This window comes from Methylobacterium sp. CM6241 (assembly GCF_054817845.1).
The window spans coordinates 1,615,468-1,671,583 of record NZ_CM139246.1 but is presented as its reverse complement, the minus strand read 5'-3'; the positions used below and the strand labels follow the sequence as shown (position 1 = coordinate 1,671,583).

Annotated in this window: 54 protein-coding genes (2 of these 54 running past the window's edge); 23 read left to right on the top strand and 31 right to left on the bottom strand. The window is 66.2% G+C overall.

Features of this window, described 5'->3' with window-relative positions; genetic code table 11:
• The 4 genes from ACYQR9_RS07745 to ACYQR9_RS07730 all read left to right on the top strand — a co-directional run.
• Positions 1-514: the 3' portion of an iron ABC transporter substrate-binding protein gene (locus tag ACYQR9_RS07745; protein ID WP_461229233.1), read on the top strand. 584 nt of this gene lie to the left of the window's left edge; 514 of the gene's 1,098 nt are visible here — the last part of the coding sequence; the start codon falls outside the window, past its left edge; it ends in the stop codon at positions 512-514.
• Positions 511-1,551 (top strand): FecCD family ABC transporter permease, encoded by a 1,041-nt coding sequence (locus tag ACYQR9_RS07740; RefSeq protein WP_461229232.1) that lies wholly within the window; start codon positions 511-513, stop codon positions 1,549-1,551. Before ACYQR9_RS07745 ends, ACYQR9_RS07740 begins: the two co-directional genes overlap by 4 nt.
• Positions 1,548-2,321: an ABC transporter ATP-binding protein gene (locus tag ACYQR9_RS07735; RefSeq protein ID WP_461229231.1), complete on the top strand. Its 774-nt coding sequence runs from the start codon at positions 1,548-1,550 to the stop codon at positions 2,319-2,321. Before ACYQR9_RS07740 ends, ACYQR9_RS07735 begins: the two co-directional genes overlap by 4 nt.
• A gap of 68 nt (positions 2,322-2,389) precedes the next feature.
• On the top strand, positions 2,390-2,710 hold the full coding sequence (locus ACYQR9_RS07730; RefSeq protein WP_461229230.1) for a hypothetical protein: 321 nt from the start codon (positions 2,390-2,392) through the stop codon (positions 2,708-2,710).
• A 100-nt stretch (positions 2,711-2,810) separates the two neighbouring features.
• Here ACYQR9_RS07730 and ACYQR9_RS07725 read toward each other — a convergent pair whose 3' ends face one another.
• From ACYQR9_RS07725 to ACYQR9_RS07710, 4 genes are all read right to left on the bottom strand, one after another.
• Positions 2,811-3,986 carry an MFS transporter gene (locus ACYQR9_RS07725; protein ID WP_461229229.1) on the bottom strand — a complete coding sequence of 392 codons (1,176 nt, stop codon included), beginning with the start codon at positions 3,984-3,986 and terminating at the stop codon, positions 2,811-2,813.
• Positions 3,987-4,089: 103 nt separating this feature from the next.
• Positions 4,090-4,323 (bottom strand): ADP-ribosylglycohydrolase family protein, encoded by a 234-nt coding sequence (locus ACYQR9_RS07720; RefSeq protein WP_246747701.1) that lies wholly within the window; start codon positions 4,321-4,323, stop codon positions 4,090-4,092.
• Between the two features lie 48 nt (positions 4,324-4,371).
• On the bottom strand, positions 4,372-6,339 hold the full coding sequence (locus tag ACYQR9_RS07715; RefSeq protein WP_461229228.1) for an ABCB family ABC transporter ATP-binding protein/permease: 1,968 nt from the start codon (positions 6,337-6,339) through the stop codon (positions 4,372-4,374).
• A gap of 129 nt (positions 6,340-6,468) precedes the next feature.
• Complete coding sequence (locus tag ACYQR9_RS07710; protein ID WP_207410048.1) at positions 6,469-8,148, bottom strand: LysM peptidoglycan-binding domain-containing protein; 1,680 nt, start codon at positions 8,146-8,148, stop codon at positions 6,469-6,471.
• A gap of 214 nt (positions 8,149-8,362) precedes the next feature.
• On the opposite strand from ACYQR9_RS07710, the gene ACYQR9_RS07705 reads away from it, so the two are divergent.
• On the top strand, positions 8,363-8,959 hold the full coding sequence (locus ACYQR9_RS07705; RefSeq protein ID WP_461221106.1) for an LOG family protein: 597 nt from the start codon (positions 8,363-8,365) through the stop codon (positions 8,957-8,959).
• Between the two features lie 57 nt (positions 8,960-9,016).
• On the opposite strand, the gene ACYQR9_RS07700 is transcribed toward ACYQR9_RS07705, so the two are convergent.
• The 5 genes from ACYQR9_RS07700 to dctP all read right to left on the bottom strand — a co-directional run bounded on the left by ACYQR9_RS07700 (position 9,017) and on the right by dctP (position 12,752).
• The gene (locus ACYQR9_RS07700; protein WP_311274265.1) at positions 9,017-9,334 is read right to left on the bottom strand and encodes a BrnA antitoxin family protein; all 318 of its coding nucleotides are present in this window, start codon (positions 9,332-9,334) and stop codon (positions 9,017-9,019) included.
• The gene (locus ACYQR9_RS07695) at positions 9,306-9,608 is read right to left on the bottom strand and encodes a BrnT family toxin (protein ID WP_461229227.1); all 303 of its coding nucleotides are present in this window, start codon (positions 9,606-9,608) and stop codon (positions 9,306-9,308) included. The genes ACYQR9_RS07700 and ACYQR9_RS07695 overlap by 29 nt, the downstream gene beginning before the upstream one ends.
• Positions 9,609-9,742: 134 nt before the next feature.
• The gene (locus ACYQR9_RS07690) at positions 9,743-11,095 is read right to left on the bottom strand and encodes a TRAP transporter large permease (RefSeq protein WP_056423642.1); all 1,353 of its coding nucleotides are present in this window, start codon (positions 11,093-11,095) and stop codon (positions 9,743-9,745) included.
• Positions 11,092-11,736, bottom strand: a complete 645-nt coding sequence (locus ACYQR9_RS07685; protein ID WP_461229226.1) for a TRAP transporter small permease — start codon at positions 11,734-11,736, stop codon at positions 11,092-11,094. Before ACYQR9_RS07685 ends, ACYQR9_RS07690 begins: the two co-directional genes overlap by 4 nt.
• Complete coding sequence (gene dctP / locus ACYQR9_RS07680) at positions 11,733-12,752, bottom strand: TRAP transporter substrate-binding protein DctP (protein ID WP_056423638.1); 1,020 nt, start codon at positions 12,750-12,752, stop codon at positions 11,733-11,735. Before dctP ends, ACYQR9_RS07685 begins: the two co-directional genes overlap by 4 nt.
• Positions 12,753-12,918: 166 nt before the next feature.
• On the opposite strand from dctP, the gene ACYQR9_RS07675 reads away from it, so the two are divergent.
• Both ACYQR9_RS07675 and ACYQR9_RS07670 read left to right on the top strand, forming a co-directional pair.
• Positions 12,919-13,575 (top strand): GntR family transcriptional regulator, encoded by a 657-nt coding sequence (locus tag ACYQR9_RS07675; RefSeq protein WP_461229225.1) that lies wholly within the window; start codon positions 12,919-12,921, stop codon positions 13,573-13,575.
• A gap of 128 nt (positions 13,576-13,703) precedes the next feature.
• Positions 13,704-15,380, top strand: coding sequence for a methyl-accepting chemotaxis protein (locus ACYQR9_RS07670; protein ID WP_461229224.1), 1,677 nt, complete (start codon positions 13,704-13,706; stop codon positions 15,378-15,380).
• A 105-nt stretch (positions 15,381-15,485) separates the two neighbouring features.
• Here the strand turns inward: ACYQR9_RS07670 and ACYQR9_RS07665 are convergent, their stop codons facing one another.
• The 3 genes from ACYQR9_RS07665 to ACYQR9_RS07655 form a co-directional block, all read right to left on the bottom strand.
• Positions 15,486-16,160 (bottom strand): GntR family transcriptional regulator, encoded by a 675-nt coding sequence (locus ACYQR9_RS07665; RefSeq protein WP_207410388.1) that lies wholly within the window; start codon positions 16,158-16,160, stop codon positions 15,486-15,488.
• A gap of 143 nt (positions 16,161-16,303) precedes the next feature.
• Complete coding sequence (gene zwf / locus ACYQR9_RS07660) at positions 16,304-17,782, bottom strand: glucose-6-phosphate dehydrogenase (RefSeq protein WP_056423632.1); 1,479 nt, start codon at positions 17,780-17,782, stop codon at positions 16,304-16,306.
• A 168-nt stretch (positions 17,783-17,950) separates the two neighbouring features.
• Positions 17,951-18,781: an SDR family NAD(P)-dependent oxidoreductase gene (locus ACYQR9_RS07655; RefSeq protein ID WP_461229223.1), complete on the bottom strand. Its 831-nt coding sequence runs from the start codon at positions 18,779-18,781 to the stop codon at positions 17,951-17,953.
• A gap of 144 nt (positions 18,782-18,925) precedes the next feature.
• On the opposite strand from ACYQR9_RS07655, the gene ACYQR9_RS07650 reads away from it, so the two are divergent.
• Complete coding sequence (locus tag ACYQR9_RS07650) at positions 18,926-20,452, top strand: L,D-transpeptidase family protein (protein ID WP_461229222.1); 1,527 nt, start codon at positions 18,926-18,928, stop codon at positions 20,450-20,452.
• Positions 20,453-20,457: 5 nt separating this feature from the next.
• Here the strand turns inward: ACYQR9_RS07650 and ACYQR9_RS07645 are convergent, their stop codons facing one another.
• From ACYQR9_RS07645 to ACYQR9_RS07635, 3 genes are all read right to left on the bottom strand, one after another.
• A complete protein-coding gene (locus tag ACYQR9_RS07645) occupies positions 20,458-20,832 on the bottom strand; it encodes a VOC family protein (RefSeq protein WP_056423625.1) in 375 nt (124 codons plus the stop codon).
• 206 nt (positions 20,833-21,038) lie between these two features.
• A complete protein-coding gene (locus ACYQR9_RS07640) occupies positions 21,039-21,401 on the bottom strand; it encodes a hypothetical protein (RefSeq protein ID WP_018045358.1) in 363 nt (120 codons plus the stop codon).
• Positions 21,402-21,560: 159 nt separating this feature from the next.
• Positions 21,561-22,613, bottom strand: coding sequence for an alpha/beta hydrolase (locus ACYQR9_RS07635; protein ID WP_056423623.1), 1,053 nt, complete (start codon positions 22,611-22,613; stop codon positions 21,561-21,563).
• Between the two features lie 218 nt (positions 22,614-22,831).
• Between ACYQR9_RS07635 and meaB the strand changes: the two genes are divergently transcribed.
• The 3 genes from meaB to ACYQR9_RS07620 all read left to right on the top strand — a co-directional run bounded on the left by meaB (position 22,832) and on the right by ACYQR9_RS07620 (position 24,925).
• The gene (gene meaB / locus ACYQR9_RS07630; protein ID WP_056423616.1) at positions 22,832-23,824 is read left to right on the top strand and encodes a methylmalonyl Co-A mutase-associated GTPase MeaB; all 993 of its coding nucleotides are present in this window, start codon (positions 22,832-22,834) and stop codon (positions 23,822-23,824) included.
• On the top strand, positions 23,821-24,453 hold the full coding sequence (locus ACYQR9_RS07625) for a pyroglutamyl-peptidase I (protein ID WP_461229221.1): 633 nt from the start codon (positions 23,821-23,823) through the stop codon (positions 24,451-24,453). Before meaB ends, ACYQR9_RS07625 begins: the two co-directional genes overlap by 4 nt.
• Before the next feature lie 127 nt (positions 24,454-24,580).
• Complete coding sequence (locus ACYQR9_RS07620; protein WP_056423612.1) at positions 24,581-24,925, top strand: CsbD family protein; 345 nt, start codon at positions 24,581-24,583, stop codon at positions 24,923-24,925.
• Between the two features lie 64 nt (positions 24,926-24,989).
• On the opposite strand, the gene ACYQR9_RS07615 is transcribed toward ACYQR9_RS07620, so the two are convergent.
• The 3 genes from ACYQR9_RS07615 to ACYQR9_RS07605 are packed head-to-tail and all read right to left on the bottom strand — an operon-like array spanning position 24,990 to position 27,734.
• Positions 24,990-25,775, bottom strand: a complete 786-nt coding sequence (locus ACYQR9_RS07615) for a 3-hydroxybutyrate dehydrogenase (protein WP_461229220.1) — start codon at positions 25,773-25,775, stop codon at positions 24,990-24,992.
• A 26-nt stretch (positions 25,776-25,801) separates the two neighbouring features.
• The gene (locus ACYQR9_RS07610) at positions 25,802-26,545 is read right to left on the bottom strand and encodes an acetoacetate decarboxylase (protein ID WP_056423609.1); all 744 of its coding nucleotides are present in this window, start codon (positions 26,543-26,545) and stop codon (positions 25,802-25,804) included.
• 52 nt (positions 26,546-26,597) lie between these two features.
• The gene (locus ACYQR9_RS07605) at positions 26,598-27,734 is read right to left on the bottom strand and encodes a patatin-like phospholipase family protein (protein ID WP_056423605.1); all 1,137 of its coding nucleotides are present in this window, start codon (positions 27,732-27,734) and stop codon (positions 26,598-26,600) included.
• 261 nt (positions 27,735-27,995) lie between these two features.
• Here ACYQR9_RS07605 and ACYQR9_RS07600 point away from each other — a divergent pair, with 261 nt between their 5' ends.
• A complete protein-coding gene (locus tag ACYQR9_RS07600; protein ID WP_207410007.1) occupies positions 27,996-28,958 on the top strand; it encodes an acetyl-CoA carboxylase carboxyltransferase subunit alpha in 963 nt (320 codons plus the stop codon).
• Between the two features lie 357 nt (positions 28,959-29,315).
• Positions 29,316-30,896, top strand: a complete 1,581-nt coding sequence (locus ACYQR9_RS07595; RefSeq protein ID WP_461229219.1) for a L,D-transpeptidase family protein — start codon at positions 29,316-29,318, stop codon at positions 30,894-30,896.
• Between the two features lie 78 nt (positions 30,897-30,974).
• On the opposite strand, the gene ACYQR9_RS07590 is transcribed toward ACYQR9_RS07595, so the two are convergent.
• The 3 genes from ACYQR9_RS07590 to ACYQR9_RS07580 all read right to left on the bottom strand — a co-directional run bounded on the left by ACYQR9_RS07590 (position 30,975) and on the right by ACYQR9_RS07580 (position 34,919).
• Complete coding sequence (locus ACYQR9_RS07590; RefSeq protein ID WP_056423601.1) at positions 30,975-31,220, bottom strand: hypothetical protein; 246 nt, start codon at positions 31,218-31,220, stop codon at positions 30,975-30,977.
• A 131-nt stretch (positions 31,221-31,351) separates the two neighbouring features.
• Positions 31,352-32,068 carry a PhoH family protein gene (locus ACYQR9_RS07585; protein ID WP_056423599.1) on the bottom strand — a complete coding sequence of 239 codons (717 nt, stop codon included), beginning with the start codon at positions 32,066-32,068 and terminating at the stop codon, positions 31,352-31,354.
• A 445-nt stretch (positions 32,069-32,513) separates the two neighbouring features.
• On the bottom strand, positions 32,514-34,919 hold the full coding sequence (locus tag ACYQR9_RS07580; RefSeq protein ID WP_207410004.1) for an ATP-dependent helicase: 2,406 nt from the start codon (positions 34,917-34,919) through the stop codon (positions 32,514-32,516).
• A gap of 116 nt (positions 34,920-35,035) precedes the next feature.
• On the opposite strand from ACYQR9_RS07580, the gene ACYQR9_RS07575 reads away from it, so the two are divergent.
• Together ACYQR9_RS07575 and ACYQR9_RS07570 are read left to right on the top strand one after the other, a co-directional pair.
• The gene (locus tag ACYQR9_RS07575) at positions 35,036-35,311 is read left to right on the top strand and encodes a hypothetical protein (protein ID WP_461221123.1); all 276 of its coding nucleotides are present in this window, start codon (positions 35,036-35,038) and stop codon (positions 35,309-35,311) included.
• Between the two features lie 187 nt (positions 35,312-35,498).
• Positions 35,499-39,101, top strand: a complete 3,603-nt coding sequence (locus ACYQR9_RS07570) for an AsmA family protein (protein WP_461229218.1) — start codon at positions 35,499-35,501, stop codon at positions 39,099-39,101.
• 28 nt (positions 39,102-39,129) lie between these two features.
• On the opposite strand, the gene ACYQR9_RS07565 is transcribed toward ACYQR9_RS07570, so the two are convergent.
• Both ACYQR9_RS07565 and ACYQR9_RS07560 read right to left on the bottom strand, forming a co-directional pair.
• Complete coding sequence (locus ACYQR9_RS07565; protein WP_461229217.1) at positions 39,130-39,915, bottom strand: polysaccharide deacetylase family protein; 786 nt, start codon at positions 39,913-39,915, stop codon at positions 39,130-39,132.
• Entirely contained in the window at positions 39,912-42,080 is a 2,169-nt protein-coding gene (locus ACYQR9_RS07560) for a S9 family peptidase (RefSeq protein WP_311274282.1), read from the bottom strand. Before ACYQR9_RS07560 ends, ACYQR9_RS07565 begins: the two co-directional genes overlap by 4 nt.
• Before the next feature lie 503 nt (positions 42,081-42,583).
• On the opposite strand from ACYQR9_RS07560, the gene ACYQR9_RS07555 reads away from it, so the two are divergent.
• Both ACYQR9_RS07555 and ACYQR9_RS07550 read left to right on the top strand, forming a co-directional pair.
• A complete protein-coding gene (locus tag ACYQR9_RS07555; protein WP_056423588.1) occupies positions 42,584-43,018 on the top strand; it encodes a Ros/MucR family transcriptional regulator in 435 nt (144 codons plus the stop codon).
• A 177-nt stretch (positions 43,019-43,195) separates the two neighbouring features.
• Positions 43,196-44,050, top strand: a complete 855-nt coding sequence (locus tag ACYQR9_RS07550) for a DUF6456 domain-containing protein (RefSeq protein ID WP_311274283.1) — start codon at positions 43,196-43,198, stop codon at positions 44,048-44,050.
• Positions 44,051-44,055: 5 nt separating this feature from the next.
• On the opposite strand, the gene ACYQR9_RS07545 is transcribed toward ACYQR9_RS07550, so the two are convergent.
• The 3 genes from ACYQR9_RS07545 to ACYQR9_RS07535 form a co-directional block, all read right to left on the bottom strand.
• Complete coding sequence (locus ACYQR9_RS07545) at positions 44,056-44,478, bottom strand: SufE family protein (RefSeq protein ID WP_207409983.1); 423 nt, start codon at positions 44,476-44,478, stop codon at positions 44,056-44,058.
• Positions 44,479-44,593: 115 nt separating this feature from the next.
• Complete coding sequence (locus ACYQR9_RS07540; protein ID WP_461229216.1) at positions 44,594-45,634, bottom strand: sensor histidine kinase; 1,041 nt, start codon at positions 45,632-45,634, stop codon at positions 44,594-44,596.
• 167 nt (positions 45,635-45,801) lie between these two features.
• Positions 45,802-46,806, bottom strand: a complete 1,005-nt coding sequence (locus ACYQR9_RS07535; RefSeq protein ID WP_056423577.1) for a 2-hydroxyacid dehydrogenase — start codon at positions 46,804-46,806, stop codon at positions 45,802-45,804.
• A gap of 298 nt (positions 46,807-47,104) precedes the next feature.
• Between ACYQR9_RS07535 and ACYQR9_RS07530 the strand changes: the two genes are divergently transcribed.
• The gene (locus tag ACYQR9_RS07530; protein WP_461229754.1) at positions 47,105-47,671 is read left to right on the top strand and encodes an SH3 domain-containing protein; all 567 of its coding nucleotides are present in this window, start codon (positions 47,105-47,107) and stop codon (positions 47,669-47,671) included.
• An 85-nt stretch (positions 47,672-47,756) separates the two neighbouring features.
• Here the strand turns inward: ACYQR9_RS07530 and irr are convergent, their stop codons facing one another.
• Positions 47,757-48,263, bottom strand: coding sequence for a Fur family transcriptional regulator Irr (gene irr, locus ACYQR9_RS07525; protein ID WP_056423575.1), 507 nt, complete (start codon positions 48,261-48,263; stop codon positions 47,757-47,759).
• A 305-nt stretch (positions 48,264-48,568) separates the two neighbouring features.
• Here irr and fabA point away from each other — a divergent pair, with 305 nt between their 5' ends.
• The 4 genes from fabA to fabI all read left to right on the top strand — a co-directional run bounded on the left by fabA (position 48,569) and on the right by fabI (position 51,697).
• Positions 48,569-49,126, top strand: a complete 558-nt coding sequence (gene fabA / locus ACYQR9_RS07520) for a 3-hydroxyacyl-[acyl-carrier-protein] dehydratase FabA (protein ID WP_056423573.1) — start codon at positions 48,569-48,571, stop codon at positions 49,124-49,126.
• A gap of 119 nt (positions 49,127-49,245) precedes the next feature.
• Positions 49,246-50,472: a beta-ketoacyl-ACP synthase I gene (gene fabB / locus ACYQR9_RS07515; protein WP_461229215.1), complete on the top strand. Its 1,227-nt coding sequence runs from the start codon at positions 49,246-49,248 to the stop codon at positions 50,470-50,472.
• A 109-nt stretch (positions 50,473-50,581) separates the two neighbouring features.
• Positions 50,582-50,704, top strand: coding sequence for a hypothetical protein (locus ACYQR9_RS07510; protein WP_461229214.1), 123 nt, complete (start codon positions 50,582-50,584; stop codon positions 50,702-50,704).
• A gap of 165 nt (positions 50,705-50,869) precedes the next feature.
• The gene (fabI, locus tag ACYQR9_RS07505) at positions 50,870-51,697 is read left to right on the top strand and encodes an enoyl-ACP reductase FabI (protein ID WP_056423568.1); all 828 of its coding nucleotides are present in this window, start codon (positions 50,870-50,872) and stop codon (positions 51,695-51,697) included.
• Positions 51,698-51,710: 13 nt separating this feature from the next.
• Here fabI and ACYQR9_RS07500 read toward each other — a convergent pair whose 3' ends face one another.
• From ACYQR9_RS07500 to ACYQR9_RS07485, 4 genes are all read right to left on the bottom strand, one after another.
• On the bottom strand, positions 51,711-52,772 hold the full coding sequence (locus ACYQR9_RS07500; protein ID WP_461229213.1) for an HD-GYP domain-containing protein: 1,062 nt from the start codon (positions 52,770-52,772) through the stop codon (positions 51,711-51,713).
• A gap of 307 nt (positions 52,773-53,079) precedes the next feature.
• Positions 53,080-53,580 (bottom strand): dUTP diphosphatase, encoded by a 501-nt coding sequence (gene dut, locus ACYQR9_RS07495; RefSeq protein WP_461229212.1) that lies wholly within the window; start codon positions 53,578-53,580, stop codon positions 53,080-53,082.
• The gene (locus tag ACYQR9_RS07490) at positions 53,577-54,464 is read right to left on the bottom strand and encodes an HpcH/HpaI aldolase/citrate lyase family protein (RefSeq protein WP_461229211.1); all 888 of its coding nucleotides are present in this window, start codon (positions 54,462-54,464) and stop codon (positions 53,577-53,579) included. The genes dut and ACYQR9_RS07490 overlap by 4 nt, the downstream gene beginning before the upstream one ends.
• Positions 54,465-54,539: 75 nt before the next feature.
• On the bottom strand, positions 54,540-54,782 hold the full coding sequence (locus ACYQR9_RS07485; RefSeq protein WP_461229210.1) for a hypothetical protein: 243 nt from the start codon (positions 54,780-54,782) through the stop codon (positions 54,540-54,542).
• Between the two features lie 427 nt (positions 54,783-55,209).
• Between ACYQR9_RS07485 and ACYQR9_RS07480 the strand changes: the two genes are divergently transcribed.
• On the top strand, positions 55,210-56,116 hold the start of the coding sequence (locus ACYQR9_RS07480; protein WP_461229209.1) for a putative bifunctional diguanylate cyclase/phosphodiesterase. Its footprint extends 1,325 nt past the window's final position; only the first 907 of its 2,232 coding nucleotides appear in the window; its start codon is at positions 55,210-55,212; its stop codon lies beyond the right edge, outside the window.

The following is a 56,116-nucleotide window of genomic DNA, read 5'->3' as shown; positions in this document are numbered from 1 at the left end:
GAAGGACCGTATCGCTTCGATCCCTGCCGACAGGCGACCGCGCGTCTACTACGCTCGCGGGCCACGCGGATTGGAGACGGGGGTTTCGGGCTCGATCAATACAGAAATCCTCGATCTCGCCGGCGCTCGCAATGTCGCGGAGGGCGGGGGCGCCACGGGGCTCACCACGATCTCGCCGGAACAGGTCCTGGCCTGGGACCCCGACGCCATCGTCACCCTCGACCCGGCTTTCCACCGGACCATATCCACCGATCCGCTCTGGAGCACGCTACGGGCCGTTCGCGCCGGCCGGGTCTACCAGACGCCGCGCCTGCCCTTCGGCTGGTTCGACTCGCCGCCGGGAATCAACCGCCTGATCGGCCTGCGCTGGCTCGCGGGACGGCTGTATCCCGACCTCTTCCCCGAGCCGATGGAGAGCATCACGCGCGATTTCTACATGCGCTTCTACCACGTGGACCTCGACGCGGCGCAGCTGGAAACCCTGCTGAAGGATGCAGGGGCCACACGCCCGTGACAGCCTCCTCCCTGGCAGCCCGGCCCGCCTTGCGCCTCGCCGTGACGGGCGTACTCCCGCTCCTCGCGCTGGTGATGCTGGTCCTGGTGTCGCTGGCGACGGGCAAGTACTCCGTGCCCGTCGCCGATGTGGCGCGCATCCTCTGGGCGAAACTGCTCGGGCTGAACTCTTCCATCGATCCGACCGCGCAGATCGTCGTGCTGCAGGTGCGCCTGCCGCGCGTGGCGGCGAGCCTCTTCGTCGGCGCTGCCCTCGCCGCCGCGGGCTCGACCTACCAGGGCCTATTCCGCAATCCCCTGATCTCGCCCGATATCCTCGGCGTCTCGGCGGGGGCGAGCCTTGGTGCCGTGCTCGGCATCTTTCTCTCGCTCCCCGTGGGTGCGATCCAGCTCCTCGCCTTCGCCGGGGGATTGCTCGCGGTGGGCGCGGTCTACGCGGTGGGCCTCGCGGTACGGCGGCACGATCCGGTGCTCACCCTGGTGCTGGCCGGCGTCGCCATCGGAGCGGTGCTGGGCTCCGCGATCTCGCTGCTCAAGGTGCTGGCCGACCCCTACAACCAGCTCCCCGCCATCACCTACTGGCTGCTCGGCAGCCTCGCCTCCGTCAGCCTCGGCGATGTCGGAGCGATCCTGCCGGCCATGGTGCTCGGCCTGCTGCCGCTCGTCCTGTTCGCCTGGCGGATGAACCTGATGAGTCTCGGCGAGGAGGAGGCCCGTGCGCTGGGCGTGGAGACGCGCCTGCTGCGCCCGCTCTTCATCGCCGCCGCGACGCTGGTGACCGCCGCCGCCGTCTCGGTCACCGGCGTGATCGGCTGGATCGGCCTCATCATCCCGCATGTGGCGCGGCTAATCGTCGGGCCGGATTTCCGCCGCCTGCTGCCGGCCTCCCTGCTGATGGGGGCGGGCTATCTCCTCGCGGTGGATCTCGTCGCCCGCACGGTCGCGCCCATCGAGGTGCCGCTGGGCATCCTCACCGCGCTCATCGGCGCACCGTTCTTCCTCTGGCTCCTGGCCACCGCGAAGGGGGGCTGGGCGTGAGCCTGCAGGTCCAGAACCTCGCTTTCGGCTACGGCGCCAAGCCCCTCGGCGAGGGCATCGGCTTCACCTTGGAAGCGGGCGAGGTGCTCGGCCTTCTGGGCCCGAATGGCGGCGGCAAGACTACCCTCTTCAAGACCCTCCTCGGCCTGCTTCCGACCCAGGCGGGGCGAATCCTCCTCGACGGCGAAGATGTGGCGACGTGGTCGCGGGCGCGGTTCGCGCGGAGCGTCGCCTACGTTCCGCAGGCTCATGCCGCCTTCTTCCCCTTCCGCGTTCAGGACGTGGTGCTGATGGGGCGGGCGAGCCGCCTCGGTGCCTTCGCGGCGCCCGGCAAAGCGGACGCGGCGATCGCCCTCGAGGCCCTGGCAACCCTCGGTATCCGGCATCTGTCCGAGCGGCGTTACACGGAGATCAGCGGTGGCGAGCGCCAGCTCGTCCTCATCGCCAGGGCTCTAGCCGGGGAGCCGCGCTTCCTCGTCATGGACGAGCCCACCGCCAGCCTCGATTTCGGCAACCAGGCCCGCGTCCTCGACCAAGTGCGACGCCTGAAGGAACGCGGCATGGGCGTCGTTCTCTCGACGCACGACCCCGACCACGCCTTCCTCTGCGATCGGGTGGCACTCCTGCATGAGGGTCGGCTCCTGGCGCTCGGCAGACCGGAGGAAGCCGTCACGCCGGAGACCCTGCGCCTCCTCTATGGAGTGGACGTCGCCATCGTGCCCCTGCCGGGCGGCGGGCGCTTCGTCTGCACACCGATCCTGCCCCGCTGACGTGGCACACCTGTGGCCACCCGCGCGTTGCCATGCCGACCTGCCGCGATGATGGGACGGGATGCCCGATGTCAGTGCTGGAGACCCCCGACGGCCGCTACATCGTCGTCAGGGGACGGCTCTGGCGGCGCACCAATCCGAACCTGAGCGAAGAAAAGCGGGAGCATCTCGTCAAGGCGCTGATGGATGCGCGGCGCGCGGTGAAGGAGGCCAAGCGCTCGGGCGACGAGGCCGATATGAAGCGCGCCCGCGCGGCGGTCGACGCCGCCAAGCACGGCCTCGGCGAGCGCGGCCCCGTTTGGTGGACGGACGGCGCCCCCGACCAGAACCGCCGCATGGTCGCAAACACGACCTATGCCGAGTGGTATGCGGGGCTGGAGGCGGCATAACGGAACCGCTGCACCATCCCGTGAACACTCCCATCAGCATCAACGATGCGGGTCACGAGAGTTAGATTTGGGCGAGCCGGCGATGTCGGGAAGCGGAGCTTCAGCGCGCGAGAAGCTTTGCGCTGAAGCTGCCGACCCCCAGGATCACCAGCGCGCAGAGCGCGAGCGCGATGAACTGGCCGAGGCCCTGAAGCGCCGAGCCGAGGATCGCGACTCCCAAAGCCTGGCCACAGAAGAACGAGAAGGCGTGGAGCGAAACCGCCGAGGCGCGGGCCGTCGGTGCCACCTCGGTGACCTGCACCTGAAAGGTGTTGTGGAGCATGTAGAAGCCGAGGCCCAACGCCACCAGGGCCGCGCAATCCACCTGCCAGCTTGCCGCGCTGCCGATGACCAGAAGGGCGCCGGCGCAGATTATGCCTCCGCCGATCAGCATCCGCCGCATCCCGAGGAGGCGCAGGAGCACGGCGACGAAGGCCGAGTAGAGCAAACCACCGGCGGCGAAGCCCGCCAGTGCCAGCCCGGCCTCGCGGGGGCCGCCCTCCCCGCGCGCCTCGATCAACGGCGCGAGATGGGGAAAGATGCCGAAGACTGCGATGGCCTCCACGAAGACGGCGATGAACAGGACCCGCGCACGGGGGATCGCGACGATGGTGCGGTAGCGGGCCACCGCTTCGCCCAGCGCGAAGCGTTTGGGTGCCGCGCCGGCCGCCCATTCGAAGCCGAGGATCGCAGCCGCACAGCCGAGGGCCGCCACCGCCGCCGTGATGGCGAAGACGCCCTTCCAACCGACATCGGCCTCGATGAGACCGGCGAAGGTCGAGCCGGACAATTGGCCGAGGATGACGGCGACGAGGAACCGGCCGATGGCGACCTGTCGGCGCTCCAGCGGGATACGGTCGCCCATGAGGGCGAGCGCCAGGGGAATGACGCCGCCCGCCGCCGCGCCCGCCATAATGCGGAGCCCGAACAGCACGGTGAGATCGGCCGAGACCGCGCATCCGGCAAGCGCCAGGGTGAGGATGCCGAGACAGACCGCGATGACCCGTTCCTTGCCCAACGAATCCCCGACCGGCCCGAGGATCGGCTGGATCAGCGCATAGGGCAGCGCGAAAGCCGTCGAGAGAAGCGCCACTGTATGCGGATCGCTCTGCAGATCGCGGGCGAGCACGCCGACGAGGGGCTCGATGGCCCGTCCGGCAAAGGTGCTGGCGAAGCCGGCGAAAGCCAGGATCACGATCAGGCGCGTGGTCGAGAAGGACGTTGGCGCTACGGGCATACACACCCTCGAAACGGGGACGATCCGGTCGACCCTCGTACGAGCGTCCGCACGGGTGTTTTCCATACGCGGATCATGACGGCAACGCGCGATGCGCCTGGTATCAGGCTTTCGCCGCCAAGGCATCGGCGAGATCGACGATCCGCTCGCGCCAGGCGAGGGGCCGGAGCCAGCGTTCGGGGATCGCCGAGGCGCCGTAGAGGGCGCCTGCGAGCTGGCCGGTGACGGCACCGACCGTATCGGCGTCCTCGCCAAGATTGACGGTCAGGATCAGCACGTCCTCGAAGGTCTGGGTGGTGCCGACTGACCGGAGCGCCGCCTCCAGCGTGTGGATCATGTAGCCGGACACGACGACAGATGATTACGTACCGCCCCTTGCGATACGTTATTCGGCGGGCATCGGCTCGGGTACGACGGGCCTTTTCGGTTGAGGGGCCACACGCTCCACCGAGGGCGGGACCTCGTCATCGACCCGCTCCTCCTCGGCGCGCTTGAGGATCTCTCGGGCCTCGTCGGCTTCGCGCTGGCGGCTCCAGAGGGAAGCGTAGACCCCGCCGAGATCGAGCAGGGTCGGGTGGTCGCCGCGCTCGACGATGACGCCCCGGTCTAGAACGATGATTTCGTCGGCATTTACCACCGTCGACAGGCGGTGGGCGATGACCAGGGTGGTCCGACCGCGGCTGACCTTGTCGAGGGCGTCTTGGATCTCGCGCTCGGTGAAGGAATCGAGGGCCGAGGTCGCCTCGTCGAGGACGAGGATCGGCGGGCCTTTCAGGATCGTGCGGGCGATGGCGACGCGCTGTTTCTCGCCGCCCGAGAGCTTCAGCCCGCGCTCGCCCACCGGCGTGTCGTAGCCTTCCGGCAAAGCGGAGACGAACCGGTCGATCTGGGCGAGGCGGGCGGCCTCGCGCACCGCCTCGTCGCTCGCAGCCCACTGGCCGTAGCGGATGTTGTAGCCGATCGTGTCGTTGAACAGCACGGTGTCCTGCGGGACCATGCCGATGGCGGCCCGCAGGCTGCCCTGCTCGACGGAGGCAATGTCCTGGCCGTCGATGAGGATACGGCCGGATTGCGGCTCGTAGAACCGGAACAGTAGCCGCGACAAGGTCGATTTGCCCGCCCCCGACGGGCCGACGATGGCGATCGTGCGGCCGGCCGGCACCTCGAAGCTGACGCCGCGCAGGATCGGCCGTGCCGGATCGTAGGCGAAGCGCACGTCCTCGAACCGGACCACACCGGCCGAGACCGCGAGAGGTTTGGCGCCGGGCCTGTCGGCGATTTCCGGGTTGCGATGCAGGATCCGGAACATGTCGTCGATGTCGATCAACGCCTGTTTGATCTCGCGGTAGATCATGCCCATGAAGTTGAGCGGCATGGAGAGCTGGATCAGCATGGTATTCACGAGGACGAACCCGCCGAGCGTGGTTCGCCCGGCCATGATGTCCCGCGCGGCGAGCCACATCACCACCGTCATGCCGATGGTGAAGATCAGAGCTTGACCGGCATTGAGCACGGCGAGCGAAACGTAGGTCTGGGTCGACGCTGTCTCGTATTTGGCCATGGAGCTGTCGTAGCGTTCAGCCTCGCGGCGTTCGGCACCGAAATACTTCACGGTCTCGAAATTGAGCAGCGAATCGACCGCCTTGGTGTTGGCGTCGGTATCCGAGTTGTTCATCCGCCGGCGGATCTCGATCCGCCATTGCGTCGCCTTCCAGGTGAAGGCGAGATAGGCGGCCACCATGACGAAGACGACGAACGAGTAGAGCCAGTCGAACTCGTAGGCGAGAACGCCGATCACCAGCACGAACTCGACGATGGTGGGAACCAGCGTCAGCACCATCAGGCGCGAAAGCTCTTCGATGCCGCCGCGGCCGCGTTCGAGCACGCGGGTGAGGCCCCCGGTCTTGCGCTCCAGATGGAAGCGCAGGGAGAGCCGGTGCATGTGCTCGAAGGTCTGGAGCGCGAGGCGACGCACCGCATGCATCGCCACCTTGGCGAAGAGCCCGTCGCGCACCTGGGTGAGCAAGGCCATGATCACGCGTGACAGGCCGTAGAGCCCAATCATCAGCATCGGCGCCGCGAACAGGCCCGTGGGTATGGTGGCACCGAGGCCATCCTTGTCCCCCACTGCCGCCACGAGGGCGTCGGTCGCCCATTTGAAGGTGAAGGGCGTCAGCATCGTCACGAATTTCGCGACGAGGAGGAGGCCAAAGGCGAGGAAGACGCGCCGCTGCAGGTCCGGCCGGGTATGGGGCCAGAGATAGGGCCACAGGCGTCGATACGTGGCGAACAGGCCGGGACGCTCGGGCGGCGTCGTGCCGCCGTTCGCCACGGCAGTGGGATCGGTGCTCATTCAGACAGACTCGGGAGGATGAACCGGGAGTGGACGAACTCAGCCCCCGATATAGTCTCTCGAACCGTTCTAGACAGGCACCCGGCGGCGCAGGGCCGGGCTGCAGACTGCGCGGTACCGCGCCTCGTCTCAGCTACGACGCTTGTCCTCAGGCAGAGTCGACGCGCTCTCGGACGGCACGACGAAGATCTGGCCGGGATAGATCAGATCGGGATTACGGATCTGCGGCTGGTTGGCGTCGAAGATCACCGTGTACCGGGTCCCCCTTCCATAGACGCGCCGACTGATCTGCCAGAGGCTGTCGCCGCGCGTGATCCGAGCCGTGTTGATCTCCGGCACGAACACATTCTGCGGCGCGGCCAAGGGCTGGCTCGCCGGGGCCTGAGCAGATGTCGCGCCAGCCTCGCCGGTGGTGGGTCCCGGCTGCGACCGGCCCATCGTCATCGGCGACGCAGGCGCGCTCGGCGTGGCATCCTGCGGCGCCCCTTGAGCCGGACGCTCGGACGGGGATGGAAGGGTCCCGTATCCTTGGGCTCCGGCGAACTTGGCATGCGTCCTCGCCGCTAGCGCCGCGCTTGGCAAGGGCTTGGCCGGAAGAGCGGGTGGCGTCAGGGCCGCCACGCCGTTGGCCGGCGACTCCTGCCCGTTGCCGAGAGCGGGCTTCGCCGCGTTCGGCATGGCGAAGCCGACCTCGGACCGGTTCTTCACCTTACCGGAGACCGGATCGACCTGATCGATGCGGATCCGGTAATCCCCGGGGGCGACGCCGCGCCCGATCGTGAACGAGACACGCCCGTCGGCGCCGACACTGCCGGGGGCGATCAGCGTGTCGTTGATGTAGAGGCGGACGGTGGCACCGGCCGGCGCTTGTCCGGTCACGAAAAGGCGGCCGCCCTCCTCCGCATCGACGCTGACGACTTTGACCGGCACGGCATCCGGCTTGGCCGTTTCAGACCTGGCATCCTCAGGCTTGCCAGCGTCAGGCTTACCACTCCCAGACTTGGCGCTATCGGTTCGGCCCGCGAGAGCCTTGCCGACGCTCCCCTTTGCGGCATCGGCGGAAGCCCGGCCCGCAGCGCCGGCCGGGGCCGGATCGCTGTCCTTCCGTACGTTCCCCGCCACCTTGGCCGAAGCCGCATCCGTCGGACGATCCGGCTGCGACAGGACGACGGTAGGTTTGTCGGGCGAAGTCAGAGCGATGAGCGGTTTGGTGGTACGGTCGGCGGACACCACAACCATGACGGTTTCCCGCGCCTGACGACCTTGTCCGTCGGCCCCGATGGAACTCAGCGTGATCTCGCTGCTACCGGGGGGGAGAGCAGGCGGGACGATGGCAAACTGGCCGGACGGGTCGATGAGCGCACGGGCAATTGGATGGTTGTCGCGCAGCATCTCGACGGTGGTGTTGGGCGTTCCGCGACCGGCGATCACGGTCTCGCCTGTCGGCTCGACGCGAATGATATCGAAGGTCGGGGCCTGCGCCTGGTCCTGCGCGGCGGATGGATTGCCCGTCTGTCCGGTGGCCCCCCGCCCCCCCGACGGCGACTTTCCCGGCGTCGTCGAAGCCCCCTCCTCGCGGCGCACGGGCGGCGTCACCGGCGAGCCGGCGGCCGCAGGCGATTCGGCCGCCCGCGATTCCGGCGTGCTGGTCTCATTCGACCGGGGCAGCGCTGCCGCGGCCACGGGCTGCTTGTCGCCCTGAACGCGCTTGACCATCTCGCCCGCGCCGAACAGCACGACGACCAGGGCGAATCCGGCCAGCAGGCCGCCGCCCGCGAGAATCAGGCCTCGCCGCCATTCCGCCGTCATGGCACCGCTCTCCTCAAATCCATCGACTTTGCGGCAGATAACATCGCCGGGTTTCGACTCTGGCTGTCGACAAAGCGTCGATTGATGGCGACATACTAGCCGACATGATCTCAACACCAAATCGCGCTTCCCCCCGAAAGGCGGGATCATTCACGAAATCAGCAGTTTGGCCCCTGGGCGGTGCCTGTCTGCCCCTCACCGTGGGAGGCTCGGCATGGCCGCGGTGAAGAATGTCTGCGTCTATTGCGGCTCGGGCTTCGGCGGTGATCCGGCCTTCGCCGAGGCCGCGGCGACGCTTGGCCGCGCCCTGGCGGATGCCGGGCTCGGCCTCGTCTATGGCGGCGGCAATGTCGGGCTGATGGGCACAGTCGCGCAGGCAGTGCTCGATGCCGGCGGCCATGTCACCGGCATCATCCCCGACTTCCTGAAATCGCGCGAGCGGATGCTCGACGACATCCAGGAGACGATCGTCGTCGGCGACATGCATACCCGCAAGCGACTGATGTTCGAGCGGTCGGACGCCTTCGTGGCGCTGCCGGGCGGCATCGGAACCCTCGAGGAACTCGTGGAACAGCTGACCTGGGCGCAGCTCGGCCGGCACAAGAAGCCGATCCTGCTACTCTCGATCGCCGATTTCTGGACGCCGCTGCTGACGCTCCTCGACCATATGCGCGACCAGGGCTTCATCCGCGAGGGGCTGGAGCTGAACTACCTCGTGGCCAAAGACGCCGCCGAGGTCATCGCCCTGCTGCGCACCGAATCGACGGAGACCTCGCCGGAGGCGGAGGCCTTCGTGACCGAGCGGTTCTGACGGCTGAGCCACGCAGGTCGGGGGCCTTGATCCAAATCGGCATTTCGGCTCGAGGTTCTAATCCTTGGCGGCTTCGCGCAGCATCGCCTGTCGCAGGATCGCATTGAGCTTGGTCTGATAGCCGCGGCCGCCGGCTTTCAGCCAAGCCAGGACGTCGGCATCGACCCGTGTGGTGAGCTGCATTTTGACCGGTCGGTAGAACGGGTTGCGGACGGCACCCGCGAAGAAGGTCTCCGTGAGCGGTGGGATATCAGACCGGTCGATATCGTCATCCGGCAAGGCGGCCAGCGCTTCGATTTCGGCTCTCTCCGCAGCGGTGAGAGCCGGCGGATGATGAGGATCGAATTCATATCCGACGTGATCGTTCTTGCTCATAGAACCTCCGTTCCCGTCGATCCGCCACCCGGGCCGAGATGATCCGGATCGTCTCCGAACCGTCCTCCTCGTCCATGACGGTGTGTGCGACCGCCAGAACCAGCAATCCGTCGACGAGACCGACCGTCAACCAGCGGCGCTCGCCGCCTTCGATCCGATCCTGCTCCATGAGCGCGTATGGATCGGCGAAGACGCGCGTGGCGATCGCGAAGGTGACGCGGTGCTTTCTGAGATTGCTCGCGGCTTTGACCGGGTCCCAGATGAAACGCAGCATCACCGCCTCGGTGTAACGACACTATTGTAATTACATCGAGGCGTCAGGTCGAGATGAACCAGCCTGTTCCGGACGCCGAAAGGCGGTCCGGACTGTTAGGGTCCGAACCGCCCGTCGCCGACCGCTCCGAATTCCTACCGCGTCGTCGGCAACAGCCAGTTCGGCAGCCACATGGCGATGCCGGGGACGAGGCAGAGGATCAGGATCGCCACGGCCATCAGGATCACGAAGGGCAGCGTGCCCCAGATGATGTCTTTCAGCGGGATGTCGGGGGCGATGTTCTTGATGACGAAGATGTTGAGGCCCACCGGCGGGTGGATCAGCCCCATCTCCATGGTGATGGTCATCACCACGCCGAACCAGACGAGGTCGAACCCGGCGGCCTTCAGCGGCGGCAGGATGATCGGCGCGGTCATCAGGATGATCGAGACCGGCGGCAGGAAGAAGCCGAGCAGGATCACGAGGCCGAGGATCGTCACCAACAGCACCCATTTGGACAGCTGCATCGCCACGATGGCGGCCGCCGCCGATTGGGAGATGTGCAGGTAGCTCATCACGTAGGCGTAGAGGAGCGACATGCCGATGATGAGCATCAGCATGGTCGATTCCCGCAGGGTCGCGGCGAGGATCGGATTCACGTCTTTCGGGCGCCAGACGCCGTAGATGATGGCGATGAGCCCAAGGGCCAGCAGGCCACCGAGGCCCGCCGTCTCGGAGGGCGTGGCATAGCCGCCATAGAGCGCCACCATCACGCCGGTGAGCAGGATCACGAAAGGCAGCACACGCGGCAGCGTCGAGAAGCGCTGGCGCATGCTGTAGGTGTCCTCGGCCAGGATGGCCGAGGCGGTGCCGTGACGCTCATAGGCGTCTTTCGCAGCGGCGTATTCCGAGCGGAAGCGATAGACCGACCAGGCGGCGAACAGCCCGACCAGCAGCATGCCCGGCCCGATGCCGGCGAGGAACAGGCGTCCGAGCGACTGCTCGGCGGCGACCGCGTAGAGGATCATGGTGATGGAGGGCGGCAGCAGGATGCCGAGGGTACCGCCCGCCGCGATGATGCCGGCGGCGAAGCCCGGCGAGTAGCCGCGCTTCCTCATCTCCGGGATGCCCGCCGAGCCGATGGCCGAGCAGGTGGCGGGCGAGGATCCCGCCATGGCGGCGAAGAGCGCGCAGGCGAAGACGTTGGCGATGCCGAGGCCGCCCGGAATCTTGTGCATCCAGGCATGCATGGCCGAGTAGAGGTCCTGGCCCGCCCGGCTACGGCCGATGGCTGCGCCCTTCAGGATGAAGAGCGGGATCGACAGGAGGGTGATGGAGGCCATCTCCTCGTAGACGTTCTGCGCCACCGTATCGAGGGAGGCCCCGGGCATGAAGAAGAACATGAACGCCAGCGCCACGAAGCCGAGCGCGAAGGCGATGGGAATGCCGGCGAGCATCGCGCTGAGCGTCGCGCCCGCATAGAGGAAGCCGATGGCCGCGACGCTCATGGGTGGGTGCCCGTCTTGAGGGAAGGTGCATTGAGATCGGCGCCGAGGCCGATCTTCGGATTGGCCCAGCCGGCCGCGCGCGGGCCGTAAGTCAGCGCCTCGATGATCTGCAGCAGGAATTGCAGGCCGAGGAAGGTCATTCCCACCGCCATCAGCGCGTAGGGAATCCACAGGGGCGGGCCCCAGGAGGATTGCGAAACCTGGCCGTCCACCCAGGCCTCGTGCAGCAGGGTCCAGCTCTTCCAGGCGAAGAACGTGACGAACACGATGCTGATGATGTCGGCCATCAAAAGGCGGGCGCGGTTCACACGGGGCGAGAGCAGGCCGCTCAGGGCCTCGATTGCCACGTGGCCGCGCTTGGCCTGCACGGCGGCAGCGGAGAAGAAGGTGGCCCCCACGATGAGGAACACCGCCATCTCGTCCTGCCAGTCGGTGGGCTCGTGCAGGGCGTAGCGCACGACCACGCTGTAGCTGAGCACGAGGCAGGCACAGACCAGGGCAATGCCGCCGAGCAGCATGATCACCCGGTTGATCGCCTTCATGCCCCGGTCGAGATGCCCGAGCACACCGGGAATCCGGGGTTCGGGCGCGGCGATAGCGGTCTCTGAAGCGGCCGAGGCCGCGTCGAAGGCGTGGCTCACGAGACCTGCTCCGCCAGCTTGAGGAGCTCGGCGCAGCTGGCCGACTTACCCGCGAAGTCCTTCCAGGCGGTCTCGCGGGCGATGTCGCGCCACTGACCGAGGGTCTTCTCGTCGAGGTTCTGAACCTTGGCCCCGGCCTTGGTGAAAATCTCCTCGACCTTGGTGTCGTCCGCCTTGGCGCCGGCTTGGCCGAAGGGTTCGAGTTCGGCTCCGATCGCCATGATGAGATCCTGCTGGTCCTTGGGCAGGCGGTCGAACGCGATCTTCGACATCATGATCGGCTCGAGCATGAACCAGTAGGAGCGCTCGCGACCCGAGGTGAGAGACTTCGACAGTTCCTCCAGGCGGAACGAGATCAGGCTGGTGGAGGAGGTGATGACCGCATCGCAGGCGCCGGTCTGCATGGCGGCGTAGGATTCGCTCGACGGGATCGACAGGGTGGCCGCACCCGCCTGCTTCATCATCAGGTCCATTTCACGCGAGCCGCCGCGCACCTTGAGGCCCTTGGCATCCGCGGGCGCGTAGAGGGGACGCTCGCGGCTGGCGACGCCGCCCGATTGCCAGACCCACGACACGAGGAGGATGCCCTTCGAATCGAGGATCTCGGTGATCTTCCGGCCGACCGGCGCCTTCTTCCAGGCGATGGCCTGCTCGTAGGAACTCACCAGCGCCGGCATCAGGCCGATATTCATCTCGGCCACCTCGCCGCCCGCGTAAGGTGACGGGTAGAGCGACAGGTCGAGCGCTCCTTTGCGCATGGCACCGAACTGGGCGTTCGTCTTCATCAGGGACGAGCCCGGATAGACCTGCACCTCCAGCGCGCCCTTCGACCGCTCGGCCAACATGGCGGCGAACTTCCGGCACATGCGATCGCGGAAATCGCCCTCATCGATCGTGCCGCCGGGGAACTGGTGGGAGAGCTTCAGGGTGGTGGCCGCCTGTGCCTTCAACCCCATCGACAGGATGGCGGGGGCGGCGAGGCCGGATGCGACGAGGGCGCGGCGTGTCAACGTCATGGCGTCTCTCCCATGCGGACCTTTGCGGTCTCGCTGTATTGCGGCGCAACATTTATACTGCAACGCCCATTCGATATACCAGCGAACTATGTCTTGTATATTTTGTCAACGCCCATGAATAATAGCGAATGCGAATTTCGATTGGAAACACAAGGGTGGAATCGCTATGAGCCGATCGCTCAGCCTCCGGCAGACGATCGAGACGGAAATCGTGGATGGCCGGTTGGCCCTCGGCTCCCGCCTCGATGAGACCGAGCTTGCCGAGCGCTTCGGAGTCTCGCGCACGCCGATCCGTGAGGCTCTGCTGCAACTCGCGATGACCGGCCTCGTGGAGATCAAACCGCGCCGGGGTGCCATCGTGAGCGCCCCCGATCCTGAGTTGCTCATCGCCATGTTCGAGACGATGGCAGAAATCGAGGCCTCATGCGGCCGGCTCGCCGCGCGCCGGCTGATTCCGGCCGACGAGAAGGCCCTGAAACAGGCTCTCGCAGCCTGTGCCGTAGCGGCGGCGGATGGCGACCCCGAGACCTACTACCAAGAGAACTACGTCTTCCATACGGTGATTTATCGGGCCTGCCGCAACGACTTCCTGTGCGAGCAGGCGCGGCTCCTGCACCGGCGCCTGACCCCGTTCCGCCGGATGCAGTTGCGAGCGCGCCACAGGCTCGGGCAATCCCTCGCCGAGCACGAAGCTATCGTCGCCGCCGTCGTCGCCGGCGACGAGATCGCAGCGGCGGACCGACTGCGTGCGCACGTCATCGTGCAGGGTGACCGCTTTTCCGATCTGGTGGTCAATCTGCGCTCGATCAACAACGCAGCGTGAGATCGGCCTGATGACAACAGTCGATGTCTCTCATGAGGCTTTCGGGCGGGGGCAAAATAATCATTAGGGATTGCCCCCCATGGTTACGGCGCTCTTGCACAGACTCGCTCGTTACCCTGGACCGTTTCATGCGCCCCTCCATCAAGACAACGCTCATCGGCCTCTTCACCGCGCTCGCCATCATTACGACGGTGCAGGGTGTGGTTGCCTTGCGGAAGCTCGACGGCATCGGTGGCCGTATCGAATTGCTGGCCTCGAACGCGCTCCCCTCCGTCGATGCGGCCCATAGCCTGAGCGCGCTGGTCATGCGGACCCGCCTTTGGCAGTTCCGGTATCTGATGGCGGATGACGAGGCCGAGCGTGCCCTGAGCATCAAGAACGTCGGCGACATGATTCAAAACGCCGAGAAGGGCAGAGCAGCCTATCTTCCGCTCATCAGCTCGCCATCGGAACAGGCGTTGTTCGAGGACTTCTCCGCCAAATGGCAGGTCCTGCAGAAGGGTTGGAACGCCCTGCTCGAGATCGATACCAGCCAGCGCGCGTCGCTGACCGAGCGCTTTCGCGGCCCGATGAATGCCGAGTACCTCGCCGCGACCGCCGCCGCGCGCAAGCTCGTAGAGCTCAATGGGCAGGCCGGGACTGCCGCGAGCGTGGCGGCGCGCGAAGAACAGGCCGAGGCGGTCCTCACCACACGGACGATGCTCGCCATTTCCGTCGCCATGGCGCTGGCCGCCATGGCGTTCGCTCTCCTCGGCGTGTCGCGTCCCATCGAGCGGATCACGGCGGCGATGCGCCGGCTGGCCTCCGGCGAGACCGATGTTGTGATCCCCGGTATCGGGCGGACCGACGAGATCGGCGCGATGGCCGGCACCCTCGACACGTTCCGGGACAATCTGGTGCGGACCCGTATCCTGGAAGCCGAAACCGCGCAGGCCCGTGCCGATTCAGAGACCCAGCGCAAGATCGCCGCCCTCGCATTGGCCGATGGTTTCGAGAATGCGGTCGGCGATATCCTGACCCGCGTCTCGGCGGCGGCGACCCAGTTGCGCGCGACCTCACAGAGCATGTCGGGCACTGCGACGCAGACCGCGCAGCAATCGGTCTCCGTGGCGGCAGCGGCGGAGCAGGCGGGCACCAACGTCACCATGGTGGCGGCGGCGGCCGAGGAGCTCGGCTCGTCCGTCATGGAGATCGGCCGTCAGGTCGATGGCTCCACTAGCTTGGCTCACCGTGCGGTAGAGGATGCGACGCGGACAGGTGCGCAGATGAAGGATCTGAGCGATGCGGCCGCAAAGATCGGCGACGTCGTCGCTATGATCGCCACCATCGCGGGCCAGACCAACCTCCTCGCGTTGAACGCCACCATCGAGGCCGCGCGCGCCGGTGAAGCGGGCCGGGGCTTCGCCGTCGTGGCGGCGGAGGTCAAGGAACTCGCCAACCAGACCGCGCGGGCGACAGACGAGATCGGCAGCCAGATCAGCCGGATCCAGGGCTCCACCGGTCAAGCCGTCACGGCCATCGAGACCATCACGGCCCGCATCCGCGAGATCAGCACCGTTGCGACGTCGATCGCCGCGGCAGTCGAGGAGCAGGGTGCGGCGACGCAGGAAATCGTGCGCAACATCAACCAGGCCGCGGAGGGGACCGGCGAGGTGACGACCACCATCGCGAGCGTGGCGGGCGCCGCCGAGGAGACGGGCGCCGCGGCCTCCCAGGTCCTGGCATCGGCCTCTGAACTCTCACGCGAATCGGAGCATCTCAACGCCGAAGTGGCTCAGTTCCTCGCAACGATCCGCGCGGCCTGAGCAGCACCGCCCAACGTCGTTACGCCACCGCGTCCCGGGGCCCGGATAGCGGAGCTTCGGGATTGCCCATCGCGGAATGCCGGGGTGATACCAAGTCCCGGTCCTTCACTCGCCGGCGCCGAAATTCTCGGCGATGACCGGGGTCTTCGAGCGGATATGGTCACGCATGACCGTGGCCAGCGCCTCGCCATCACGGGCGTGGAGCAGCGCGATCATCCGCTCATGCTCGGAGACGGCCCGGCTCCATTGCTCGGCGGTCTGGTGGACAGCGTAGCGCGATCGCTGAATGCGGCCGGACAGGCTCGCATAGATGGTGCCCAGCACCGAGTTGCGGCTGGCCGCCATGATCGCCTCGTGGATCGCGCGGTTGAGCCGGAAATACGTGGCTTCCTCGCCGTCCTTCCAGGCCCTGACCATGTCGTGATGGTCCTGCTCGATGGCGGCGATCTCGTCGTCGCCGATCGTGCGGCAGGCGAGATCGGCGGCCGTCGCCTCGAGTCCGGCGATGACCTCGATCATCTCCTCGATTTCGGCCTGAGACAGGCTGGCCACCCGGGCGCCCCGGTTCGGCAGCAATTCGAGCAGCCCCTCGGTGGCGAGGATCTTGATCGCTTCGCGAAGCGGTGTGCGCGAGATGCCGAACCGCTCGGTAAGCTCGCTTTCATTCACCCGCGCGCGCGGTTCGAGCTCTCCCGACTGAATCAGATCCCGCATCCGGTCCACGACTTCGTCATGGAGGTAGCGACGATTGATCCCGATCGCCGAGTCGAGCTTTTCCATGGGGGCGTAGGTCTTGATGTTGGAGGGGCGATACTCTCCAGACGTGTAGGCGTCGGGCAACGGCCTGTCGAGGGAGTGCCCGATTAGTTGTTTTTATTAGCCTCACACAAATAACTTCTCTCCTGTGTGCAGCCTCCCTCCGGTCAGTGCACCTCCTCGTGCCAGGTCCGTCCATCCCGCTCGATCAGCGCGATGGCAGCGGTTGGCCCCCAGCTTCCGGCCGGATAGGCGCGGGGCGGCTCGGGCCGGTCGGCCCAGGCCTTCAGCAGCGAATCGGCCCAGGCCCAGGCCACCTCCACCTCGTCGCGGCGCATGAACAGGGTGGCGTTGCCGCGCACCACGTCCATCAAGAGGCGCTCGTAGGCATCGGGATAGCGCTGCTTGAAGGTCTCTTCGAACGAGATGTCGAGATTGGTGGGGCGCAGCCGCATGCCGCCCGGACCGGGGTCCTTCGTCATCACTTCCAGCTTGATCCCCTCCTCCGGCTGAAGCCGGATGACGAGGCGGTTGGGCTCGCGCCCGAAGGATTCGGCCGGGAAGATCGAGAAGGGAGAGGCGCGGAACTGCACCACGATCTCGGAGAGCTTCTGGGGCAGGCGCTTGCCGGTGCGGATGTAGAACGGCACGCCGGCCCAGCGCCAGGACTGCACCTCCAGCTTCAGAGCGACGAAGGTCTCCGTGCGGCTCTCCGTCTCGCCGCCGAGATCGGCGCGGTACCCCTGGACCGGCTTGCCGTCCACTGCGCCGGCCGCGTACTGGCCGCGCACGGTGACGGACTGGACATCGTGGGGCGTGATCGGCTTCAGCGCACGCAGCACTTTCAGCTTCTCGTCCCGTACCGAATTGGCATCGAGTGTGAGCGGGCTCTCCATCGCCATCAGGCAGAGAAGCTGGAGCAGGTGGTTCTGCACCATGTCGCGCAACGCGCCCGACGTGTCGTAATAGCCGGCCCGGCCCTCGACACCCACCGTCTCGCCCACGGTGATCTGTACGTGATCGATGACGTCCGCCGTCCACAGGCGCTCGAAAATCGTGTTGGCGAAGCGCAGGGCCAATAGGTTCTGCACCGTCTCCTTGCCGAGATAATGATCGATGCGGAAGATCTGCTCTTCAGGGAAGACCTCGCCGACCGCGTCATTAATGGCGCGGGCGGATTTCAGATCCTTGCCGATCGGCTTTTCCAGCACGACCCGCGACTTCTCACCGATGAGCCCGTGGACCGAGAGGTTGCGGCAGATCGAGCCGTAGAGATCCGGCGAGGTGGCGAGATAATAGGGCCGCACCTGGTCCGGCCGCTCCGCGAGCTTGGCGGCGAGATCCTCCCAGCCGTCGTCGCCGGCCCCGTCCACGGCCACGTAATCGAGGTGATCGAGGAAGGCGCCGAGCTTGTCCTCGACGAGATCTCGGGCCGGGACGAAGCGCTTGAGCGCATCGCGTGCGCGCTCGCGAAAGGCATCGGCGCTCATCTCCGAGCGCGATGCGCCGATGATGCGGCTGGTGCCGGGGATCTGGCCGTCCTTGTAGCGGTAGTACAGGGCCGGCAACAGCTTGCGCGTGGTCAGATCGCCGGTGGCGCCGAACACGACGCAATCGAAGGAAGCGACTGGGATGATGGTGGCCAAAGGGCGGCTCCCGTTCTGATATCCCCGATGACGGGGCTGTTGCCGTGGATCGCGTTCGTGAGGACCGACATCCGTCCCGTACCATGCAAGGCACCCGCCATAGCCGGGACCAAGCGCACGCCCAAGCTTCAACAGGCCAATCGGCCGATAAAAGGGCCTAGCCCCCGCTCAGCCCATATGGCGCTTGAAGGCATCCGCGTAATCGGGGTGCCAGCGCGAGAGCGCGGGCCGGTTCTCGATCACGTCGCCCGCCGTCCAGGCGATGCGGTGTTCATCCTGGGCGCGGGTGGTCTCGTTGTCGGGGCAGAGGATGTAGAAGTCCCCCTGCCCCATCGCTTCGACCATGAACTGCACCGTCTGCTCCGGTGTCCAGGCGCCGTCGGGCTTCTCGGCCACGCCCCGCGCCCTGGTGAGGCTGGTATAGACGAAGCCCGGAATCAGGAGATGCACGCTGACCTTGGCCCCGTCGCGCCCGCGCAGGTCGTGAGCCAGGGCCTCGGTGACCACTTTCACGCCCGCCTTCGAGACATTGTAGGGCGTGTTGCCCGGCGGCGTGGTGATCCCCTGTTTCGAGCCGGTGACGATGATCGCGCCGGGTGCGCTCGCCTCGGCCATGGCGGGCGCGAAGGCCTGGATACCGTTGACGACGCCCCAGAGGTTGGTGTCGAGGATGCGCCGCCACCTCGCCTCGTCCGAGAAGAGGCGGCCGCCCGCTTCGATGCCGGCATTGAGCATGACGATGGCGGGTGGCCCGCCCGCCGCCTCGCGCAAGGCCTCCACGTCCTCGCGCCGGCCGACATCGGTGGGGCACGCCATAACCTGCGCGCCCGTCGCCGCGATCTCCGCACGCGCCGTCTCCAGCGTCTCGCCGGGCAGGTCGGCAAGGACGATCCTCATGCCCGAGGCGGCGAACCGCTTGGCGGCGGCGAGGCCGATGCCGCTCGCGGCCCCCGTCACGACGGCCGTGCCGCCACTCCGGATCGCGGGATGATGAATCATGGCCTGACCTCCTCGACGTTTCGGATTGGCCTGGAGGTAGGGCGAGGCGTCCCGATTTGTCAGGGCCTGCGGATGGGAATGGGTGGGAACTTGGTAACCATCCGGCCCGCATGATCCGGACCTCTCTGCTCACGAGGGTTGCCTGTGTCGTCGCGTTGCGTCGTGTTCCCGTCGATCCTGCGTGCCGGCCTGTCGCCGCTCGCGCTGATGCTGTGCCTCACAGGAGTTCGAGCCGAACCGGCTCCATCCCTTCCGGAGGCCCCACCCGCCACCGCCAAGCCTGCTGCCAGGGCCGAGTCCAGCCCGAAAACCGATGCGGCCCCGAAATCCGCACAAACATCGGGGAACGCGGCCCCGCAATCCGCCCCGCTGGCTCAGGGAGCGGAGCCGGCTCCGGCGGCGCCGAAGAAATCCCGGGAACTCCCTCCCCTCGTGGTGGCGCGGGTCTCCGACGATCCGGTGCCGACGCTCGCCCCCTCGACCTTCCTCGATACGTTCCGCATGGCGGAGCGCTACCAGGCCATCGTCGATGCCGGCGGCTGGGGCACGCTGCCCGCCGATCTGACGATCAAGCCGGGTGCCCGCGACCCGAACATCCCTGCACTCCGACAGCACCTCGTCCTCACCGGGGACCTGCCGGCCGGCGTGCCGAGTTCGGACCTGCTCGACCCCGTCCTCGTTTCGGCGGTGAAGGCGTTCCAGGCCCGCCACGGCCTGCCCGAGACCGGCATGATCGGCCGCCAGACGGTGACCGCCCTCAACGTGCCGGCGGCGACCCGCCAGCGCCAGCTCTCGGCCTCGGCCGCGCGGCAAATCGGCTCCAACTTTCCCTATGGCGACCGTTACGTGGTGGTGAACATTCCCTCCGCCGCCGTGGAGGCGGTGGAAAACGGCGTCGTCGTACGCCGCTACGTGGCCGTGGTCGGCAAGCCCGACAAGGCGACGCCGAGGATCGAGGCGCGCATCACCGACGTGAACCTCAACCCGACCTGGACCCTGCCGATTTCCATCATCAAGAAGGAGATCATCCCCAAGATGCGGAAGGATCCAGGCTATCTCGCCCGCGAGCGGATCCGCATCCTCGGCCCCGGGGGCGTCGAGGTCGATCCGACGACGATCGACTGGGCGGGCGAGAAGGCGGCGAATTACACGCTTCGCCAGGATTCGGGCCTCGATAATTCCCTCGGTCAGGTCCGCATCGACATGCCGAACAAGCAGGCCGTGTACATGCACGACACGCCGTCGAAATCGCTGTTCGCACGGGAGGTACGGTTCCACTCGCATGGCTGCGTGCGGGTGGCTCAGGTGAAGGAACTGGCGGGCTGGCTGCTGGAGGGCACGCCCGGCCCCAACGGCCCCGGCTCGACCTGGGGACCGATGGAGATCGAGGCCAACATCGCCACCAACGAGCGGGTCGACATCAAGCTGCCGAAACAGATCCCGGTGACCTTCGTGTATCTCACCGGCTACGCCACGCCGGATGGTCGCGCCCATTTCCGCGACGACATCTACGGCATCGATTCGCCGGCGGTACCGATGCGGGATGCGGTCATCACGGGCTCCATCACGCCGAAGAAGACGGCGCCGGTGGCACCCGCCAAGGCCATGGGCGACGCGCCGGTCCCGCCCGGCAGGATACCCGCCAAGGCGGCGCGACCGGACGCGAACTGATCGGATCAGCCGCGCTGCAGCAGCTCGATCCGAACCCCGTCCGGCCCATCGAGGAAGGCGGTGCGAAGCCCGGGGCGGACATCGGTGATGTCGATGACGAAGGCGACGCCGCGACGCTTCAGATCGGCGACCGTGCCGTCGAGGTCGTCGACCGCCAGGCCGATATGCTCGATGCCCCGGTTAGGCGGCGTGGCAGAAGGGCCGGCTTCCGGTGCATGCTCGATGAACAGGGTGAGCCCACCGAGGTCGAGGACGACGCGGGTCACGGTGGCGCCGCCGTCACGGGTGAGTTCGCGGGCGCCGAAGGTCTCCACGTAGAAACCGGCGGCCGACACCGCGTCCTGACTGCGAAGATGGAGGTGTTCGAAGCGGAAAGTCATGCGGTCCTCGCTCTGTGCCGAGACTCGTGGCAGGCATCGCGCCCACGCCGTGTTCGAGACCTTGCCCGATCCCAGCCGATGCCCCAGCGGCTCAGGGATAGCTCGCAGAAGCCACCGTCAACGGCTGGCAGGGGAGATCGCGATACAAGGCCCCGCCCGTGTCCGGGCGAGGCGGTCGGCGTGAGATGATCCTGCGGGATCAGGCCTTAGGAATCGAGGCCGGCATCCTCGTCGATATCCACGAGGAACACGATATCGGCGTCGTCTTCGCCGTCCTCGTCTTCGTCCTCATCGGGCTCTTCGGCGCTCTTGGCATGACGCATGTCGGGCTCGAACGGAGCGTCTTCCTCTGAATCGTCCTCGGCCAGAGCATCCTCGAAGATTTCGATCTCGTCCTCGGTGGCGGGACGGATCTTGAGCTCGGAGGTGCCGTTCCACAGCACCTTGCCGTCGCTCTTCATCGCCTGGATGTCTTCCTTGAAGCCGTCGCAGGTGAACAGGTCGCGAGCGGTTTCCTCGGTCCCGTTGATGACCGCGATGGCCACGCCATCGATATCGAGAGTGAACATCGCACAATCCTCGTTCTGGGCGCGCCGGAAGGCGGCCGCGTCGGTGTGGGAATCGTCAGCCCGACAGCCGCTCGTGTAGGGGCGAACGGGGCCGAGGCCAAGACCTCAAGCCAAGACCTCACACCAAGACCTCTCGCGTTGTCCGGTGCGGTGCTGCGCTCAGGCTCCACCGGCCGCCCGGCCGATCGCGCGCTTGACCACGCCCTGGACCTCGGGATTCGACAGGAACAAGTCGTGGTTGATGAGGCCGCCGCCGTAATCGGACGCATCCGCCACCCTCACGCCCAGGGCCTCCAGCCGCTCGCGGTCGGCCGCGCCCGCACGGACGACGCCGCCCGCGATGGCACCGGAGAGTTCCAGTGCGCGGTCGTTGGTCGAAGAGATCACCGTGATCTTCGAGACGTCCGGCCCCATTCGCTCCACCGCGCCGGTGAACAGGTCGATGTCGATATCGGGCGCCGCGAGGACGATGGCGCCGATCCGCGCCATCGCCGCCTCGCCGGCCTCGGCACGCAGCATACGGATGGTCTCCAGGGTCAGGAGAGTTCCCATGGAATGGGCAACGATGTTGATGCGCCCGCCGCTCGGCGAACTCGCCAGCGACTTCAGCAGGTCCTCGAACGCATCGCGTGACCACAGAGCGCTCTCGCGGTCGTAACCGTAATCGAAGGTGGCGGCCGCCGACGGCCAGGTGAACAGGCCCGATGCGCCCCTAAAATGTATGCCGTCGGAGAGCCGGGCTGCGCTGACTGCCGCCGAAGCGAAGCTCTCTCGGTAGCCGTGGACATAAATCAGCACGTCTCGCCCGAAGGCCGCCTGGGTGAAAGCCGCCGCCGCGCCCGCCCCGGTCTCCACCTGCGGCACGGCGGTCACCGCCCAATCGCCAGACACCACGGAGGAGACCTTGCCGATGAGCGACCGGTCCGGCGCTGAGAGGCGCACCTCGGCAAAGCTCAGGCCGCGGCCGCGCTCGGAACTGAAATACGGGCTCTTGGGCGGGTTGCCCACGGGCTTGCGCGTCGTCGCCACCAATAGGATCGGGCTGACGTCGAGATTCGACTGGCGCTCGGGTCCGGTCCCACCGGTGACGAGCCCGTCGGCGACGCAGCCGGCGAGGCCCGGCGTCAGGCTAGCAGCGCCCATGAGCGCGGCGGCGCGGAACAGCGAGCGGCGGGTCGGCAGGGATGCCCCAACAAGGTGGTTTCGGATCATGGCGTACTGACGGCCTCGTGACGGCCCGGCGCTTCAAGTCCCGGCCCCTCCTCCTACCGTGTCGGTGACGATCGTGACCATGGCAGGGCATGAGCGTGGCGGGGGCCGATGTGAATAGCGGGCAGAGGCCGGCCTGTGGCCGGTCGGGTACAGGCCGTCCGGTGCTGAGGACACGTGCCCCCCTCGACGAAACCGAGCCGGCCCGGCATGAAGGGCTCATGGCGCTTCCTCCCTCTCTCGACATCGACTCCCTGCGCGAACGGCTGCTCGCGGGCGACCGCGCGGCCCTGGCACGCGCGATCACGCTGGCGGAATCGAAACGGGCCGATCATCGCGCCGCAGCGCGCAGCCTCATCGATTCGGTGCTTCCCCAGACCGGCACCGCGATCCGGGTCGGCATCACCGGGGTGCCAGGGGTCGGCAAGTCCACCACGATCGACAATCTCGGCGCCAATCTCACCGCCGCCGGCCATAAGGTGGCGGTGCTGGCGGTCGACCCCTCTTCCAGCCGCACCGGTGGGTCGATCCTCGGCGACAAGACCCGGATGGCCCAGCTGGCGCTCGACCCGAACGCCTTCATCCGCCCCTCCCCCTCATCGGGCACCCTTGGCGGCGTCGCGGCCAAGACCCGCGAAACCATGCTTCTCTGCGAGGCTGCGGGATTCGACGTGATCCTGGTGGAGACGGTGGGCGTCGGCCAGTCGGAGACGGCGGTGGCCGACCTCACCGACTTCTTCCTCGTGCTGATGCTGCCCGGCGCCGGCGACGAGTTGCAGGGCATCAAGAAGGGCATTCTCGAACTTGCCGACATGATCGCGGTCAACAAGGCCGACGATGGCGAGGGCGAGCGCAGGGCCAACGCGGCAGCCGGCGAATACCGGGCGGCGCTCCATATCCTCAGCGCTCCGAGTTCGACCTGGACCCCGCCGGTGGTGACCATCTCCGGCCTCAACAACAAGCGTCTCGACGCCATGTGGGACAAGGTGGTCGACCACCGCAACAAGCTGACCGCCACAGGCGAAATCGCCAAGAAGCGCCGCGCTCAGGACGTGAAGTGGATGTGGGCCCTCGTCCACGAACGCCTGCACCAGCGGCTCGTCGGTTCGCCGGAAGTGCGCAAGCAGACGGCCGAGGCGGAAGCCGGCGTGGCGCGAGGCGAATCCTCCCCGGCCGCCGGCGCGGAGGCCATCGCGACGCTGATCGGGCTGTGACGGGGGGGCATCTCCTCGTCACCGGGTTCGGCCCTTTCCCCGGCATGCCGCGCAACCCGAGCGAGACGCTCGCTCGGCAGGTCGGACATCTCGGCCGGCATGGCATCGCCGGGTTCCCGGTGCGCACGCTCATCCTGCGCACCGCCTATGCGGCTCTTTCCGAGTCGTTGAAGCCGGCCCTCGCCCAGAGCCCGGCCGCCGTGCTGATGATCGGCGTCGCTGGCCGCGCCAAACGGGTTCGCGTCGAGGCTCGCGCCCTCAATCGGGCAAGCCGGCTGTTTCCCGATGCATCGGGGCGGATTCCGACCACCCTGCGGCTCGACCGTCAGGGACCAGCGCAGCGCGAAGCCCCCATCGCGGCCCGCGCCCTCGTCTGCCTGAAACGGCAGGGGATTTCGGCGATCCCATCCCGGAATGCTGGCCGCTACCTGTGCAACGCCAGTTACTTCCAGGCGCTGGCCGAGCCCTGCCCGGTTCTGTTCCTCCACATCCCACCCGTCCGGGCGGCATGGCGGCGATCCGCGTCGCTCGCGCGAAAACAGCGCGATCCCCTGGCGGTCCTTCCCAGGGCGGTATCCGAGGTCGGGCGTCTGCTGCTCATCGAAGCACGGGAGCGACACACCCCGTAAACCGCTCGCTCAAGAAAGTTGTCTTGCGATGGTGCGCTTGGCCGGTTCGCACGTTCTGTGACCATCGGATGCGGGCGCCGCCTTGGGAGCGCCGCTCACGCATCTGCGATTCTGAAGGAGTTGACCCATGGTTGATACGGATCGAGTCGTCGGGACGGCCAAGGACCTCGGCGGCCGCGTGCAGAGCGCCGTCGGCGATGCCGTCGGATCGTCGCGGACCTCGGCGGAAGGCCGCTACCGCGAGGCGGAGGGCCGCGCCCAGGAGGTCTACGGTCAGGCCAAGGACACCCTTCGCGATGTGGCCGGCAACGTCTCCGACTATGCCGGCGATGCCTATGACCGCGGCGGCAGCTACGTTCGCGATGGCGCCCGCGCCGTGGAGAGCCGTGTCGAAGAGAACCCGCTCATCGCCCTCGTGATCGCCGGAGCCGTCGGCTACGGCCTCGCCCTGCTCCTGCACGGCCGCCGCTGAACACCAGATCCGCTTGAAACGAGCCCGTCCCGTCATGCCGACGGGGCGGGCTTTTCGCTGCGCGCTACTGCGCGGTCCAACCGCCATCCATGGGGATATTGGCGCCGGTAATCTGACTCGCACCGTCGCTGCACAGGAACACGGCGAGGGCCGCCACCTGCTCCACCGTGACGAACTGCTTGGTCGGCTGGGCCGCCAGCAGCACGTCGTTCATGACCTGCTCCTTGGTCATGCCCCGTGCCTTCATCGTGTCGGGGATCTGCGCCTCCACCAGCGGCGTCCAGACATAGCCTGGCGAGATACAGTTCACGGTGATGCCGTGGGTGGCGAGTTCGAGGGCGGCGGTCTTGGTCAGGCCGGCGATGCCGTGCTTGGCCGAAACGTAGGCCGACTTGAACGGTGAGGCCACGAGGGAATGGGCCGAAGCGGTGTTGATGATGCGGCCCCATCCCCGCGCCTTCATTCCGGGGATGGCGTATCGCATGGTGTAGAAGGCCGAGGAAAGGTTGAGCGCGATGATCTGCTCCCATTTCTCGGGCGGGAAATCCTCGATCGGCGAGACGAACTGGACGCCGGCATTGTTCACGAGCACGTCGACCGAGCCGAATGTCTCCTCGCCAAGGCGGATCAATCCCTCGATCTCGCCGGGCTTCGTCAAGTCGGCCGGGGAATAGGCCGCCTTCACGCCGAAATCGGTCTCGATCCCGGCGCGCTCCTTCTCGATGTCCTCGGGCTTGCCGAAGCCGTTGATGACGACGTTGGCGCCCTCCTTGGCGAAGGCGCGGGCATAGGCGAGGCCGATGCCGCTGGTGGACCCCGTGACGATGGCGGTCTTGGATTTCAGGATCATGGAAGCCTCTCGGGTCATCTGGGCGATCAGGCGAGATAGTCGTGCAGCACCTGCCCGTAGGGCAAGGTGAAGTCGACGATCATGTGCCGGCCGCCGACGATGCGCTTCACCGGCAGGTCGGCGACCCGACAATTCACGTGCGGGATCAGGTCGAGGCGCGCCTCGCCGTCCCAGGCGCCGTGAACGGTGATGTTCTCCAAGCGATAGCCGACGAGCTGGGCCACTTTCGGTGCGCCGGTCACGTCGGGAAGGAGCTTGAGGTTGACGTTGAGGCGGCCGAGGCCGGCCTTCACCGTGTCGAGCTCATTCTCCAGGCTCTTGTGCTTGTAGGTCATGGTGCCCATCGCCACGCGCTCCTCGTCGTAATGGAGCGTGCCGGTGAGCGTGTCCTTCATCACCTTGAGGCGAGGCACGCCCCATTTCTTCGGGAAGCCCCAGATCTCGCGGCCGGCCGTGATCGGCGGCTCGTCGTCGAGATACATCTGGATCGAGAAGTTGCAGGCCTCGCCATTATAGGTGGCGACGGCGCCCGATCCGCTCTCCTCGTAATCGCCGAACCCGGAGGAATCCGGCATCTTCATCCACTCGTAATAGACGAGGTTCTCGGGGTGGGGCTCCAGCGGCTCGGGCAGCGCCCGGCGCAGGGCCTCGGCATCGGTCTCGTAGGTGATGATGAGGTATTCGCGCCTGAGGAACCGATACGGCCCGCGCGGATAGCTCGGACTGAAGGCGGGCATCGAGGGAACTTGCAGGATCTCGTCACGGGTCATGGCGTGTAGGCCTCCGGGATTAAGCGGTCGGGATGAAGCGGTCGGGATGACGTCAGTCGCGGGCGTCCCGCGTCAGGTCGAACACGGCGACGCCGGTTTCGTCGTGCACTCGGTCGCACCAGGCTGGAGAGCGCAGAGAGCGGCGCATGTCACCGGCACCCGCCGCCCAATGCTCCAGCATGGTGGCGCGAGAGAACTCGTAATCCTTCGAGTTTCCCTCATAGGCTTTCCGCCGGTAGATCAGCTGCATCACGGTCGTGAAATTGGCGTGGGAGACCTGGCGCAGGTAGGCGACGTCCTCGTCGCTCATCAGCTCGGGCGGCAGCTTCTCGGCCAGGCGGCGGAACGCGGCTTTCGCGCGGCGGGCTTCGAGGTTCTTGTCGGTGTTGAGCCGTGTGCGGCTCGAGAAGCGGATGTCTTTCTCGCGCTCGGCCGATTCGACCAGGGTGCGGGGCATCGGCCCGCGCGCGGCGAAGAGATCGACCTGATAGACCACGAGGTCACGGCTGCGCTCCTCGTCCAGGATGTATTGCAGCGGCGTGTTCGAGACGATGCCGCCGTCCCAATATTGCTCGCCGTCGATGGTCACCGGCGGGAAACCCGGCGGCAATGCCCCCGACGCCATGATGTGCTCGGGCGTGATGCGGTCGCAGCGATTGTCGAAATAAACGAAATTGCCGGTGCGCACGTTGACGGCTCCGATGCTGAGCCGGGTGCGCCCCTCGTTGATGAGGTCGAAATCAACCAGCCGCTCCAGCGTCGCCCTGAGCGGAGCGGTGTCGTAATAGCTCAGCGCCTCCGGGGCGCCCGGCGGATAGAACGTCGCCGGGGGAACGCGTGGCGTGAAGAAACCGGGGACGCCGAAAGTGGCGATCCAGTTGGCGCTGGCCTCGTTGAAGGCCGCACGCGCCTTCTCGCCGGGAAACCAGGGTGAGCCCATCACGCCCGACGAGACCTGCTCCCAGAACGCCCTCAGCCGCTCGACGCGGCGCTCGGGCGGATTACCGACGATCAGGGCCGCGTTGATCGCGCCGATGGAGATGCCCGCCACCCAGTCGGGCAGGATGTTCTCGGCCGCCAGCGTCTCGTAGATGCCGGCCTGGTAGGAGCCGAGTGCGCCACCGCCCTGGAGTACGAGGACGTGGGATTCGCCGCTGAGAAACGCTGTCACGGGCGCGGACCTCTCCATAGCGTCCCAGACGCCATACACACAGGCTGGAGAGTGGACGCCAAACGATGACGGCACCATGACCCAAGGCCAAGCTTAAGGCTATCGTCGTGTAGGGCGAAGGCCGGCTCTGAGAGCCAGGATGGTTGACAGGCGGTGTTCCTTCGCCAACACCCCCGGCCAATCGCGGCTTTTCCCGCCCGCCCCGGACGCCTTCCGTCGCCGTTGTCTCCGACACGGCATCCCGGCGCACCAATGGCGACGAACAAGGATCTCTGACCGATGTCGGTGACGCGCTCCTATCTCGATTTCGAGAAGCCGGTGGCCGAGCTCGAATCCAAGCTGGAGGAGCTGAGGACCATGGCCGCCCGCGACGGTGCGGTCTCCATCAGCGAAGAGGTCGGCCGACTCGAAGGCAAGGCCGCCGCCGCCCTGTCGGACATCTACGCCACGCTGACGCCCTGGCAGAAGACGCAGGTGGCACGCCACCCGCAGCGGCCGCATTTCATCGACTACTGCGCCGGGCTGATCACCGAGTTTACTCCCCTGGCAGGCGACCGCACCTTCGGCGAAGACCAGGCCATCGTCGCCGGTTTCGGCCGTTTCGAGGGCCGAGCCGTCTGCGTGCTGGGCCAGGAGAAGGGCTCCACCACCGAGAGCCGCCTGCGCCACAATTTCGGGATGGCCAAGCCCGAGGGTTACCGCAAGGCAGTGCGGCTGATGGAATTGGCCGATCGGTTCGGCCTTCCCGTCCTCGCCTTCGTCGACACGGCCGGCGCGTTCCCTGGCATCGAGGCGGAGGAGCGTGGGCAGGCCGAGGCCATCGCCAGTTCCACCGAGGCCTGTCTCGCCCTCGGCGTGCCCAATGTCGCCGTCGTCATCGGCGAAGGCGGCTCGGGCGGTGCCATCGCGCTTGCCACCGCCAACCGCGTACTCATGCTCGAACATGCGATCTACGGTGTGATTTCGCCCGAGGGTGCGGCCTCGATCCTCTGGCGCGACCAGGGCCGTGCGGCGGATGCGGCCACCGCCATGAAGATCACTGCGCAGGATCTGCTGCGCCTTGGCATCATCGACGGCATCATCCCGGAGGCGACAGGCGGTGCCCATCGCGGCCGCGAGGCAGCCATCGCCAATACGGGCAAGGCCGTAGCCAAGGCACTGGCCGAATTCGATGGTCTGAGCCCCGACGAGATTCGCGACCGCCGGGCCGCGAAGTTCCTCGATATCGGCCGCAAACTCTGATGCGTCGTTTTAGCGCAGACCTCATGCGGAACCGTTGAAGAGTTTGTTAAATCCCGCCTCGGGACTGTTCGTGAAGCCCCACTACGACGACGGGTCCGGGACGCATCGCACAGAGAAATACCAGCGGAATCAAGTCGATTGCTCTCCGACTGGCATGCCTGAAAGTCGATGCTCGACGACACTTTGCGGCAAGGTGTTGCCCACAATGAGGAAGCCACCGAAATCCACATCCTCACGAGCCGGCCATTTGCGTCTTCTTGCGGTAACAACCGAGTAAGTTTAACGACGCTATTGGGTTGGGGAGTGGCGTTCGACGGGCGAGATCCCGCGAGCGCATGAATGAGGACGGGGTTCCCCATGGCTTTGCGCCCGCTGGCTCTACGCCTGGCTACGGCTGCCGGTATCGTTGCGCTCGCTCTCTCCCTCACCGCTTGCCAGGACGGCTCGATGGGCGGCGGCGTCCCGTTGCGGGCCCTGACTCCCGTCCCCGCGAAAACCCTGGCGCTCATGGCGCAGAAGGGCATGGCGACGAACGACCCCATCCTGATCCGCGCTTTCAAGAAGGAAGCGGAGATGGAGGTATGGAAGCGTGGCGCGAACGGCCAATACGCGCTGCTCAAGACCTTCCCGATCTGCCGCTGGTCGGGCCAGCTCGGCCCCAAGACCAAGCAGGGAGACCGGCAGGCCCCTGAGGGTTTCTACACGGTGACACCGGGGCAAATGAACCCGAACTCGTCCTATTATCTCTCTTTCGATACCGGCTACCCGAACACGTACGACCGGGCCAACGGGCGGACGGGCAACTACATCATGGTGCACGGCACCTGCTCGTCCTCGGGCTGTTTCGCCATGACCGACGAATCGATGGGCGAGATCTACGCCCTGGCCCGCGATTCCTTCGCCGGCGGGCAGCGCGCGTTCCAGTTCCAATCCTACCCGTTCCGGATGACGGCGACGAATTTCGCCAAGTACCGCAACGACCCGAACGCGCCGTTCTGGAAGAACCTGAAGGAAGGCTCGGATTATTTCGAGGCCCTGCGCGAAGAGCCGCGCGTGAACGTCTGCGGCACACGTTACGTCTTCGGCGGACAGGATGTGGCGGCCGGCTCGTGCTCGCCGAAGGTGGACACCCTCGTTGCCGAGAAACGGACGCGGGATAACCACGACATTGCCGAGCTCGTCGCCAAAGGCACGCCCGCGACGCGTGTCGTCTATGACGATGGCGGCCAGAATCCGGTCTTCCGGCCGCAGCCGCCCGCCTCGACGATGGCCTTCGCGAATTTGACGAAGAAGGAAGAGCCGGAGGCTCCCTACGACCCCAAGGAATATGCGCGTCATCATCTCGGTGAGGTGAGCCGGCCCGAGAGCTTGGCGGCCGGCGAGCGCGAGGTCGAGGTGGATGCCAAGGGACGGCCGGTGATGCTTGCCGCCGCCGAAGCTCCGATCCCGACCAAGGCCGCTGCGGCCGCCCTCAAGCCAGGGGCCGACAAGACCAAGTCCGGCAGCATCGTCGCGAAGACGGATGCGGCGCCCGAACCGCAGAAGCCGGCAGCGACGGCGCGCATCATGGTGGCCGATGCCGATGCGGATTCACCTGCCTACACCAAGGTTCTCGGCAGCCTCTTCACCGCGAAGGCTTCACCGACGCCCGCGACCCCATCGGCCAATGCCGCCACGATCCCAGCCGTCGCATCCGCGCCGGAAACGATCCAGACGGCACCGAAGGCTGACAAAGCGCCCCATACTGGTCATGCGATCACGGTTCCGACAGTGACCGGCGCCGTGGGACAGAAGGCCAAGATCGCCGCCGACCCCGTGAAAGCCGGCAAGGCCCCGACGAGCGGTGCGCCGTCACCTGTTGCCAAGACGCCTCCGGCCAAGGATGCCGCGCTCAAGGAAACATCGGTGAAAGCCACGGCGGCCACACCGAAGCTCTGAACGGCAGCACTCTCTAACGGTCGTCGCACAAAAAAGGGCCCCGATCGGGGCCCTTTCACATTCACATCGCTGCTGCGATCACATCCGGTGCATGCGGCGGTGATGCATCATCCGGTGACGCATGTGGTGGCGGTGCATGCGCATGTGGTGACGGCGGTGCATCCGACGATGCATGCGGCGCTCAGCATGGTGCATACGCACGGGAGTGACGGTCTCGGAGGAGGTCACACCCATCGGGGCGCCGGGGGCGGCCGAAGCGCTCGTGGCGAGGCCGGCTGCGCCGAGGCTTCCGACCATGGCGAGCGCGAAGATCAATTTTCTCATCGGGCGTTTCCGTTCTCTTTGACCCGAGCTCTGCGCTCGGATTGATCTCCCCCGCTGGCGCCGGGGAGATGATTGCCGCACGCCGAGACGTGCGGCGGGTCCGGTTCGACCCGCCGCTGATAACACTCAAGTCAGAGTTTCGTTTCCTCGAAGGCCCGTACCCATTCCGCGCAAATGCCCGAACGGACGATATCGTCGAGGGTGAATTCGACGATCGGGATCGGCATCATGCGGCTTTTGACGAGATGGATCACGGTTCTGAGGCCCGACGTCTCGCGCAGGTCGGTCTGGGACACGTCGCCATTGATGATGACCTGGCAATCGTCGCCGATCCGGGTGAGGAACATCTTGATTTCGGCGGTGGTGGTGTTCTGCGCCTCGTCGAGGATCACGAGGCAGTTCTTGAAGGTGCGTCCGCGCATCACTTCGAAGGGGACCACCTCGATGTCGCCGGTCTTCATGGCGATCTCGTAGGCGGCGTCGCCCATTCGCTCCTTCATGGTCTCGGTGAGCGGGGTCACCCAAGGCGCGATTTTTTCCTCTAAGCTGCCTGGGAAGAACCCGAGCGAGCGGCCAGCGGGGACGTTGGGGCGGGTGATGATGACCTTGGAGATGCGGCGCTGGCGAAGCTGATCCGCGGCGCGGGTTCCAGCAATGTAGGTCTTACCGGTACCGGCCGGGCCGAGAACGATGACCTGCTTGTTGACGGCGAGAGCGTCCAAATACTCGGCCTGTCGCTCCGTGAGCGGTTGGATCGGGGCCAGGTTACGCTCGTCGTCGAACCGGGTGCGGTGCAGCCGCACCGGGCGGTCTTCTACCAGCTCAAGTCGCGTGCGCCGTCTTTTCATCGATCAACACTCCAACTGGACTTGCCAACTAGGGTTTAACTGATCTTAGACCTGCTGACGTCTTTTAACCTCGATAACTTTTCCTGCACGGCTACTTTTTATCAACACTACGCCAATTCGAGAGCAGGTCTTTCAGTTCCGGATGTCGCCACGACGCCTGTGGACGACTGGCCTCGAAGATGATGCGGGCCCCGCATGCGCGACCCACGAATCACCTACGCACGCACCATGCCGCTCCCGTCGCGACAGGGGCGTGACAGCGCGAATTCTTGAGTGTGTGGCCGAATATCTCTCGGAAGACTCGGCGGCGACAGTTGAGGCGGGTCATGCGGATGGAGAGGGCGGGATGTCGGCGCATCCATCTCGACCATGACACTCCTGCCCTGCTGAAGGGCTGAACCGGCCGGACCACATCGCTTATCGAGCGTGGAGCCGGCAGGGTGCTTCAGCCGGGCTGGATGAAGCTGTCGAGAACCATCTTGCGGCCGGCCTTATCGAAGTCAACGGTCAGCTTGTTACCGTCGACGGCTGCCACGTTGCCGGGGCCGAACTTGGTGTGGAAGACTCGCATACCATCCGAAAACGCAGACGGCGCACCCGTCGACTTCGCGACGAGCTCGCCTTCGATCTGGCGAGGGCCACCATTGCCTCGTCCGGGCGGCGAGGACCGTCCGAAAGCTTGCCGATTCCCGCCTCCGAACTCCTGGTTGCCGGCAGTGTTGGCTTGCGCCCGCTGCCAGCCCGGCGTCGCGTAGGAGGAACCGAACGGCGCCGGGTTGCGGTCGAAGCGCGAGGCGCCGGCGGAGAAATGCGCAGGGGCGTCGATCACGTCGACGGCGTCTGCGGGCAACTCGTCGATGAACCGGCTCGGCACCGTCGAGGACCACAGCCCATGGATGCGCCGGTTCACCGCAAAGGACAGCTTGGCGCGTTTTCGGGCACGGGTCAGGCCCACATGGGCGAGACGGCGCTCCTCCTCCAGCCCGGCGCGGCCGCTCTCGTCGAGCGCCCGCTGGTTCGGGAACAATCCGTCCTCCCAGCCGGGCAGGAACACGGTGTCGAATTCGAGCCCCTTGGCCGCATGCAGGGTCATCAGGGAGACCCGGTCCGCCCCTTCCTGCTCGCTCGCCTCCATCACGAGGGAGACATGTTCGAGGAAGGCAGCCATGTCGGGGAATTCCTCCATGGAGCGCACGAACTCCTTGAGGTTCTCCAGGCGCCCGGCGGCATCCGCGGACTTATCCTTCTGCCACATCTCGGTGTAGCCGGATTCCTCCAGAATGGTCTGGGCCACCTCCGAATGCGGCTGGGTACCGACCATCCGCGCCCATCGCGAAAAGCTCTCGACCAAAGCGCGGACGCCCGAGCGGGCGCGCGGCTTCAACTCGTCGGTCTCGATCAGGCTGCGGGCGGCCTGGAGCAGCGGCACGCGCTGCGAACGCGAATAGCCGTGGAGGATCTGCAGGGTGGCGTCGCCCAGGCCCCTCTTCGGGGTGTTGAAGATGCGCTCGAAAGCGAGGTCGTCGGCCGGGTTCATGGTGACGCGCAGATAGGCCAGCGCATCGCGAATTTCGGCACGTTCGTAGAATCGTGGTCCACCGATGACGCGGTAGGGCAGACCGAGCTGGACGAAGCGGTCCTCGATCTCGCGCATCTGGGCCGAGATGCGCACGAGCACGGCGATCTCCGAAAGCGGATGCTGCTTGGCCTGCAGGCTCTCGATCGATTCGCCGAGTTGGCGCGCCTCTTCCTCCGAATCCCAGGCGCCCGACACCGTCACCTTCTCGCCGGCCACGTCTTCGGTGCGCAGGGTCTTGCCGAGGCGGCCTTCGTTCTTGGCGATGAGCCCGGATGCGGCGGAGAGAATATGACCGGTGGAGCGGTAGTTGCGCTCGAGCCGCACCACGGCCGCACCGGGGAAATCGTGTTCGAAGCGCAGGATGTTGTCGACCTCCGCCCCGCGCCAGCCATAGATCGACTGGTCGTCGTCGCCCACACAGGCGACGTTGCGGTGCCCCTGCGCCAGCAGGCGCAGCCAGAGATACTGGGCGACGTTGGTGTCCTGGTACTCGTCGACCAGGATGTAGCGGAAGCGCTGCTGGTAATTCGCCAGCACGTCCGGGTTCTCGCGCCACAGCTTGAGGCAGAGCAGCAGCAAATCGCCGAAATCGGCGGCGTTCAACGTCAGGAGCCGGGCCTGATAGGCGGTGTAGAGCGCGCCACCCTTGCCGAAGGCGAAGGCCCCCGCCTCGCCGGGGGGGACCTGCTCCGGCAGGAGGCCGCGGTTCTTCCACCCGTCGATGGCCGAGGACAGGGCGCGGGCGGGCCAGCGCTTCTCGTCGATGTTCTGGTCGACGATGACCTGCTTCATCAGGCGCAGCTGGTCGTCCATCCCCAGGATGGTGAAATCCGATTTCAGCCCCACCATCTCGGCGTGCCGGCGCAGGATCTTGGTGCCGATGGAATGGAATGTGCCGAGCCAGGGCATCCCCTCGCCGGCCGGGCCGATGAGGGCACCGATCCGGTGCTTCATCTCGCGGGCGGCCTTGTTGGTGAAGGTCACCGACAGGATGTCGTAAGGCCGCGCCTTGCCGGTCGAGACCAGATGGGCAATTCGCGTGGTGAGCACCCGCGTCTTGCCGGTGCCTGCACCAGCGAGGACGAGGACCGGTCCTTCCGTCGTCTCGACGGCGCGGCGCTGCTCGGGATTCAGCCCTTCGAGATAAGGCGAACCCTGTGGCCTGAGGGAGGCCATGGCGCGCGCGGCGATAGAGGTCTGCGCGGCCTCGGCCGCCACGCCGGAGGCCGGCGCCGGCACAGGGGCCGTCGTCGCGTCGGGATGCTGTTTCATGTTGCTTCCCTGGACCAAAACGCGAACGACGTCGAGGGTTGGGACAAAAGGTCGGCCCCAGATGGGTGGCCGAGAGGGGAACCACGGTTTCCTCTCGGGCGTCGTCTCACCATACCGTGAACATCATCACCAGAGGACGTTCCATGCGTACCGCCCTATCCGCCATCTCGATGCTGACCGTTGTAGCCGGCCTTGGCCTATCCCCCGCCTTGGCCCAGTCACCCGGCACGCGATCGCTGAACGAAACCAACGACCGCCTTGCGACCCAAAGCGAGATTCGCGGCGTCCGGCATCAGCAGCAATTCGAGAACAATCAGATTCGCATGCAGATGCAGCGCAACGAAGTCACCCGTCCGGCCCCGATCGGCTCGGGACTGACGCCGCGTCGCTGACCGGATCGGCTCCGGAGGGCATGCCCGGCAGCTGTTGACCGCGAGAAACGCCTCTGGCGCGGAACCGGTCACCTTGTGCTATGCCGCACAGAGTGGGGGCACGACCGGGCATGACGTCCGGTGAGATGACGTGCCCGCCCCATGGCAGTCCCGGAGACCGGGCCGGAGCGAGGCGGAAACCAAGACGGTGCGAGACATCCTGACCGCGCTGGCGGGCGCCGTCATCCTGATCCTCGTCGCGGCCCTGGCGGTCCCGCCCCTCGTGGCTTGGGAGAGTTACCGCACATTGGTGGACCGGACGATCGGCAGGTCGCTCGGTCTCGACGCGCGGACCGAAGGACGGATCGCCATCAGGCTCCTCCCCTCGCCGCAACTGAGCGTCGATCGGCTGCGCATCGGCGGACAGGCCGACAAGCCGGCGTTGGATCTTTCGCTCGTCAAGGCCGAGATCGGTCTCACACCGCTGCTGACGGGTGAGGTCCGCTTCACCGAGACGCGGATCGGGCGAGCGGAAATCAAGCTTCCGATCAGCGACGACGACGCGATCCGCCTTCCCGCTGATCTCTATCAGACGCTCGCCGACCAGGATCTCGCCATCGAGGACCTGTCCATCGGACAAGTCATTCTCACGACCGTCGTCCCGCAGAGCGGCCGCACCGATCAGGTGCGGGCCGAGACCGTGCATCTCTCGGCGCCCCGGCTTCTGGGCCCCTGGCGGATCGAGGGGACGAGCGGCGCGGTCGCCTTCCGGATCGCCACCGGCGAACCCGCCGAGGACGGCAGCGTCGCCGTGAAATTCTCCGGCGGCGGCGATACCCGTCCGCGCTTCGAGGCCGACACTCGTATCCGACTCGAACCTGTGCCCGGCGAGGCTCCCGCACAGGGTAGCCAGCTGCGTGCGATGATTCCGAAGGCCGAAGGATCGGCGCGGGTCGTGGTCGGGCCGCCGGTTCAGGTGGCGGGCGCCTACCTGCCGTTCTCCCTGGGCGGCACGTTCAAGGCGCGGGGTCCGGTGGTGCGGTTCTCCGACGTGAAGGCCGAAATCGATCCTGGCGGTCAGGCCATGCGACTGGCCGGAACCGGACGAATCGATCTGCGCTCCTGGCGGGCAGCACTGACCCTGGAGGCGCGCCGCCTCGACCTCGATGCCTTCCTGATTTCAACGGCCGGTCAGGCCATGCTGGCGCGCGGGATGCCCCGCGCCGGATCCGAACTTCCGATGATGGTCGATCTGGACCTCGCCCTCGAAAGCATCGGACTCGGCCTCGACGAATGGACGAATCTCCAGCTGTCCGGCACGTTCGACCGGACGGGAGGCCTCGCGCTTCGGCGCTTCTCGGTGACGGCGCCGGGCAACACCGCCCTCACCGCGTCCGGAGAGGTCGATACGCAACCGGCCCTGCGCTTCACGGGCAACGTCTCCCTGGAAGCCGCTGCCTCCGACGGGTTCGGGCGGTACCTGCGCAAGTTCGGCCTCGGCGGCCCGGCTGTCGCGGTGATGGACGGGCGCCCGATTCAGGCATCCACGGACGTCTCGACGGCGAGCCCGTCCTCGTCACTGCGAAACCTCCGGCTCTCCCTCGGCGAGGCGCGGATCACCGGCAACGCCCGCTATACCCAGGCCGAATCGGGCGCGCGCGGGCGCTTCGATGCTCAGCTTTCGGCGCAGGGCATCGATGTCGCCGCTCTGCCTTCCTTCGGCAGCGCCTTGTCCGGCCTTCACGACCACGACCTCGGCCTGACGATCCAAGCGCGGGACGTGCGCTACGGGCCGGCCGGGGCCCATTCGGGCAACGGAACCATCGCCGCCAGCATCCAGTCGGACGGAGCGAGCCTGAACGTCGGCAGCCTCGACGTCACCGACCTCGCCGGCGCCAACGCCAAGCTGTCGGGCCGGATTGCGCCGGATGGGTCAGGCCGTATCGCGGGCCGGATGTGGGCGCCGGTGGCCGCCCCCCTCATCGCCCTTCTCGACCGGACGTGGATCGCCGAGGCTCGGATGATCCCCGGCTTCCTGCGAGCGGGCAGCCTCGACCTCGCCGTGACCCTGGAGCGCGAGGCGGGTGCCGCCGACACCCTGCGCACCAGCGCCAACGGAACAGCCGCAGGCGGCAGCCTCGGCCTCGACCTGCTCTCGCGGGGCGGGCGTATCGACAGCCTGTCCCTCGATCTGACGACGCCGCTCGCCGGACGTTGGTTCGAGCGCGAGGACATGGCCGCCCTGCGCAAGCCGGCCGCCCTGCACATCAGCGGAGCACGCGGTCAGCCCGCGCCCGACGGCTCGGTTCCGGCCCTCGGCCTCGATATCTCCGGCACCATCGCCGACCTCACGCTCGCAACGGTGAAGCCGGTCGTGCCCGGTCCGGGCCAGACCCCGCCGGAAGCCGGCGAGATCCTTTTGAAGACGCCGGATCTCGCGCCCTTCCTCATTCTCGCCGGGAGCACGGATGCCCTACCCTCGCCGATGCCGGCGGAACTGCTCGTCGGTCTGTCGCGGGCCGGACGCGATGCCCATGCCGACGTCACCGGGCGGATCGCGGGGGCCACGGTTCTCGCCAATGTCAACCGATCGCCCGCCGGCGACATCTTCGGCAGCGTCGCGCTCGGCCGGCTCTCGCTGCCCTGGCTTGCCGCCTCCCTGATCGTCCCGCCCGACGCGAAGAAATCGGAAGCCGGAGACAGCGCACGGTTCGGCGCAGCGCCAGCCGTCAGACCGCCCATCGACCTCGACGTCAGGGTGGATAAGCTCGATCTCGGCCGGCGCTTCACCGCCGAAGGGGCGGCTTTCGGTGCCCGGCTCGACAACGGCGTCCTCACGATTCGCGACGTCAACGGACGTCTCGCCGGGGGACGCCTCGTCGGCAACATCACGTTGTCCCGGCAGGGTGGCGCGGCAGCGATCTCCGGGGAAGGCAGCCTGAGCGACGCCTCCATCGCGGACCTCGTCGGTCCGGGACCGATCTCCGGCCGGGCCAGCGCGACCCTTCGCTTCGGCGCTTCGGGCCAGAGCCTCGCGAACATGGCGAACAATCTGGGCGGAAGCGGCGATCTCAGCCTTACCAATCTGGTGCTTCCCGGCGGCGATCCGGGCGGGATCGAGCGCGCCCTGGCCAAGGCGCTCGCGGAAGACGATCCGCTCCGGGAGGGACGGCTCCAGGCCCTGGTGGCCGAGGAACTCGCCGCCGCGCCGATGGCAGTGAAGGGAACGGTGAAGGCACCCGCGACCCTCTCGGGCGGCTCACTGCGTGCCGCGCCTCTCACCTTCGATCTCGGCGGACCGCGCTGGGCCGGCACCCTCTCCGTCGACCTGACGACGGGGCGGTTCGATGCACGCGGGACATTGACGGGTGGCGGCGCTCCGAAGGGCTGGACCGGAGGGATTCCCTCGATACAGCTCTCCTATTCCGGCCCGCTCGCGAAGCCCGACCGCAGTGTCGATACCGGGCCCCTGACCACCGGCCTCGCCGCCGTAGTCCTGCAGCGCGAACTCGATAAGATCGAAGTGTTCGAGGCCGATCAAATCGAGCGCCAGCGGCGTCGCGCCAGGATCGAGATGGACAAGGCCCGAGCCGCTGCCATCAAGGCGGCGGCCGAAAAAGCCGCAGCGGAGAAGGCCGCCGCCGACAAAGCCGCGGGGGAGAAGGCGGCCGCCGAGGAGGCCGCCCGTCAGACGCGCATTCGCGCACTCGCACCGAGCCAAGACGATGCCGCTCGCCGCGCCGCCGATGGCGTACCGGCCCCGGATGTCCTTCCAGGCCGGGTTGTCGAACCGCCCGCACCGCAGCCCTGATCGCGGCCGGTTTCAGGAACGAAGACGATCAAGGAACAGGCAGCGCGGCCCGGGCCGCCACGATTGCGTCGGTCAGCACGGCATTGGCGCCCTCGGCTTTGAGGGTAGCGAGGGGAATGACCTCCACGTCGGCGCAGGCCTGGACGACATGGGCGAGGTCGAACTGGACCGCGAGGCCGCCCGCCTTCGCATCGAGCCAGACAGTCATCGCAGGCGGCCCATCGCCATCTGGCGTCGATACCGCCTCCCGGCACTCGTCGTCGTCGGCATCCGCCTTCGCCTGACCGGTCCTGGGGCGATAAGCCTTGAGGTAGAGGTCGAAGAGCCGCTTGGAGGACAGGGACACCATCCTGCTTCCATCCATCTCGGTCTGGAGCGCGACCTTGCCGGTGAGAGCGGGCGGAAGCAGCGCGGTCCAATCGACGGGAGCACCGGAAACGAGGTCGTAGACGATTGCCGAGGTGCCGGTATTGGGATGTGCTCCGCCGCAGAAGGCGCTGTCCGTCATCGTGTAGCTGAGGAAGCGGGGGCCCCGCATCGTCACGTCGATATGCCGGCCGTAATCGGCATGTTTGCCTCCCTGCGCCAGACACTCGGCCGCGGCTTTACGCGCCGCTCCGTCTGGGCGCTGAACGGCGGCGTTGATCCGCTGCTCGGCGTCGTCGACGGGGTTGGCGATCCGCGGCATCGCCGACAGATCCTTGGCGAGATCGGGGGGAACCTCGAGGGCCACCGTCCTGTCCGCTGCCGCGCCCGGCACCAGCGTCGCCAGGAGCCACCCGGCGGCGGCAGCGGTTCGGATGAAGGCAGTCACGGCTGCAGGCTCTCGCTACCACCAGCCAGCCCCACCGCCCGAAGGGCGAAGGCATAGATCAGGGCCACTTCTTCCAGCCGGTCGAAGCGTCCCGCCGCCCCGCCATGGCCGGCTTCCATGTTGATCCGCATCAGGACGGGGCCGCCGCCGGTCATGGTGGCGCGCAGGCGCGCCACCCATTTCGCCGGCTCCCAATAGGTCACGCGCGGGTCGGTGAGGCCGCCGAGCGCCAGGATCGCCGGGTAGTTCTGCGCCGAGACGTTGTCGTAGGGCGAGTAGGACAGGATGCTCTCGAAATCCTCGACGCTCGCGCCCGGATTGCCCCATTCCGGCCATTCCGGCGGGGTCAGCGGCAGGTCGCCGTCGAGCATGGTGTTGAGCACGTCGACGAAGGGCACGTCTGCGACGATCCCGGCGAAGAGGTCCGGCGCGAGGTTGGCCACAGCCCCCATCAGCATCCCGCCAGCCGATCCGCCATGGGCGACGATGCGCCCCGACGTCGTGTATCCGGCGTCCGCCAGGGCGCGACCGCAGGCGACGAAGTCCGAGAAGGTGTTGGGCTTTTTGGCCCGCTTGCCGTCCATGTACCAGTGCCAGCCCTTCTCCGTTCCGCCGCGCACATGGGCGATGGCGTAGACGAAGCCGCGATCCACCAGCGACAGCAGGTTGGTGCGGAACGCGGCCGGCATCAGGGTGCCATAGGAGCCATAGCCATAGAGTAGCAGCGGAGACGAGCCGTCGAGGACGAGGTCACGACGGTGGAGGAGCGAGATAGGCACGCTCTCTCCGTCCGGTGCCGTGGCGAAAATCCGGCGTGTCACATAGGCGGCGGGATCGTGCCCGCTGGGGATGGTCTGGCGCTTGCGCAACTGACGGGCGCGGGTCGAACAATCGTAGTCGTAGGTCTCGGCCGGCGTCGTCATCGACGAATAGGTGAACCGGATCACCGCCGTCTCGAATTCATGGCCCGGCTGGAGGCCGAGGGAATAGGCTTCCTCGGCGAAGGCCACGATGTGCTCGTTGCCCTGCGTATCGCGGACGACGATGCGGGGTCGCGCATTCTCGATCTCGAGACGCACGAGATGCTGGGCGATGACGTGCTGGTGGCGGATCATCACGCCGCGCCGGTGCGGAATCAGATCGGTCCAATTGGCGCGGCCCGACGCACCGATGCGGGTGGTGACGATCTTGAAGTCCTCAGCCCCGTCCGCATTGGTTAGAATGAAGAGGTGGTTCCCCCAATTCTCCACGGAGTAGATGAGCAGCGGCTCCCGCGGCTGAACGCATAGCAGTGTTGCATCCGGCGACCGGCGATCGAGGAGATGCACTTCCGAGGTTTCGTGGTCGCTTGCCGTGATGGCCAGGTAATCGCGCGATTGGGTCGTCTCGATATGGACGAAGAAGCCAGAATCGCGCTCCTCATAGAGCATGCTGTCGGCGGACTGGTCCGTCCCGACCACGTGATGCATGACGCGGGCGGGACGATGGTTCTCGTCCACGGCCACGTAATGGAACGACAGGCCATTCGCTGCCCAGACCACCTCGCCGGTGGTCGATTCGACGCGGTCCGGAAGATCCTGTCCCGTGCCGAGATCGCGGACGCGGATCGTGTGAAGCTCGGACCCCTTGGAATCCGCGCTCCAGGCAAGGCGAGCATGGTCGTCCGAATGCACCGCCGCCGCGAGCTCGAAGAAGGCGAGTCCCCTGCCCTCCTCGTCACCATCGAGCAGGACGACTTCGCCCTCCTCAGCCCCACCCGTACCGGCCGTCTCCGCCCCATGACCGGGGATCACCACCACCGTGCGCGGCCGGCGGCAGACGAGGGGATGCTGCCCACCCTCGCGATGCCGGGTGTAATAGGCGAATGCACCGTCCGGCTCGGGTACGCCGCTATCGTCCTCGCGGATGCGCCCGCGCATCTCCGCTACCAGCGTCTTCCGCAAGGGCTCGAGATCGCCGAGCGCGGCTTCCGTATAAGCATTCTCAGCATTGAGATGTTCGCGGATATCCGATGGAAGGGCAGTAGGATCCTTCAGGACGTCGCGCCAGTTCTCGGCTTTTAGCCAAGCATAATTGTCGGAAATTGATCGGCCATGCACCGTGAATGTGTGCGGGCGCACGTCAGGGACAGGCGACTTGCTTTCCAAGTGGAAAAGATCGTCCATGGATACACCTGCAAGGTTGCCAAACATCGTCGGCTGAATAGCGTAGCGGCGATCAATTCGGCTCGTGATCGCCTTCGATGTCTGCATGTGTCCCAGCTGAACGCTGTGGGCAAGGTGGAGCGGAAAGTCTTTTCCTGCCGTCTTCGGCCGAACTGTGCCAGACCGGTCAACCGATCGGGAATGCGCGGAATCAGAATGCGTCCGATCATGCATGCATAAGTGACGTCAAACTTTCGCCAATGCATGATCACGCTGAATTGAACTATTGTTCAAAAATCTTGATTCGGCATATCCAGAGGTTTGACTTATGTCTTGCAGGGCCAACTTGAATATCATAAAATGACTGACATGGCGATTACCATCGCCCATCATCATGGAACACCGCTGCGTGACGCCACGATGCCGAAAGTCAATGCCGTGGTTTGCCAAAACGCCTCTTGGCTCCTCGCCCGCATACTTAACAGACTGTTACCGGCATCGTGCTTAAGGGAACCGTTTAGACAATGAGCGACATTGAGAATTCGGCCGACTTCGTTGAACTGACGGTCGACATCGTCTCGGCCTATGTGAGCAACAATCCTGTGCCTGTCGGTGAGCTCGCACAGCTCATTACCAAGATCCACGCCTCGCTGACCCAGGTCGCGAGCGGTGAAACCGAGGCCAAAGTCGCAGCCGCCCCGCAGCAGCCTGCCGTTCCCGTCAAGAAGTCGGTGACTGCCGACCACATCATCTGCCTCGAGGACGGCCGCGTATTCAAATCGCTCAAGCGCCACCTTCGCGCGAAGTACGATATGAGCCCGGAACAGTACCGTGCGAAGTGGGGCTTGCCGTCCGACTACCCGATGGTCGCCCCGAACTACGCCAAGGCTCGTTCGGACCTCGCCAAGGCGATCGGTCTCGGCCAGACCCGCAACGGGACCTACGACGAAGCAGCGTAAATCGACCGGCCGGGCATTCGCGAAATCTCGCAGCCCGGCCTTTTCCCGTTCCGCAGGAGCGGGGATCGTTCGTACCCGTGAGCGACGCTGAACAAAAGCCGCTTGCGCTAGGATATTTTTCCTTTATTATTTCCTGAGCCAACGCGGCACCTGCTGTTACGCGCTAGGGAACATATCATGAACATATCCCGGATCGGCCAAACTCGCAGCACCAGCCGTCGACCAGTGTCGGTCAGTGTTCCGACGGAACTCGGCCGCGACGCGGCCCGCCTTCTCACGGCCCTAGACGCGGAGGGGGCCTACGCGTTGGCGGACCCTTTGACCGAGGGAGACATCATCGTCCGCAACGGTGGCGACGGGATCTCGGTAAGTCGCGGGCGCTACCTCGCGCAGGCCGGTCAGACCCTCCTGTCCTGCGATCTCGCCGAACAGGCGGACGGGCGTCGTGCCAGGCTGACCATCAGCGCCGCGGGCCGGGCCAGGCTACGGCGGGAACGGGCCGGCCGGGACACCCCCTATCTCGCACAGCATCTCGATCTCGAAGGCCGCGGGGAACCGAGCCGACCGGTTCGCGACACATCGGAAAGTCCACTTGCCTGGATGGCCCGGCGGCGGGATCGGGACGGGACGCCCCTGATCGACGCCGCCTGTTTCGAGGCGGGCGAGCGGCTGCGACGCGACATGACCATGGGGGCATTGATGCCCCGGATGGGTTCGGATTGGAGCGGGGTCAAGGTGGATGGTGGGGGCCCGCGCGATCCCTCGGCTGGGTCGGACGCCATGCTGGCGGCGCGGCAGCGAGTCCGGGCGGCACTCAGTGCGGTAGGCAGCGACCTGTCCGGATTATTGATCGATCTCTGCGGCTTCGTGAAAGGCCTGGAGATGATTGAAGCCGAGCGCCGTTGGCCGGCGCGTTCGGCCAAGGTCGTCATCCGTATCGCCCTGGCGCGGCTGGCGGAGCATTACGGGCTGGAGCGGGAAGCAGTAGGGCCTAGCCAGTCACGCCTGCGCCTATGGCGTGACCGTGCCTGAAGGGCTCAGGCGGCCAGTTGCGCGGCATCCCGGTGGATACGCTCGGCCATGGCCCGAACTCCGTTGGAGCGCTTCGACGTCAGGTGGGCACCAAGGCCGATCTGCTTGAAGACCTGGAAAACGTCGACTTGGGCGATCTCCTTCGGCGTCTTTCCATCGTGCAAGGCCATCACCAGGGCGATCAATCCCTTGGTGATGAACGAGTCGCTGGTTCCTCTCAAATGCAGACGCGGAGGCTGCTGCGAATGATCGATGTTAGAATCGACCCAAACCTGGCTTTCGCAGCCATGGACGCGATTCTGCTCGGTGAGCAGTTCATCCGGGAAGGGCGGCAAGGCACGGCCGAGTTCCATCAGATACTCGAGCTGGTCCGGCCCGTCGTCGAGGATTTCGAAATTGTCGATGATCGTTTCGATGGGCGGAAGCATAATGGCGGGCTGAACTCTTACGAATGCCGACACGGCGCGCTGTGAAGGCGCGGCCCGTTGCAGCCATATAGGAAGCGGGGGCCACCCAAGCGACCCTCGCTGGCGTGAAAGTCCGTTATTCCGAGGGATGGACCAGAGCTTCGGGCAGTTGAAGCTCCATCGGATCCGAATGCGTTCCGGTGCCTCGCACCGCGATCTCGGCCTGTGCGGCATAGGCCGCCACCAGCCGGGGGCCAAGATTGGGCACATCCGCCGCGCTGGCAGCCGGCTGATCGCCGCCGGAAACGATGGTGAGTCGAACCGGAGCGCCAGCCGTGGCATCGATGGTGATCGAGATCGTGCAGGACACGGAATCGGACGTGGCGTCGAGGCATTCGGCGACGACCTCGGCGACGATCATGCCCAATGCGTTGGCTGTCCTCGGCTCGACGAGGCTGGTGCCGCGCCCTCCCACCGTCACGCTGATCCGCCCGGCCCGCCGCAACTGGCCGAGGCCGGAGGCGAGCCGGTGGAGGTAATCGCGCAGGTCGATGGAGGCGATATGTGGCGCCTCATGCAGATGCTGCTGGACGAGGGCGATCGCGCGGACGCGCTGGCCGAGCGCCTCGAAGCTACCGCGGCAAGGTGCCGGCGCGGCGCGGCCGTAAAGGCCGATCAGGCTCACCATCACCTGGAGGTTGTTTCTGACCCGGTGATACACTTCCGCGAGAAGGGCCTCCTTCTCGACGAGCGCGTGTTCGGCATGCTCCTCGGCGCGCTTACGGTCGGTGATGTCGAAGCACGAGGCGAGGTAGCCCTGGAACGTCCCGTTCTCGGTGAGGGGGCGGGCGTTGTTCAGCAGCCAGCGATAGGCGCCGTCATGGCGGCGCAGGCGAAACTCGATGGAGTATGGCGCGCGCGATGCGAAGGCCTCTTCGACCAGCGCCGCGTGCCGGTCGAAATCGTCCGGATGCAAGCCACGCCGCCAGCCATGACCGAGCTCGTCGTCGCGGGACCGGCCGGTGAAGTCGAGCCAGCATTCGTTGTGATGGATCGCCCCGCCCTCGGTATCGGAGCGCCACATCATCAGAGGCACGAAGTCCGCAAAGCGACGGAAATCGTCGCACGGCACGGCCTCGTCGATGTTTGCCTCGGTCGACTGTGTCTCCGCGGCCATGGTGCTCCTACTCTAACCGCTGCGCGACGCTCGCCCGACGATATCTATCGGCGCCGGTCAACGTATCGGACATGGCACCGTTCCTACGGCTTGGGTCTGCCGATGCACATAGATCGATAAACTAGCAATCCTTGTGCAAACCCGGCTCCGGGCCGGAGGCGGCGACTTCAGAGCATGCTGGGCAGAATCCGGTCCGGCGGACGATGTCCATCCATGAAGGTCTTGATGTTGATGATGACCTTCTCGCCCATATCGGTCCGGCTCTCATGCGTCGCCGAGCCCATGTGAGGCAGGAGCACGACCTTGCCGGAACGCGCCAGCTTGACGAGGCGCGGGCTCACGGCCGGCTCCTGCTCGAACACGTCGAGGCCGGCGGCGGATATCTCGCCCGCTTCGATCAGGCGCGCGAGGGCCGTCTCGTCGATCACCTCGCCGCGGGCCGTGTTCACCACGATCGCCTCCGGCTTCAGCAGCTTCAAACGGCGGGCCGAGAGAAGGTGATAGGTCGCGGGCGTGTGGGGGCAATTGACCGAGACGATGTCCACCCGCGCCAGCATCTGGTCGAGGGATTCCCAATAGGTCGCGTCGAGCTCTCGCTCGATCTGCGCCGGTGCCTTGCGCCGGTTGTGATAATGGATCTGCAGGCCGAACGCCTTCGCGCGGCGAGCCAAGGCCTGACCGATCCGCCCCATGCCGACGATACCGAGGCGCTTGCCGGTGATGCGGCGGCCGAGCATCCAGGTCGGGGACCAGCCTTCGTCCCAATTGTCGTCCGGAATGATCCGGGCGCCTTCGGCGACGCGGCGCGCCACGGCGAGGATCAGCGCCATCGTCATGTCGGCCGTGTCTTCGGTGAGGACGCCGGGGGTATTGGTGACGGTGATGCCGCGCTCCAGTGCGACCGCCACGTCGATATGGTCGACGCCATTGCCGAAATTCGCGATCAGGCGAAGGTTCGGGCCGGCCTGGGCGAGGAGACCGGAATCGATCTTGTCCGTGACGGTGGGAACGAGGACGTCGGCTTCCCGCAAAGCGGCGGCCAGCGCCTCGCTGCTCATAGGCTTGTCATCGGGGCTGAGGCGAATATCGAACAATTCGCGCATGCGTGCCTCGACCACCTCAGGCAGGCGACGCGTGACCACAACGAGTGGCTTGCGCTTCAACGACGACATGCACCCTCCGCGAACGTTTCTGCTAGGTCGGTCTCTGCCGTGAGCCGGAGTTCATGCCGAGGCTTGACCTCGCATTAACCACGCATCGGCCAGACAGGTCCCATAGCTCCGACGCCTTGGCTGCCGGTTCCCGAGGCTTCTCTACCAGAGAGGGCACGGAACACAACGTACCCCCGCGCCCGAAGCATCGCGCAGGGATCGCTAGACGAGGATTCACGATGCCGATCGTGGTCATGACGATCATGGAGACATGGCCGTCCGGGAAAATGACGATCGCGAACCTTTGGGAAGACCGATGATGCGCCTGCCTGGATTCCTGTTCTTCACCTGCCTGACGCTGGCCTCCTCATGGGCGATGCTGCCTTCGAGGGCGATCGCAGCCCCAGCAGGCGCGGGCGATGCGAATCGCGGCCCCGCGACGGGCCTGCCCCTACCCCGCTACGCGAGCCTCAAGACGGATCGCGTCAACCTGCGCGAGGGGCCTTCGAAGGATCACCGCACGCTGTGGGTGTTCCAGCGTGCAGGCCTGCCCATCGAGATCGTCGCCGAGTTCGAGACCTGGCGCCGTATCCGGGATTCCGAGGGGACCGAGGGCTGGGTGCTGCACTCCCTCCTTTCCGGCCGGCGTACCTCCATTGTCATGGCAGCCAAGGGAGGAGATTCTGCGATCCCGCTCCATGCGCGGGCGGAAGAAGGGGCGAGCGTGGAGGCGAAGCTCCAGCCCGGCGTCATCGGCAGCGTCAAGAGTTGCACCGGAAGCTGGTGCCGGGTCATCGTCGCGCTGCCCCAGAAGAGCGGCGACGTGGACGGCTATATCCGCCAGGACCGCCTCTGGGGGGTCTACCCCAACGAGAAGATTGACTGAGCGGGAACGCGCAGTTCGGCGGATATGAAAAAGGCCCGGCGGAGCCGGGCCTTTTTCATGATGGCGGGCAGGAGGTCGTAGAGGTTCAGGACTGACGCGCACCGTGCCGGCGGCGCAGGCGGACGATAACCTCGACCCCGGCGATCTCCATGCCTTCGGGCGCATCTGGGAGCGAATCGACGGTGATGCCGCAATCGGGCATGTCCAGCACCTGTCCCTCGTCTTCCAGGAAGAAGTGGTGGTGCTCGCTCGGGTTGGTGTCGAAATAGGCCTTCGACCCATCGAGAGCCAACTGGCGTAGCAGGCCAGCCTCGGTGAACTGGTGCAGCGTATTGTAGACCGTTGCCAGCGAGACCGGCACCTTGGCGCGCATGGCCTCGTCATAGAGCATTTCCGCCGTGAGATGGCGGTCGCCGCGCCCGAACAGGAGCCAGCCGAGCGAGAGCCGCTGGCGGGTCGGACGGAGACCGGAGCGGCGCAGACGGTCGCGCAGGTCGGACAGGGGACATCCCCGACGACCGGCAGCCGAAGCGGCATCGAGGGGAGCGCCACGAGCGTTCAGCATGGCTTGCAGCGGCAGCGAGTTGGACATCGGCGGTACTGACATCTCACGTAAATAACACAATACAGCGGGAACTCTATACGAACCTCCCTCCTCGTCGCAACCCGAGCTGGTTGATGGGTGGCCACGCGGTGTGAACATGAGGCTTGTTTAAAGTCATTCCATTGAACACGACGAAAACGAGGTGTTTTGAGGCGCAAAGCCGCTGTGTTAACGAAGCGCCGCTCGCGAGTTCGGATCGTGTCGTGGCCCTCGACGGCCATGCGCGTCCGATGTTTCGAGGGCGATGTCCGGCGTTTCGAGCGCGCCCTCCACCAAGGACCGACACACCGATCATGTCTTCCGATCCCGAATCGTCCGCCGCCGCCGGTTCAGCACAGACCGCCCCCCGCGCCTCCCACTACTCCCATGAGGAGTTGCTGGCCTGCGGTCGGGGCGAGCTGTTCGGTGCCGGAAACGCGCAGCTTCCCTTGCCGCCAATGCTGATGTTCGACCGCATCACCTCGATCGGGACCGAGGGCGGCGCCTTCGGCAAGGGTCATGTCCTGGCGGAATTCGACGTGCGGCCGGACCTCTGGTTCTTCGGTTGTCACTTCAAGAACGACCCGGTCATGCCCGGCTGTCTTGGCCTCGATGCTCTCTGGCAGCTCGTGGGCTTCCATCTCGGATGGCTCGGTGCCCCAGGGCGCGGCCGGGCGCTCGGCGTCGGAGAAGTGAAGTTCAGCGACCAGGTGCTGCCCACCGTGAGCAAGGTCGTCTACGGCATCGACATCAAGCGCGTGCGCCAGGGCAAGCTCGTTCTCGGCATCGCCGATGGCTGGCTGGAGGCGGACGGCGCCCGGATCTACGACGCCAAGGATCTGAGGGTTGCCCTGTTCCAGGCACAAAGCTAACCCCGCTGCCGGTGCATCTCGGGGCCGACCGCCATCGCGGTGGTTGAGAATGCCCCGACATCATCCTACCTGACACGCGTCGGTGCGACGGCGCTTCGGCGAAAGAGAAGAGCGTTTCCATGCGGCGTGTCGTGATCACCGGGATGGGCATCGTCTCGTCCATCGGCAACAACACCCAGGAAGTCCTTGCCTCCCTGCGCGAGGCCAAGTCCGGCATCGGCCACTCGGCCTCCTATGCCGAACTCGGCTTCCGCAGCCAGGTCGAGGGACGACCGAGCATCGATCCTGAGGGGATCGTCGACCGGCGCGCCATGCGCTTCCATGGCGGCGGCACGGCCTGGAATCACATCGCCATGGATCAGGCGATCAGCGACGCCGGCTTGGAGGCCGGTGACATTTCCAACGACCGCACCGGAATCATCATGGGCTCCGGCGGGCCCTCGACGAAGGCGATCGTCGAATCCGCCAACCTCGCCCGGGAAAAGGGCCCCAAGCGCGTCGGCCCCTTCGCCGTCCCCAAGGCGATGTGCTCGACGGCCTCGGCGACGCTCGCGACTTTCTTCAAGATCAAGGGCGTGAACTATTCGATTTCGTCCGCCTGCGCGACGTCCAACCACTGCATCGGCAACGCTGCCGAAGTGATTCAGGGCGGGCGTCAGGACATTATTTTCGCCGGCGGCTGCGAGGATCTGGACTGGACGCTTTCCGTCCTGTTCGACGCCATGGGCGCCATGTCCTCGCGCTACAACGACACCCCTGCCCGCGCCTCCCGTGCCTATGATGTCAACCGCGACGGTTTCGTGATCGCGGGTGGTGCCGGCGTCCTCGTTCTGGAAGAACTGGAGCATGCCAAGGCACGCGGCGCTCGCATCTACGGCGAGCTCGCGGGCTACGGGGCGACCTCCGACGGCCACGATATGGTGGCCCCCTCCGGCGAAGGCGCCGTGCGCTGCATGAGGCAGGCGATGGAAGGGCTCAGGGGCGCGAAGATCGATTACATCAACCCCCATGCCACCGCGACGCCGGTGGGCGATCTCAAGGAGATCGAGGCGATCCGCGAGGTCTTCGGGCGCGGTGACGATTGCCCACCGATCTCGGGCACCAAGTCGCTGACCGGTCATTCGCTGGGAGCCACAGGCGTCCATGAGGCGATCTATTCTCTCTTGATGATGCAGAACGGCTTCATCTGCGAGAGCGCCCATATCGACGAACTCGATCCGGCTTTCGCCGACATGCCGATCCTCAGGCAGCGCCGCGACAACGTTCAGCTCGGTCACGTCGTGTCGAATTCCTTCGGCTTCGGTGGAACCAATTCCACTCTGGTCCTGAAGCATATCGACGCTTGAACGGCTAAGCTTATCGAGCTCTACTTGGGTCATACTGTCCATGTATCGGCCATTTTCTCGGAACCGCGAATTCGACTTCGCGTTTCCGGGATGGAGCCGAAAGTCTGTGATGGTGATGATCCTGATTTTCTTGAGTGCGCTGGCTGGCCTCGGTGTCGCGGCCACGGCCTGCATTCGGGCTAAGCAGGCGCTCTTCGACACCGCACTCGACGAGACGCGCGGCTATTTCTGATCGCTCGCCCTCCTCACAAGCCCAACGCGATAGTCGATCCGTACGAGGCTGGCACCCGAGTCCCGGTTCGCTGTGGGATTGGACAGTTCATCGATGCCCGCGCTAAGCGTCCTCGCAATGGCCGGAACTATCTGACATTTCGGCGCGAGGGATGCGAGGATACGGATGACGGGTTTGATGGCAGGCAAGCGCGGCCTGATTCTAGGGGTCGCCAACGATCATTCCATCGCCTGGGGCATCGCCAAGTCCCTGCATGAGCACGGGGCCCAACTCGCGTTCACCTATCAGGGGGAAGCTCTCGGTCGCCGCGTCAAACCGCTGGCCGCCTCCCTCGGCTCCGATATCGTGGTCCCCTGTGACGTGGAGGACATCGCCAGTGTGGACGCGCTGTTCGCTACTTTGGACGAACGCTTCACCGACGGGATCGATTTCGTGGTCCACGCCATCGGCTTTTCCGACAAGGGCCAGCTCAAGGGCCGCTATGTCGACGTGACCAGCCGCGAGAATTTCTCGCGGACCATGGTCATCTCCTGTTTCTCCTTCACGGAGATCGCGCAGCGTGCGGCCAAGCGGATGCGCAAGGGTGGAGCGATGCTGACGCTGACCTATGGCGGTTCGACCCGGATCATGCCGAACTACAACGTCATGGGGGTCGCCAAGGCCGCGCTCGAGGCATCCGTGCGCTATCTCGCGGGCGATCTCGGCCCGGAGGGAATCCGCGTCAATGCCCTCTCAGCGGGTCCGATGCGGACTCTGGCCGGCGCCGGCATCGCCGATGCGCGCCTGATGTTCAATCACCAGCGCGCCCACGCTCCCCTGCGGCGCACGGTGACCCTCGAGGAAGTGGGCGGATCTGCGGTGTATCTGCTCTCGGACCTTTCCGGAGGCGTCACCGGCGAGGTCCATTTCGTCGATTCCGGCTACAACATCATCTCGATGCCCCGGCCCGACGTGCTTCAGGCACAAGACGAGGCCGGCGTCGCCGACGCCTGATCCTCCACCCGGCTCAGACGCTGGCCGGTTCGGGCGGGTTGCTCTCCACCAACCCGAGAATGTCCTCCCAGCGGGACACGAAGGCGGCGACGCAATCCGGATCGAAATGGGTTCCGGCATGCTCTTCGAGGTGCCGGCGCGCCGCCTCGGGAGTCCAGGCCTTCTTGTAGACCCGCTCCGAAATCAGCGCATCGAACACGTCGGCGACGGCGACGATGCGGCCTGCCAGGGGGATCTGCGTCGTGCTGAGCCCCTGCGGATAACCGCCGCCATCCCAGCGCTCGTGATGGGTCAAGGCGATGTCGGAGGCGAGTTGCAGCAGATGCGAGGGGCTGTCGTACAGCATGCGATAGCCGCGGATCGCGTGGTGCTTCATCTCCTCGCGCTCGCTGTGGCTCAGCGGTCCCGGCTTCATCAGGATGCTGTCGGGGATGCTGATCTTGCCGATGTCGTGCATGGTCGAGGCCAGGGCGATATCGTTGGCGTCTCCCTCCGACAATCCGAGGCCCTCGGCGATGGCGATAGCGCAGCCGGCGACCCGCGTGAGGTGGTCCCCCGCCTGATCGTCGCGGAACTCGGCCGCCAGCATCAGGCGGCGGATGATCTCGCGTTCCCGTGAGGCAGCCTCGGCGCCGGCACGGTCGACGTCACGGCTCATCGCATCCGATTGCCGGTCGAGGACCTGGCGAGCCAGCGCGAGTTCGAGCAGGTTGCAGACCCGGATCTGAAGGTCGAGCGGATCGATGGGACCAGTCATCACGTCGGTGGCGCCGGCCTCTACGGCGGGACGCCGCAGGGCCGCGGAAGACCCGAGAAACAGGATTGCCGTGCGGGCGTGCCCCCCGTAGGTGCGCAAGTCCCGGATAACCGCCGGACCATCGATGCCGCTGTCGGGATCATGCATCACGATGACGAGATCGGCCGGTTGGAATAGCTCGTCGCTCGCGGCGGCCTTCGCCCCGGTGACCAGCCGGATGGCGCAATCGAGACTTCGCAGGTTCAGGACGAGATGGACCGGCGCAGAGGCGCAGACGATGGCGATAAGGGCCGAAGCCGTCTCTACGGATGCGGGCATGGCAGGCATCAGAACACGGTCTCTCCCGACCTTCGAAAGCAGCGGCGGCTGCCGGACGATCCGGAAGACGGAACGCACGCGGGCGAGTCCGCGACGGACGCACGTTCCATCGCCGGAAGCACGGATACAAGGCTCATAGACGGAAATTGCGGCTGAGGATCGCGCCTCAGTTCTCTGACTTCGCGGCCCGCCTGCCGTGTCGCTTCTAGAGCGCTCTCCGCCGAAGTGGGTGCCGGTTCGGCGAAAAAGAGCGCGGCAGAACAAAGGCCCAGAGATGTGCCCCGACCCAACGTGGTCGGGCGCAGCTCTAGCGCCGGCCGGTCGATCCGAATCCACTTTCTCCGCGCCCGGATGGGGGTTCGGATTCGTCTGGATCGAGCGCGTCGACGATAGTGAAGTCCGGCCGTGTCACGCGGGTGAAGACCAGTTGCGCGATCCTGTCGCCGGGATGGATGACGATGGTCGCCCTCGGGTCGGCGTTGCGGTTCCAGGCCGAGACCATCAGAGGCCCCTCGTAATCCGCGTCGATGACGCCGGTCCCGTTGCCCAGCACCAGCCCCTCGCGATGACCGAGCCCGGAGCGCGGGAAGACGAGGCCGCACCAGTTCGGGTCGCGGATCAGTACGCTGAACCCCGCAGCGATTAGGACGGGGGGAGCCTGAGGGGTAAGGAGCAGGGGCTCGTCGAGACAGGCGTGGAGGTCGAGCCCCGCCGCCACTGACGACCCCCAGCGCGGAAAACCCCATTCCCGTAGGCGGTTGTCGCGGATGCGCAGACCGACTGTCGGGGCGGCGGACTCGCCGCTCACGCCGCCCGTGCCGCGATGACGTCGGCGAGCGCGACGATGCGGGACGCCTCTACCGCATGGAGCCGCTCGATCATCCGGCCCCGAAACGCGATGGCCCCCCGCGTCCGGTTCTCCGGCTCAGCGAAGACAGCGATGATCGCGCGCGCCTCCTCGATCTCAGCCTCCGAGGGGCCGAACAATTCGTTGGCGGTGGCGATCTGGCCGGGATGGATCAGCATCTTGCCGTCGAACCCGCTATCGCGGCCCTGCTCGCACTCGATCCGGAATCCGCTCTCGTCTCGGAAGGCATTGTAGATGCCGTCGATCACGTCGATTTCGTAGGCCCGTGCCGCCATGACCACGTTCATCAGCCAGGGCATCAGGGCCGGACGGCCCGGCACTCCGAGCCGGACTCGACTGGTCTTGGCGAGATCGTTCGGCCCGACGAGCAGGCATGACAGGCGCGTATCCACGTCGCGGGCGGCGCTGGCGATCTCGTTGATGTGCAGGATGGCCAGAGGCGTCTCGATCATGGCCCAGACGCGGGTATGGTCCGGCGCTCCGAGCCGGCGCAGGCGAGAGCCGATCGACACGAGGGCATCGGGGCCGGAGACTTTCGGAATCACGATCGCGTCCGGTCCCGCCGGCGCGATGCGGGCGAGGTCGGCCTCGCCCCATTGGGTGTCGAGGCTGTTGATCCGCACCGCGACCTCGCGCCGGCCATAGGGCCGGGAGGCCACGGTGGCGGCGACGGCGTCCCGTCCCTCCGCCTTCATCTCGGGGGCGACGCCGTCTTCGAGGTCGATCATCACGACGTCGGTGGGCAGGCCGCGCGCCTTTTCCAGAACCCGCGGATTGGAACCGGGCATGGCAAGGACGCTGCGACGCGGACGGATGTCGGTCATGGGGCGTCGATTTCCCTGAAGCCGTGGCGTGATGCACGGCCGGCGATACCGCTCGCCCTCTCCGGTTTCAAGCTCTCACACTGTGGCGGGACCGTCCGAGACCTGATGCTCGGGCGCCGCTCGGATTTCGTGCAGGCCGGTCCGGTCTCGAAACCAGAACACTCGCTTGAACGGATTCGCCCCGGATTCCGGATACGAGGATGCCAATCTTCGAGCGAGCAAGACCGCTTCGCTCCGGGTCTGAATGGCATGGGCCAGCGTCTTCCACGAGCTTTCGCCGTCACTGCCGATTCTTAGGACGTAGATCGAATGCGCCATGATTGACCTCCGCTGAACGAAAACTGGATGAACAATAGTTATTATTCAAGTCGCCCCGGCGGATTGTGGTGACGCCAGTTTTCTCGAAGGTTAACAGATTTTAATATAATCTCAGTTATTTTTAGCCCCGCCCCACCACGGGCGAAAAGCGCTAGAGCAATGGTGGCAAAGCATTAGCGGTGGGTCGAACACAAAGCCAAGCTCCGGCGGAACCGTCATCGGGTTCGGCATTTAAGTTCATATCGCGTGGTCCGTTTCGACCTGGGGGGTCATGTGGGCCAGGCGAAAAGACCCGTGCGCGAAAACTTCCCGTCATCCTCACCCGATCTCTCGAAACTGCTCTTTGACGAGGCCGCCGACGTCGATACCACCCGATGCGTTGGAAGGTCCGTTAGCATTTGATAGCGTACGCTGGTGGAAACCGCTCATGATCGGTGCCGACGCCATGTTACCGAGACCATCGGCACCCGCCGCAATCGATGACCGACACTGCCCGACACAGGAAGCCGCGAGGCTCGCCGCCCTGCGCTCCTGCGGCATGATCGGCGCGGGCTCCGATGCCGGCCTCGACCGCATCGTCAGACTGACCGCGTCGAGCCTCAGGATGCCGATCGCTTGGGTTTCTCTCATCGACGAGGAGTTCTCGTGGCTCGTAGCCCGGATCGGCGTCGACCTGCAGCGGATGCCGCGGCATGGCCTTCCCTGCGAACGGATCATCGCGCGTTCCGATGTCGTGGTCGTCAACGAGGGCGACGGCACGCCGGGCCACCGGGATGGCGGCCTCTTTCGCGATCTGCCGGATGTCCGCTTCCACGCGGGCGCCCCCCTGATCACAGGCGACGGCCACCGGATCGGCTCACTCTGCGTGCTCGATACCGAGCCGCATGCAGAGTTCGACGAAGCAGACCGGGACAGGCTCGCGGACTTCGCCGGCCTCGTGATGGACAGACTGGAAAACCATCGGACGCAATCGGCCAACGCCGCGATGTTCGGGTTCGCCAAGGCTGCCGAATATGCCCTGTTGGTCGTCGATGGCGCGGGTACGATCGCCTTCTGCAATCCCGCGGCTGAGATCCTGTTCGGGCATGGCGCGGGCGAGATGCTCGGGCGGCCCATCGAAATCATCATTCCCGAACCGCTCCGGGCCGCTCACGCGGCGGGATTTCGACGGATCGCCGCCGGGAATGCGTCACATCTCGCCGGCCGCACCATAGAGTTGATGGCCCTTCATCGCGATGGCAGCACGTTCCCCATCGAATTCTCGATGTCGCTCTGGCAGGAGCCCGGCGGGATCGGGATGGGAGCGCTCATCCGCGACATCAGTGAGTGGCGCG

Coding starts and splice junctions, on each gene's coding strand:
- ACYQR9_RS07730 (WP_461229230.1), top strand. CDS start 2,390: ATGTCAGTGCTGGAGACCCCCGACGGCCGCTACATCGTCGTCAGGGGA.
- ACYQR9_RS07725 (WP_461229229.1), bottom strand. CDS start 3,986: ATGCCCGTAGCGCCAACGTCCTTCTCGACCACGCGCCTGATCGTGATC.
- ACYQR9_RS07720 (WP_246747701.1), bottom strand. CDS start 4,323: ATGATCCACACGCTGGAGGCGGCGCTCCGGTCAGTCGGCACCACCCAG.
- ACYQR9_RS07715 (WP_461229228.1), bottom strand. CDS start 6,339: ATGAGCACCGATCCCACTGCCGTGGCGAACGGCGGCACGACGCCGCCC.
- ACYQR9_RS07710 (WP_207410048.1), bottom strand. CDS start 8,148: ATGACGGCGGAATGGCGGCGAGGCCTGATTCTCGCGGGCGGCGGCCTG.
- ACYQR9_RS07705 (WP_461221106.1), top strand. CDS start 8,363: ATGGCCGCGGTGAAGAATGTCTGCGTCTATTGCGGCTCGGGCTTCGGC.
- ACYQR9_RS07700 (WP_311274265.1), bottom strand. CDS start 9,334: ATGAGCAAGAACGATCACGTCGGATATGAATTCGATCCTCATCATCCG.
- ACYQR9_RS07695 (WP_461229227.1), bottom strand. CDS start 9,608: ATGCTGCGTTTCATCTGGGACCCGGTCAAAGCCGCGAGCAATCTCAGA.
- ACYQR9_RS07690 (WP_056423642.1), bottom strand. CDS start 11,095: ATGAGCGTCGCGGCCATCGGCTTCCTCTATGCGGGCGCGACGCTCAGC.
- dctP (WP_056423638.1), bottom strand. CDS start 12,752: ATGACGTTGACACGCCGCGCCCTCGTCGCATCCGGCCTCGCCGCCCCC.
- ACYQR9_RS07675 (WP_461229225.1), top strand. CDS start 12,919: ATGAGCCGATCGCTCAGCCTCCGGCAGACGATCGAGACGGAAATCGTG.
- ACYQR9_RS07670 (WP_461229224.1), top strand. CDS start 13,704: ATGCGCCCCTCCATCAAGACAACGCTCATCGGCCTCTTCACCGCGCTC.
- ACYQR9_RS07665 (WP_207410388.1), bottom strand. CDS start 16,160: ATGGAAAAGCTCGACTCGGCGATCGGGATCAATCGTCGCTACCTCCAT.
- ACYQR9_RS07655 (WP_461229223.1), bottom strand. CDS start 18,781: ATGATTCATCATCCCGCGATCCGGAGTGGCGGCACGGCCGTCGTGACG.
- ACYQR9_RS07645 (WP_056423625.1), bottom strand. CDS start 20,832: ATGACTTTCCGCTTCGAACACCTCCATCTTCGCAGTCAGGACGCGGTG.
- ACYQR9_RS07640 (WP_018045358.1), bottom strand. CDS start 21,401: ATGTTCACTCTCGATATCGATGGCGTGGCCATCGCGGTCATCAACGGG.
- ACYQR9_RS07635 (WP_056423623.1), bottom strand. CDS start 22,613: ATGATCCGAAACCACCTTGTTGGGGCATCCCTGCCGACCCGCCGCTCG.
- meaB (WP_056423616.1), top strand. CDS start 22,832: ATGGCGCTTCCTCCCTCTCTCGACATCGACTCCCTGCGCGAACGGCTG.
- ACYQR9_RS07620 (WP_056423612.1), top strand. CDS start 24,581: ATGGTTGATACGGATCGAGTCGTCGGGACGGCCAAGGACCTCGGCGGC.
- ACYQR9_RS07615 (WP_461229220.1), bottom strand. CDS start 25,775: ATGATCCTGAAATCCAAGACCGCCATCGTCACGGGGTCCACCAGCGGC.
- ACYQR9_RS07610 (WP_056423609.1), bottom strand. CDS start 26,545: ATGACCCGTGACGAGATCCTGCAAGTTCCCTCGATGCCCGCCTTCAGT.
- ACYQR9_RS07605 (WP_056423605.1), bottom strand. CDS start 27,734: ATGGAGAGGTCCGCGCCCGTGACAGCGTTTCTCAGCGGCGAATCCCAC.
- ACYQR9_RS07600 (WP_207410007.1), top strand. CDS start 27,996: ATGTCGGTGACGCGCTCCTATCTCGATTTCGAGAAGCCGGTGGCCGAG.
- ACYQR9_RS07595 (WP_461229219.1), top strand. CDS start 29,316: ATGGCTTTGCGCCCGCTGGCTCTACGCCTGGCTACGGCTGCCGGTATC.
- ACYQR9_RS07590 (WP_056423601.1), bottom strand. CDS start 31,220: ATGAGAAAATTGATCTTCGCGCTCGCCATGGTCGGAAGCCTCGGCGCA.
- ACYQR9_RS07585 (WP_056423599.1), bottom strand. CDS start 32,068: ATGAAAAGACGGCGCACGCGACTTGAGCTGGTAGAAGACCGCCCGGTG.
- ACYQR9_RS07580 (WP_207410004.1), bottom strand. CDS start 34,919: ATGAAACAGCATCCCGACGCGACGACGGCCCCTGTGCCGGCGCCGGCC.
- ACYQR9_RS07560 (WP_311274282.1), bottom strand. CDS start 42,080: ATGGACGATCTTTTCCACTTGGAAAGCAAGTCGCCTGTCCCTGACGTG.
- ACYQR9_RS07555 (WP_056423588.1), top strand. CDS start 42,584: ATGAGCGACATTGAGAATTCGGCCGACTTCGTTGAACTGACGGTCGAC.
- ACYQR9_RS07550 (WP_311274283.1), top strand. CDS start 43,196: ATGAACATATCCCGGATCGGCCAAACTCGCAGCACCAGCCGTCGACCA.
- ACYQR9_RS07545 (WP_207409983.1), bottom strand. CDS start 44,478: ATGCTTCCGCCCATCGAAACGATCATCGACAATTTCGAAATCCTCGAC.
- ACYQR9_RS07540 (WP_461229216.1), bottom strand. CDS start 45,634: ATGGCCGCGGAGACACAGTCGACCGAGGCAAACATCGACGAGGCCGTG.
- ACYQR9_RS07535 (WP_056423577.1), bottom strand. CDS start 46,806: ATGTCGTCGTTGAAGCGCAAGCCACTCGTTGTGGTCACGCGTCGCCTG.
- ACYQR9_RS07530 (WP_461229754.1), top strand. CDS start 47,105: ATGCGCCTGCCTGGATTCCTGTTCTTCACCTGCCTGACGCTGGCCTCC.
- irr (WP_056423575.1), bottom strand. CDS start 48,263: ATGTCCAACTCGCTGCCGCTGCAAGCCATGCTGAACGCTCGTGGCGCT.
- fabA (WP_056423573.1), top strand. CDS start 48,569: ATGTCTTCCGATCCCGAATCGTCCGCCGCCGCCGGTTCAGCACAGACC.
- fabB (WP_461229215.1), top strand. CDS start 49,246: ATGCGGCGTGTCGTGATCACCGGGATGGGCATCGTCTCGTCCATCGGC.
- ACYQR9_RS07510 (WP_461229214.1), top strand. CDS start 50,582: ATGGTGATGATCCTGATTTTCTTGAGTGCGCTGGCTGGCCTCGGTGTC.
- fabI (WP_056423568.1), top strand. CDS start 50,870: ATGACGGGTTTGATGGCAGGCAAGCGCGGCCTGATTCTAGGGGTCGCC.
- ACYQR9_RS07500 (WP_461229213.1), bottom strand. CDS start 52,772: ATGCCCGCATCCGTAGAGACGGCTTCGGCCCTTATCGCCATCGTCTGC.
- ACYQR9_RS07490 (WP_461229211.1), bottom strand. CDS start 54,464: ATGACCGACATCCGTCCGCGTCGCAGCGTCCTTGCCATGCCCGGTTCC.
- ACYQR9_RS07485 (WP_461229210.1), bottom strand. CDS start 54,782: ATGGCGCATTCGATCTACGTCCTAAGAATCGGCAGTGACGGCGAAAGC.